This is a genomic window from Halomonas sp. Cn5-12, assembly GCF_021532545.1.
Taxonomy (GTDB): Bacteria; Pseudomonadota; Gammaproteobacteria; order Pseudomonadales; family Halomonadaceae; genus Vreelandella; species Vreelandella aquamarina.
Genome location: NZ_JAKGAY010000008.1, coordinates 56,960 through 114,630 on the forward strand (window position 1 = coordinate 56,960; position 57,671 = coordinate 114,630).

Below are 57,671 nucleotides of genomic sequence, written 5' to 3' on the forward strand. Positions count from 1 at the left end.
CTGGGTAGTGGTGTTAAAAATCATGCGGCCGCGCTGTTCACCTGCTTCTATGCGCGCAACACCGAGCTGTTCTGCCCGGTGGCGCAGCTTCGTCTGCCGAATCAGGTTCTTCAACGGCTGTGGCAGTAGACCAAAACGGTCGATCAACTCTACCTGCAACTCTTTAAGCTCGGTATCTGATTGCGTATTAGCGATGCGTTTATACATGACTAGGCGCTGCTGTACATCGTGAATGTAATCATCGGGAATGAGGGCAGGCAGATTCAGGCTTATTTCGACGCCTGTGTTGAAGGGCGCGTCGATGTTAGGGGTTTTGCCTGCGCGGATTGCTTTCACCGCCCGATCCAGCATTTCCATATAAAGGGTGTAGCCAATGGTTTCCATTTGGCCGCTCTGCTCGTCTCCCAAGAGCTCACCCGCACCGCGAATTTCCATATCGTGGCTAGCCAATGTAAAGCCTGCCCCCAGGTCGTCGGAGGCGCTAATCGCCTCAAGGCGTTTTACGGCATCTCGTGTCATGGCTTTGGGTGGCGGGGTTAGTAGGTAAGCATAGGCCTGATGGTGGCTGCGCCCTACGCGGCCGCGCAGCTGGTGTAGCTGTGCTAGGCCGAACTTATCCGCACGCTCAATCAAAATGGTGTTGGCGCTAGGTACGTCAATGCCGGTTTCTATAATGGTGGAGCACACCAGCACGTTAAAGCGTCGGTGGTAGAAATCAGACATCACCCGCTCAAGGCTGCGCTCTGGAAGCTGGCCGTGGGCCACAGCAACGCGGGCTTCCGGCACTAGCTCGCGGATCTGTTCAGCAGCATTCTCAATGGTTTTAACTTCGTTGTGCAGGAAGTAGACCTGACCGCCGCGCAGGATCTCCCGCAGTAGCGCTTCCTTAATAATGCTGTTATCGCGCTGCTGTATAAAAGTTTTTACCGATAAGCGCCTTGCGGGCGGAGTGGCGATGATAGAAAGGTCACGGATGCCGCTCATGGCCATATTGAGCGTACGCGGAATGGGCGTGGCGGTGAGTGTGAGAATGTCGATTTCCGCGCGTAGGGTTTTCAACTTCTCTTTTTGGGCGACGCCGAAGCGGTGCTCTTCATCGATAATCAGCAGTCCCATTTTGGGCAGCTCGACGCTTTTCGAGAGCAGCTTATGGGTGCCAATAACGATATCGGTTTGGCCGCTTTTGATGCCTTCCAGGGTTTGCGTCATCTCTTTGCCACCGGTAAAGCGCGAGATTAGGCTGATATTGACGGCAGTGTCGGCAAAGCGGTCGCGGAAGTTCTCGAAGTGCTGGCGTGCTAGCAGCGTTGTCGGCACTAGCACTACGACCTGTCTGCCGGACTGTACGGCGAGGAAGGCGGCGCGCATGGCCACCTCGGTTTTACCAAAGCCCACATCGCCGCACACCACGCGATCCATTGGCTGAGGAGAGACCATGTCGCTGATCACTGCTTCGATAGCCGCCTTCTGATCCGGTGTTTCCTCAAACGGGAAGCTGGCCGCAAAACGCACATACTCATCGCCGGGCGGGTCGTACACTGTGCCTTGCTGGGCTTCACGGCGGGCGTAAATATCCAATAGCTCTGCGGCGGTGTCGCGAATTTTTTCAGCGGCTTTGCGGCGGGCTTTCTCCCACTGGTCGGAGCCCAGCTTATGCAGCGGAGCGAGTTCGTCATCGGCGCCGCTATAGCGCGAGATAAGGTGCAGGCTATCTACTGGCACATACAGCTTGGCGCCGTCGGCATAGGAGAGGGCGAGAAACTCGTTGGCCTGGCCGCCCGCTTCCAGAGTCTCCAGGCCCAGGTAGCGGCCTACGCCGTGGGCTTGGTGAACCACCGGTGCTCCTTCGCGCAACTCGGAAAGGTGGCGGACCGCTAGTTCGTTATCGTCGGTGGCTTTTTCCCGCCGACGGCTTTGCCGCACGACGTCGCCAAACAGCTCGGTTTCGCTAATTACCGCGACATCGGGCTCGGTGAGCCATAGGCCACTGCCCACCAAGCTTTCCGTTATAGCGATGTGCTCGCTGCCTGCTAAAAAAGCCTGGAAACTATCGCTATGGGGCAGCGATAGTTTCAGCGGGGAGAGGACTTCCTCCAGTGCTTCTCGCCGCCCGCGAGACTCGGCAACAAACAGCATGCGGGTCTTGGGATGGTTATCTAAGAAGCTCGCCAGCTCGCTCAGCGGCTGTTTGGCACGCGCATTGATGGCCAGAGAAGGGAGTGCTTGGGCCAGAGGAGCAAGCGCATGGCGTTGGCTGTCGTCCTCAGTGAACTCAAGCCGAGGCCGCGCTTTAATGGCTGAAAACACTTCGTTAACTGGGAAGAACGCCCGGTGAGGCGGTAGTAGCGGCCGTGTAGGGTCAACACCTAAATTCTCATAGCGCGATTCAATCGACTGCCAGTGCTGCTCAGCCGCGTGGAAAACGTCTGGGAGCAAGGCGATGCGAGTGTCTTCGGTGAGATGCTCAAACAGCGAGGCGGTTTCCTCGAAAAAGAGCGGTAAATACTGCTCTAGCCCAGGAGAGGGAATCGCTTTCAGCGCATCGTTATAGAGCGGGCACTGGCGCGGGTCGACATCAAACAGGGTTTCAAACTGCTCACGAAAGCATGCGATGGCGCTGCGGCTGAGCGAATACTCATGGGCGGGCAGCAGTTCGATGACATCCACTTTGTCGGTAGAGCGCTGGCTGCCGGGGTCGAAGTGGCGCAGTGTGTCGATCTCATCATCAAATAGATCAATACGAATCGGCTCATCCATGCCCATGGCAAATAGGTCGATAATCGCGCCGCGCATGGCGTATTCGCCCGGCTCATAAACGGTCTCTACCGCACGATAGCCTGCCCGGGAGAGCGATTCGCGGAAGGTTTCGCGATTCAGCGTGGCCCCCGCCTTTAGCGTCATCACGCGGCCAGCGATGTACGAGACAGGCGGCAGCCGCTGCATGAGGGTATTGACTGGCACAAGCACGATACCGCGCACGCCATCCTGTAGCAGGCGCAGCGTTCTCAGCCGAGCAGAAATAATATCTTGGTGGGGCGAGAAGCTGTCGTAGGGCAAGGTTTCCCAATCGGGGAAGGGGAGAACCGGTACGCTGCTATAAAAAGCGAGATCTTGTTCCAGCCTCTGGGCGCTGGCGGTGTTGGGAGTGATCACCAGTAACGGTGCGCTTGACGCTACCTGAGCTAGCGCCAGGGCAGTCGCACTGCCCGGCGGCGCTTGCAAATAGAGCGTATCGCGAATCCCTTGCGGCTGAGGCGGTTCGAGCAGAGAGAAAGAAGGCATAGTAAAGGTATCGTTTTGCACAGAAACGGAACCAAGATCATACACGATCCGCCCTTTCGCGCAGAGGCTTTGGCGCCATGGGGAGTTAAGATCGCTTGGTCGCTGCATCATTGGCGTTTGTAGTCAATACCCTGTTTCTGTAATACCCCTACATGTTGTGCGACTATCCATTCATTGCGGCACCTTAATAAGCTCCGGATAATGCTCGGGACATCCCCGTTCATAACTCAATGAGGCCGCACGTGAGTCAGCAAGCGCTCGAAAACGTTTTTCAGGAATGGCAAAACAACGAAGCTCTGGCGGAGCAAATGATCCCACTAGTGGGGCAGCTCTATCGCCAGAACAACGTTGTGGCCACGATGTTCGGACGCTCTCTGATCAAGCGGTCGGTCATTCGTATCCTTAAAGATCACCGTTTTGTGCGCAAAATTGAAGGCACAGAGCTGTCGGTAGAAGACACGTACCCCATCGTAAAAGCGATGAGTGAGATGAATCTGGGGCCTGCTCACGTCGATGTGGGTAAGCTAGCAGTGAGCTTTAAGCGCCAGGGCGGTGGCGACCTTGATGCGTTTTTGCGCCATGAGCTAGGCGAGATCATCGACGGCTTTCAGCCGGGCGGCAACAAAGGCGAGCCTCAAGACGTCGTGCTGTATGGTTTTGGCCGTATTGGTCGCCTGCTGGCGCGCGTGATGGTCGAGAAGGCTGGCGGTGGAAACCTACTGCGTTTGCGTGCCATTGTGGTGCGCGGCCGTGGTGATGTGGCGAAAGACCTGGAGAAGCGTGCCAGTCTGCTGCGCCGCGACTCGGTTCATGGCCCGTTTGATGGCACCATCGCCGTGGATGCTGACGCGCGTACGCTGACCATTAACGGCAACGTGGTGCAGGTCATCTACGCCGACTCCCCCAGCGAAATTGATTACACCACCTACGATATTCACAACGCGGTGATTGTTGATAACACCGGTATTTGGCGTGATGAAGCGGGTCTAGGCCAGCACCTTGAGTGTAAAGGTGCAGCAAAAGCGCTGCTGACGGCGCCGGGTAAAGGTGACATCAAAAATATCGTATTCGGCATTAATCACGAAACGATTGGCGATAATGACCGCATCGTGTCGGCGGCTTCCTGTACGACGAACGCCATTGTGCCGGTGTTGAAAGTACTCAACGATGAGTACGGTGTGGCGACAGGGCACGTAGAGACCGTTCACTCCTATACCAACGACCAGAACCTGATTGATAACTATCATAAAGGTGATCGTCGTGGCCGTAGTGCGGCGCTTAACATGGTACTGACCGAAACAGGCGCAGCTAAAGCGGTTGCTAAGGCGCTGCCGGAGTTAGAAGGCAAGCTGACTGGTAACGCCATTCGCGTACCGACCCCGAACGTATCTATGGCGATTTTGAATCTGACGCTGGATAAAGGTACCGATGCAGACGCGCTGAACGACTACCTGCGCCGTATGTCGATTGATTCTGCTTACCAAAAGCAAATCGATTTCGTTGACTCTGCAGAAGTGGTTTCTTCTGACTTCGTTGGTAATCGCCACGCGGGCATTGTTGATGCCAAAGCAACCATCGCTAACGGCAATCATGCAGTGGTCTACGTCTGGTACGACAATGAGTTTGGTTATAGCTGCCAGGTCATTCGTATTCTTCAGCATATGTCGAATGTGCAGTTTTTGAAGCTGCCACGTCAGGCGAGTTAATGAGTGCAGGTCCGTAGTGCGCTAAATTAGGGCATTACTTAAAACGTTGAATCAACGCCACCTTCGGGTGGCGTTTTTGTACCAGAAACAAATGCACTACAAATGCATATAGCACTTTTGGAGGCCATCAGGGATGTGGTCATTGGCCGCGCTTATCTTTATAATGCGATAGATTTTTCGGGGTGGTTCAAGCTTGCTTGGGCCTGACTGGTAACAATCTGAACAGAAAATAAGAATTCACTGGGCAGAAAATAAGCATTCGAACCCCTTACCTTCGTATATCCGATCCATCAACTGGGCGAGACTATGATCGAAGTCAAAAAAGGCCTGGATCTCCCCATCACGGGAGCGCCCGAGCAGCGTATTGAAGATGCGCAGCCTGTGCGTCACGTGGCAATCCTGGGCACTGACTATGTTGGTATGAAACCAACAATGGAAGTTCAGGAAGGGGACAAGGTCAAGTTAGGCCAGCTTCTCTTCACCGACAAGAAAATTGATGGCGTGCGTTTTACCGCGCCTGCCGGTGGTGAAGTAGTCGCAATTAACCGTGGCGAAAAACGTCGTCTGCTGTCTGTGGTTATTAAAGTCGATGAAAATGAAGAAGCGATGACATTTGCTTCTCATGATCGTGGTGCTTTAGGACAGCTTGATCGTCAAACCGTTGTCGACCAGCTTGTTGAGTCAGGACTTTGGACTGCCCTGCGCACCCGTCCTTTCTCACGCACACCAGCCATCGATAGCGTTCCTGCTGATATCTTTGTCACCGCTGTAGATACTCATCCGCTAAGCGCTGACCCTGCCTTTATCATCAATGAAAATGCCCAAGCATTTGAAGACGGCCTCAAGGTGCTAACCCGCCTGACCGAGGGCAACGTTTTTCTGTGCACGGGTGCAAACGCCTCAATTCCGGGTGGTGATGTCAGCGGTGTAAAAACCGAAAGCTTTGCTGGGCCGCATCCGGCTGGTTTGGTAGGCACACACATTCACTACCTCTCGCCCGTGGCGCTGCATAAGAAAGTGTGGCACATCGGTTATCAGGACGTGATTGCCTTCGGCAAGCTGTTTGTAGAAGGTAAGCTGGACATAAGCCGCATCGTAGCGGTAGGTGGCCCGCGTGCAGAAAAACCGCGCATTCTGCGTACCCGTGTGGGTGCCAGCACTCAAGAACTCTTAGCAGGTGAAGTCATCAAACCCGATGACACCCGCGTGATTTCCGGCTCGGTTTTCTCTGGCGCTGCCGCTGAAGGCAAACTGACTTATCTGGGTCGCTTCCACAACCAAATCAGTTTGCTGGAAGAGGGCAATAAGCGCACCTTTATGGGATGGTTATCTCTGGGTGCGAATCGCCACTCCGTTATGGGCATTTATCTTTCCAAATTTAAAGGCCTGAGTAACTACGCGCCGACTACTTCTACAAATGGCTCCGAGCGTGCCATGGTGCCGGTGGGTAACTACGAGCGCGTCATGCCGTTGGATATCATGCCAACGCAACTGCTGCGTTCGCTGATTGTGGGCGACATTGAGGTTGCCATGCAGCTCGGGTGTCTTGAGCTGGACGAAGAGGATCTGGCGCTGTGTACCTACGTTTGCCCCGGCAAATATGAGTACGGCCCCATCCTGCGTGACAATCTCACCATGATCGAGAAAGAGGCCTGATGATGGGTATTCGACAAACACTCGATAATCTCGAGCCGCACTTCCACAAAGGTGGTAAGTACGAAAAGTTCTATCCGCTCTATGAAGCGGTAGATACGATTTTCTACTCGCCCCCCAGCGTTGCAAAAACCACCGCTCACGTGCGTGATGGCGTCGACCTGAAACGCATCATGATCACGGTATGGATGTGTACCTTCCCGGCCATGTTCTTCGGTATGTGGAACGCAGGCTGGCAGGCGAACACTGCCATCGAAGCGGGTTATGCCTCCATGAACGGCTGGCGCGATGCCATCATGATGACCCTCGCGGGCGGTCATGATCCCAGCAGCCTGTGGGCTAACTTCGTTCTTGGCGCGACATACTTCCTGCCCATTTACCTCGTGACGTTCGTCGTGGGTGGTTTCTGGGAAGTGCTGTTCGCCATTAAGCGTGGTCACGAAGTCAACGAAGGTTTCTTCGTGACTTCCGTGCTGTTTGCGCTGATTCTGCCAGCCACTATTCCACTATGGCAGGTTGCACTCGGCATTACCTTCGGTGTCGTGATCGGTAAGGAGATCTTCGGCGGCACGGGTAAGAACTTCCTGAACCCTGCGCTGACGGGCCGCGCGTTCCTCTACTTTGCTTATCCGGCACAAATTTCTGGTGACGCAGTATGGGTCGCCGCCGATGGCTACACGGGTGCGACAGCGCTCTCCATGGCGTTTCAAGATGGTATGTCTGCGCTGACCAACACCTATAGCTGGTGGGATGCGTTCCTGGGCTTCATGCCAGGTTCCGTGGGTGAAGTCTCGACCCTGGCTATCCTGATCGGTGCCGCTGTACTGCTTTGGACCAAGATCGCCAGCTGGCGCATCATGCTGGGCGTCTTCCTGGGCATGGTGATCACCAGCACGCTGTTCAACCTGATCGGCTCCGAGACCAATGCTATGTTCGCGATGCCGTGGTATTGGCACCTCGTCATTGGTGGTTTTGCCTTTGGTATGGTGTTCATGGCGACCGACCCAGTGTCTGCCGCGATGACCAACCAAGGTCGCTTGGTGTTCGGTGCCCTGATCGGTGTGATGACGGTCTTGATCCGCGTAGTCAACCCGGCGTTCCCGGAAGGCATCATGCTGGCCATCCTGTTCGCCAACCTGTTTGCGCCGCTGATTGACCACTTCTTCGTCCAGGCCAATGTGAAGCGCCGTCTCAAGCGCACTGGTACACCGGCCGAGGAGACTGCCTAATGGCACAAGGTAACAACTCCATCAAGAAAGTCCTGATCGTAGCGTTCTCGCTGTGCATCGTGTGCTCGGTCATCGTTTCGACGGCGGCCGTAGCACTGCGCCCAGCGCAGCAGCTCAATCAGGAGCTGGACCGTAAAACCAACATCCTCAACGTGGCGCGTCTTTACGAGCCGGGTATGGATGTGGAAGAAGCGTTCAGCACCCAGATCACTGCGCGCGTCGTCGAACTCGAAACCGGTGACTATACCGATCAGTTCGATCCCGAGACCTTCGATGGTTTCGAAGCTGCACGCGATCCGGCCACTGGCCGCACGCTGTCTGGCGACCGTGACATCGCGGGACTCTCGCGCGTAGAAAAATTCGCGACTGTGTACCTAGTAGGCGATCCTGAGAATCCTGACCAGATCGTTCTGCCTATTCGTGGGCAGGGCCTGTGGGGCCGTATGATGGGATTCCTGTCGGTAGAGGGTGACGGCAATACCATCGTCAGTATCACCTACTACGACCACGCAGAAACACCGGGTCTAGGTGCTGAGGTAAACAACCCGCGCTGGCAAGCCCAGTGGGAAGGTAAAAAGATTTACAGCGAAGAGGGCGACCTCTCTCCTGAAATCCACCTGACCAAAGGCGGCGCGAGTAACGAGTACGAAGTCGATGCGCTTTCCGGTGCCACGCTGACCAGTAACGGCGTGACCAACATGCTGCAGTTCTGGCTCAGCGAAGAGGGCTTTGCTCCTTACCTGGCTAAATTCCGCAGCGGTACCGAGCCATCAGACGCCGAAGACACCGAGACTGACTTCGACGACGTTGAGGGGGCCTGATCATGGCGGATGTAAATGCAAAAGGCGTTTTAACGGCGCCTATTTTTAAGAACAACCCCATTGCGCTTCAGATTCTGGGGATCTGTTCTGCACTGGCGGTGACCACCAGCATGAGCGTGTCGCTGGTCATGTCGCTGGCGGTTATTTTCGTAACCTCTTTTTCGAACCTGTTCGTATCGTTGATTCGGAATCACATTCCGTCTTCGATTCGTATCATCGTTCAGATGACCATCATTGCCTCGTTGGTTATCGTGGTCGACCAGATCCTCAAAGCCTATGCTTACGAAATGTCCAAGCAGCTGTCGGTGTTCGTCGGTCTGATCATCACCAACTGTATCGTAATGGGCCGCGCGGAAGGTTTCGCGATGTCCAATACGCCGGGCATGTCGTTCCTGGATGGTATCGGTAATGGCCTGGGCTACAGTTTCGTCCTGATGGTGGTAGGTTTCTTCCGCGAACTGCTGGGTGCTGGCAGCGTGTTCGGCTTCACTGTACTGCCGACCATTCAGAATGGTGGCTGGTACGTGCCGAACGGTCTGCTGCTGCTGCCGCCGTCTGCTTTCTTCATCATTGGTCTGTTGATCTGGGTACTGCGCTCTGTCAACCCGGAGCAAGTCGAAGAGAACGAGTTTAAGATGAAGCACAACACCAAGCCGAAGGAGGCCGTGTAACATGGAACACTATCTAAGCCTTTTCGTCGCTTCGGTATTCGTCGAGAACATGGCACTTGCCTTCTTCCTGGGCATGTGTACGTTCCTCGCGGTATCCAAGAAGGTGTCTTCTGCCATCGGTCTCGGTATTGCGGTTATCGTCGTACTGACGATCACTGTGCCGGTCAATAACCTGGTATTCACGTACCTGCTGCAAGAAGGCGCGCTGACCTGGACCGGCATTAGCGGTGCTGAAAACATCGACCTGTCATTCCTGGGTCTGCTCTCTTACATCGGTGTTATCGCGGCACTGGTACAGATCATGGAGATGTTCCTTGATAAGTACGTACCGTCGCTTTACAACGCGCTGGGCGTTTTCCTACCGCTGATCACCGTAAACTGCGCCATCCTGGGTGGCGTACTGTTCATGGTAGAGCGTAGCTATAACTTCGGTGAGGCCGTGGTATATGGCTTCGGCGCTGGTACCGGTTGGGCGCTAGCAATCGCTGCTCTGGCGGGTATTCGTGAAAAGCTGAAGTACAGCGACGTGCCGGGCGGTCTGCAGGGTCTTGGCATCACGTTTATCACCGTTGGCTTAATGTCACTGGGCTTTATGTCCTTCTCTGGCATTCAGCTTTAATCGGAGCCGGTTTTCTCGGCAGCCCAGGCTGCCGAGGTACAGAAAACCTTCAGCAATAGGAAACCGACATGGTTGATACATCTGTCATCTTGCTCGGTGTTGTCATGTTCACGGTCATCGTCATTAGTTTGACGGCGATCATTCTGGCAGCGCGCAGCAAGCTAGTGAGTAGCGGGGACGTGACCATTGAAGTCAACGGCGACCCTGAGCACACCCTGAAGACCCAGGCCGGCGGCAAGCTTTTGAACACCCTGGCGGCCAACGGTATTTTCCTCTCTTCCGCCTGTGGTGGCGGTGGCTCTTGTGCCCAGTGCAAATGCCGGGTAAAAGAGGGCGGCGGTTCTATCCTGCCCACCGAAGAGTCGCACTTCACCATGCGCGAGAAGAAAGAGGGCTGGCGACTCTCCTGCCAGGTTCCTGTGAAGCAGGATATGAAAATTGAAGTGCCGGAAGAAGTCTTCGGCGTGAAGAAGTGGGAAACCGAAGTAACGGCCAACCCCAATGTAGCGACCTTCATCAAAGAGCTGAACCTGAAGCTGCCTGAAGGCGAGGAAGTTGCCTTCCGCGCCGGTGGTTATGTCCAGCTGGTAGCACCGCCCTACGATATCAAGTTCTCCGATTTCGATATCGAAGAAGAGTACCGTGGCGACTGGGAAAAGTTTGGCCTGTTCGACATTTCCCATAAAAACAACGAGGAAGTCATCCGCGCCTACTCCATGGCGAACTATCCGGAAGAGAAAGGCCTCCTCAAGTTCAACATTCGTATCGCAACTCCGCCTCCTGGCAGCAGTCATCCGCCGGGCCTGATGTCCACCTACGTCTTCAACCTGAAGCCGGGTGACAAGGTAACGGTGATGGGGCCGTTTGGTGAGTTCTTCGCCAAAGACACCGACGCTGAAATGGTCTTCATCGGTGGTGGTGCCGGTATGGCCCCGATGCGTAGCCATATCTTTGACCAGCTTAAGCGTCTGAAATCGACGCGTAAGATTTCGTTCTGGTACGGCGCGCGCTCCTGGCGTGAGACCTTCTACAACGAAGAGTACGACCAGCTGGCGGAAGAGTTCCCGAACTTTGAGTGGCACTTGGCACTCTCCGATCCGCAGCCGGAAGATAACTGGGAAGGCCCGACGGGCTTCATCCACAATGTATTGTATGAAAACTACCTGAAGGACCATCCGGCGCCTGAAGATTGTGAGTACTATATGTGTGGGCCGCCCATGATGAACGCCTCTGTTATCAAGCTGCTGCTTGATATGGGCGTTGAGCCGGAAAACATCCTGCTGGATGACTTCGGCGGCTAATATCGCATCAGCGAACGTTAGAAACGGGGCTAGCCTTTGGGCTAGCCCCGTTTGTTTTTGTTTACCGTTTTGTTGGCAGATGCGAATATCCGTGCTGAAAAACACCCAATGCCTGATCATTTTGCGGTGGTTGAGGTACAATGGGAGGTAGATTTTTAAGGCACTTATCGGCACAAGTATTGTCGGCAGGTGAGGTACCTAACGTAATGCTAGGAGGACAACATGGCAATTTGGCTACTGGTATTCGGGTTTATGGCGCTGATTATGGGCGCGATGGCCGTTGGCGTGCTGATGGGGCGTAAACCCATTGCAGGCTCCTGCGGTGGGCTTAATCAAATCGGCATGAAGGATGGCTGCGATATCTGCGGTGGTAAAGACGAAGTATGCGAAGAAGAGAACCGCAAACGCGGTAGCGTACGGCGCCGTAGTGATGAAAGCCGTGGCGCCGACTTAGGTTACGATGCAACGCGCCGCTAACCGCTGATGCTACTACGCGTTAAATAACATCAAACGCTCGCTTAACCGCGGGCGTTTACGTATGCGCTAATGAATTGATGATGTCAGGGAACAAGGAGATCCAAACCGTATGGCGGTTCACAATTACGATGTCGTGGTGATCGGTACCGGCCCCGCTGGGGAAAGCGCTGCTATTAATGCTGCTAAGCACGGTATGCGGGTGGCGATAATTGAGAAGCAGGCCCAGGTAGGCGGTAACTGCACCCACTGGGGCACTATTCCTTCCAAAGCGCTGCGCCATCAGGTCAAGCAGATCATGGCGTTCAATACCAACCGAATGTTCCGCGATATCGGTGAGCCCCGCTGGTTCTCCTTCCCAAAAGTGATGGAACGCTCCCGCGGTACCATCGACAAACAAGTCGAAATGCGTACGACATTCTACGCGCGTAATCGAATCGACCTCTTTCACGGCGTCGCGCGTTTCAAAGACGAACATACTGTCGTCGTTCGCGACCGCCAAGAGGGGATGGAAGAGTTAGTGGCCAAGAAAATCGTCATCGCCACCGGCTCACGCCCTTATCGCCCGGCGGATATCAACTTCCGTCATCCGCGCATCTACTGTTCCGATACCATCCTGAGCCTGTCTCACACGCCGCGTACGCTGGTAATTTTCGGCGCGGGCGTTATCGGTTGTGAGTACGCTTCTATCTTCTCGGGGCTTGGCGTGAAGGTAGACCTGATCAACAACCGGGATAGCCTGTTGTCGTTCTTGGACGATGAGATCAGCGATGCGCTCTCTTATCACCTACGCAAGCACGGCGTGCTGATTCGTCATAACGAAGAGTACGAGAGTGTCGAGGGTGATGAAGCAGGCGTAGTGGTACGCCTGAAATCCGGTAAGAAAATCCGTGCCGATGCATTCCTATGGGCCAACGGCCGTACTGGTAACACCGACAGCTTGGGGCTGGAGAACATCGGCCTGGAAGCGAATGGCCGGGGCCAGCTCAGCGTGGATGAGCACTACCGCACCTCGATTCCGCATATTTATGCGGCGGGCGACGTCATAGGTTGGCCAAGCCTGGCCAGTGCCGCCTACGATCAGGGCCTAAACTCCTGTAACGAGCTGCTGGAAAAAGAGTACCGCTTTGTCAGCGATGTGCCGACCGGTATCTATACCATTCCTGAAATCAGCTCCTTTGGCCCCAATGAGCGCGAGCTGACCGAAGCGAAAGTGCCTTACGAAGTCGGCAAGGCGTTTTTCAAGGATACCGCCCGTGCCCAGATCACCGGCGATACGGTCGGTATGCTGAAGATCCTGTTCCACCAGGACACCCTGGAGATTCTCGGTATCCATTGCTTTGGCGACCAGGCGTCGGAGATCCTGCACATCGGCATGGCCATCATGCAGCAGGAGGGCAAGGCCAACACGCTCAAGTACTTCGTCAACACCACCTTCAATTACCCCACCATGGCAGAAGCCTATCGAGTGGCGGCACAAAACGGTCTGAACCGGGTGTTCTAAGCGGTCAGGGCGGGCCTTCCTGCAGAGGTTGGCCCTGCCAGATCAGCTTCGGTGGGAGGCCGCTTTAGCGGGCGAATGGCGCCGTCAGGCGCCCCGGCCAAGCCACCGTCGCGAGCTGAAGCTCCCTCCCACGGGGGCATTTCAGCACCGTCGCGAGTTGAAGCTTCCTCTCACGGCTCTTCAGGGCGACGCTATAGCGTTTCCAAAAGCTGTCTAGCCCGGGGCTGCCATTCGCCTTCTAGGGAAGCGGCTTGGGTAAGCGATGCTCTGGCGTCTGCAAGGCGCGCTTGCTGGAATTGTATAATGGCCAGATTGAGCCACGCAGCACCCATCTCCGGGTCGAGGCTCGTGGCTGTCTCGAAGGCGGCCAGGGCGGCTTCGGGCTGGCCATCGGCATACAGGGCATTGCCTAGCGCAAACTGCCCAGTAGGATTTTGCGGGAAGCGCTCACTAAATGCCTGCCAACTGCTCAGCGTTTTCTCTGATCCGTGCTGCTCTTCAAAGGCACTAATGGCCTCTAACGCATTGCGTGCCGTGACACCTTCGGGCAGCGTGCCCGGCTCGCTGACCACAAACCCCCAGCGCTCAGTACGTGCCCACGTAGCATCAAAACGGCTAAACGATAGGGTGTGCCGCTCGATTTCACCGCTGCGCAGAACAAGCGTTTCGTTCGGCAAATCAAAGCCAATGGCCACCGCATAGTGCCACATGGGAAAGGCGGGCAGGGCGAGGTTCTGCATCACGACCACCGGGTTACCTGCTTCCAGGTGCGTGAGCAGAGCATCCATGGTACCTCGGATGGGAATTGCCAGCCGTTCGTAGCGGCGTACCGTGGCCAGCATTTCCGGCTGCACGCTGCCATCACGCCCAGGCAAGAATACCTGAGGAATCAGCTCGTCTAAGCTAGCCTCTACGCCTTCGTGATTAAGCACCATAGCTAAGGTAGCTGGGCCGCACTGGTATTCCGTTTGGGCGAAAAACGGCACCTCGGTAAGCTCGGTTTGCGGCGTCAGGCTTGCTTTGGTGCTTTCAAGCAGTACCGGGCTGCGTGCGCAGCCGGTTAGCAGTAGAAGTAGCAGGCTCAACAGTAAAACGCCCGCAGTGCGGGCGTTAACATAACGGTTCATCATCGCGGATGAATTAACGTGTGAACGGGTAAACATCGGTTAAACCGAGAATGTCCGTTACCAGCAGAATCACAAATACCGCGAACAGCACACCAATCACGCCAGCACCGGCGGGCAACTGCTCAAGCTGCTGCGCCATTTGCTGGGCTTCGGCATCGCTCAGGGCCGCCACACGCGCCTCGACATCGGCGGGATTGACGCCCTGTTTGAGCAGTTGATCTTGCACATCGGCACGGGCGAGGATTTCATTGATACGCTCGCGGTCCGCACCGGCACGGTCGCCTGCTAAAACAGACTGCGTTGATACCAGATCCATACCTTGCGGGGCGGTAGGGGCCGCCACAACGGGCAGGCTGGCAAACACTAACGCAGCAATCAAAAGGGTCGAGAGGTAAGCACGCACTGTTTTCATTGTCTTCATCCTTAGACTTATCGGGGAGCAAGCTATGAGTAGCCTGAGTGATTAGTATAGAAACAAACAGCGAGTGTTTTAAGACGAAAATGCAAAGTGCTAATTATTTGCACTAATGCGATAGGTCCAGGGCGTTTCCGCCAGGAGGCCTTTTGCCCCTGCCATGGTCATGGCGAGGTCGTGCAGCCCCGGCCATAGAGGCACGGCAGATGCCCCTTTCACCGCTAAATCCAGGCGCTGGGCCATTAGTAGCAGTTTGTGTAAACGCTTCATGGAAAGGCGGCTAATGGCTTTTTGATAGGACGGGCGACGTTTATCAAAAATCATCGGCTTTTGGGATTTGCAGGCATGCTCGAAGCTTTGGCCTTGGTCCAAATGCTGATGCAGCGATAGCAGAGTGCGCAGCTCACGGGTGAGCGCCCACAGCACAATCGGTGCTTCCACGCCTTCGCTTTTTAGGCCGTTCACAATCCGCGAGGCACGGCTGGGTTCGCCCTTCAAGCACGCATCCGCCAGATTGAAGACGTCAAAGCGGGTGCTGTCTTCCACACCTTGGGCAATGTGCTCGACGTTGAGCCGGGTGTTAGCCGGGTAGATCAACGCCAACTTTTGCAGCTCTTGATCAGCCGCCAGCAGATTACCCTCGGTGCGCTCACCCAGCAGTCGCGCGGCTTCCAGGTCGATCTGCAGGCCGTTATGCGAGGCCCTATCCCGTAGCCAATAGCCAAGCCGTGAGGCATCTACCGGCCATACGGGAACAAAAATTCCCTGTTTATCTAAGGCTTTGAACCAAGCGCTTTTCTGCTGCTTGGCATCGACTTTGCCCATGCTAACCAATAGCAGGTCGTCGCTGCCATCCATCATTTCCGCATATTGAGCAAGCGCCTTGCTGCCTTCCTGCCCCAGCTTTTGATTGCCCAAACGCAGCTCCAACAGTTTGTTGGTGGCAAACAGCGAGAGGTTGCTCGCGGTTTCCAGGAGCCGCCCCCAGGCAAAGTTGGGCTCCACATCCAGCACTTCGCGCTCTTCGATACCCGCTTGGCGGGCGGCGGCGCGCACGGCATCGCAGGCGTCACGATGCTGAAGCGGCTCGTCACCCGCCACGATCACTGCTTTCGGCAGCTTTTTGGCCAGGGCGGCGGGTAATTGGTCGGCAAATACCTTCACCGCAACGCCTCAAGGTTAGCTAAGCGTTCCACAATACGCTGGGCAAGCTGCCGAGTCAGTGTCTGCTCGGCTTCCTGGAACAGCGTCTCGCGGTTCAGCAGGTCGTCATCGCTGACGCGAATCCGCGTGCTGGTACTCAGCGTGGCGTTGTTCAGGGCGTAGGCATTGGTTTCCCGCTGCTGCACCGACAGCGACGTGCTCAGCGTCAGCTCATGCTCACGGCTGGCACGGCCATCGGTCCCGATGCGCCGCTCCTGAAGGGAAGGGGTGCCCAGAGTGACGCGCCAGGGCGCGCCGCTTTCTACCTCGGTGCCTAACTGCTGCAGGCGAGTGCGAAGCTGCTGGGCGAGAGCGCTGTTGTCATCGCCCTCTAGCGAGAGCGCGGGCAGGCGTGGCATGGATTCCGAGCCGCGCAGGCGGAACCCACAGCCACTGAGCAGCACCGCCGCTGACGCGGCGATGCTGAGGGTCAAAAAGCGACGGCGATTCATCCGCTCACCACAATGTTAACCAGCTTGCCGGGCACCACGATCACCTTACGAACCGTTTTGCCTTCCAAATGGCGCTGGACGTTTTCGTTTTCCATCGCCAGTTGCTCGATGGTGGCTTTGTCGGCGCTGGCCGGGGCTTCCAGGCGGGCGCGCAGTTTACCGTTTACCTGTACCACCAGCTCGATGCTGTCGCGGGTCAGGGCGACTTCGTCTACTTTCGGCCACTGGGCTTCAATGGCGGGCTGCTCATGGCCCAACTGCTGCCACAGGGTGTGGCAAAGGTGCGGGGTAATCGGGGCCAGCAGCAGTACGCAGGCTTCCAACGCTTCACGGCTAACCGCGAGGCCCAGTTCGGACGTATCGTCAAACTTAGCGACCGCGTTAGAAAGCTCCATCACAGCGGCAATGGCGGTGTTGAAGGTGGTGCGACGGCCAATGTCGTCGCTGGCTTTTTTGATGGTTTCGTGGGTTTTGCGTCGCAGCGCTTTTTGGTCGTCGTTGAGTGCATCGACGTTCAGCGTGCCTGGAGTGCCCGCTTCCAGGTGCTCGGTAACCTGACGCCAGATGCGCTTCAGGAAGCGGTGCGCGCCCTCGACGCCGGAATCCGACCACTCCAGCGACTGCTCAGGTGGTGCGGCAAACATCATAAACAGGCGCACGGTGTCGGCACCGAACTTGTCGATCATCGACTGCGGGTCGACGCCGTTGTTCTTCGACTTGGACATCTTCTCGATGCCGCCCATCTCCACCGGCTGGCCGTCACTCATCAAAATGGCGCTCAGCGGGCGGCCTTTTTCGTCGCGCTGCACTTCCACATCGGCCGGGTTGAACCACTCCTTGCCGCCGTTATCCTTGATGCGGTAGAAGGTTTCGGCGATCACCATGCCCTGGGTAAGCAGCTGCTGGAACGGCTCGTCGGAATCGACCATGCCGAAATCGCGCAGCAGCTTGTGGAAGAAGCGGGCGTAGAGCAGGTGCAGAATGGCGTGCTCGATGCCGCCAATGTAGAGATCCACCGGCAGCCAGTAGTTGGCGCGTTCGTCCAGCATGGCCTCGTGGTTATCCGCACAGCAGAAGCGGGCGAAGTACCAGGAAGACTCCATGAAGGTGTCGAAGGTGTCGGTTTCACGCACCCAGCCGTCGCCCAGCTCGGAGAACTCGGGCATCTTCTTCAGCGGCGAGCCGGAGGCATCCACGGTGACTTCCATGGGCAGGGCCACCGGCAGCTCATCATCGGAGAGCGGTACGGTCTGGCCTTCCGGGCCGTACTTCACCGGAATCGGCGCGCCCCAGTAGCGCTGGCGGGCAATGCCCCAGTCGCGCAGGCGGTAGTTGGTTTTCACCTCGCCGCGGCCCAGCTCGGCCAGTTTGGCGGCAATGGCATCGAACGCGGCTTGGAATTCCAGACCATCGAACTCGCCGGAATTGATCAGCGTGCCGTGCTCGGTGTAAGCGCCTTCAGAGATATCCGGCGTATTGCCGTGCTGGTCGGCTACCACCGGCTTCAGCTCGATGCCGTACTTGGTGGCAAACTCCCAGTCGCGCTGGTCGTGGGCGGGAACGGCCATCACCGCGCCGGTGCCGAACTCCATCAGTACGAAGTTAGCCACGAATACCGGTACTTCTTCACCGTTTAATGGGTGAATGGCTTTATGGCCCGTGGCCATGCCCAGCTTCTCTTTGGTGGCCATTTCCGCTTCAGAGGTGCCGCCTTTGGCGCACTCTTCACAGAACGCCGCGATCTCGCTGCTCTGCTCGGCGGCCTGTTTGGCCAGCGGGTGCCCAGGGGCGACGGCCACGTAGGTCACGCCCATCAGCGTATCGGGGCGGGTGGTGTACACCGCCAGTGGCTCGCAGGCGCTGCCATCGGCGGCTTTGATATCGAAGCTCAGCTCGACGCCACGGGATTTGCCGATCCAGTTGCGCTGCATGGTCTTGACCTGCTCAGGCCACTCGACGTTATCCAGATCCGCCAGCAGCTCATCGGCGTAGTCGGTGATCTTCAGGAACCACAGCGGGATCTCCTTGCGCTCTACCGGCGCACCGGAACGCCAGCCGCAGCCGTCGATAACCTGCTCATTGGCCAGCACCGTCTGGTCCACCGGGTCCCAGTTCACCGTGGACATTTTCTTATACACCAAGCCTTTTTCCACCAACTTGGTGAAGAACCACTGCTCCCAGCGGTAGTAGCTGGTGTCGCAGGTAGCGAATTCGCGGCTCCAGTCGTAGGCAAACCCTAGTGCCTTCAACTGGTTGCGCATGTAATCGATGTTTTGGTAGGTCCACTTGGCAGGCGGCACCTGATTTTGGATCGCGGCATTTTCCGCCGGCATCCCGAAAGCGTCCCAGCCCATGGGCTGCATGACATTTTTACCCTGCATGCGCTGGAAACGTGAGACAACGTCGCCGATAGTGTAATTACGCACGTGGCCCATGTGCAGCTTGCCGCTGGGGTAGGGGAACATGGATAGGCAGTAGAACTTTTCGCGGTTGGCGTCCTCTACGGCTTTAAAGCACTGGTGCTTGTCCCAGTACTGTTGAGCGTCACGTTCGATCTCGCGGGGGCTGTATTGTGCGTCCATCGGTGTTTTCAATGCCTTGGGATAATTCGCCCTTGTTCAGGGCGCAAAGTGAATAGTAGATGACGACTGTCAGATAAGTAGCGTCGATTGTATCCTATGCCGGTGTATCCTTGAACGGCTAACCGATGATAGGCAGCACCTGTGGCAACAAAAGGAGAGGACCCATGGAAAAACATAACGATCACCGCCTTCGCGAAGGCTACGAGCGCCTATTGGAGCGCATGCAGGATGGCGCCAACGAGCTCACCTGGGACAACCTACAAAAGGACTTAGACGACGCCGTTGCCTTTGAAGCTGAGCTTGAGGAGTACACCAAAGACGAGCTAGCGCTGCTGCGTGCCTGGGTAGAGCGCGACCTGAAAGACATGCGCTACTACATGGCGGATACCGGCAAGCAGGTTGCCAGCTGGCTAGGAATCGACATCGACCAGCTTTCCCGCCGGGTCGCGGAATCGCTGCTTTCCATTGCCGACCGTAGCGTGGTAGACCGCGAACGTTTCGAGGATGACCTAGAAGCCGCCCGCGCCGACTACTGCGAAGGTGAAATCGCCGCCCCGGGCTTAATGGCCTGCACTCACTGCGATGCTCAGGTCATGTTTAACGATGTCGCGCGGATAGAACCCTGCCACCAGTGCGGCCACCGCTACTTCTACCGCTTTCCGAGCAAAATCGTCGAAACCTAAGTATCTAACCTAGCCAAACGCTCAAGCCTGCGATCGCGCCTAGCGAGAGCAGGCTCATCATCGCAGCATAAGGTAGATTATTTTTCATCATCTGATAACCGCTCACCCCGTAACGCCCCTGCAACGACAGGTTAATACCCGAAAGCGGCCCCACACTGGTGCCCACCGCCCAGGCGCTAAGCGCCACAAAGGCAAACAGGGTCTGTTCAGCGCCGCTCAGATTAAGCACCGACGCCAACACCGACACCCCAATAATCGGGTGCAGCCCCACCAGCGCACTAAGCGTAATAGCCGCAAAACTCACCATGGCTTGCCATGTACCAAAGCGGGCAAACAGCGTCCACTCATCGCCTGCCGCCGCTGTTACCAGCGTTGAAAGCCCCAGCGTTAATAAGCCTGCCGCTAAAAACAGTGAAATTTCCCCGCGCATGGCGGGCAGGCGAGTAACGGTATGCTGACGCAGGCGCCGCAGGGTAAAACGCGGGCCTTCTCGCAGGTTGCTCAGCAGCGCCACCCCAGGCAGCAAAAAGGTAATAATGCTGACGATAGTAAGCGACGGTGTGATCCAAAAGTGCAACAGCATCACCAGCGCCGCCATGCCTGCAGGCATGAGCAGGCTGCGGGGCGAAAGCGAAAAGCCATCCACCTCGGTTAAATCAAACCGTCGCCGCAGTTCTAGCGTGGTTAATAGTCCTGAGAGCATGGCGATAGGAAAACCCACCACGGCAATCTGGGCATACTGCACCGAAGGCACCAGCGCGATCACCAGCGCCATAGAGGCAAAGAAGGGCGACCAGAGCGCGGCGCTGCTTAGCCCACGGTTCAGTGCCAATAGCTGCGGCGTGGTTAACGGCGCACGGCGAGCCAAGCGGTCGCCCACCATAAACACCGTGGAAAGATTCAAAATCGTGCCGAGAAAATGCACGCCCAGCCAGGTGCGCAGCACGCCGTCCGCCCCCGTTACCCGCTTACCCGGCGCACGCTTGTTGCCCTGGGTGCCAATCAGCGAGATAAAGCTCACGCCTACCAGCATGGAAGCCACGAACACGTTCCCCTGCAGCATGGCAGGCCAGTTCACCGCCGCGCCATACACGGTTTGCGCCACCACCAGCATCACCACACCCAGGGCAATCAACACCCCCGCCTGAAGGCGCGAACGCTTGGGAATATCCCGCCACAGCAGCGCCACCGCCGCCCACAGCAGATAGCTCACCGCCTGCGCGGTCGGCACCGCGCCGGTAAAACCAATAATCTGTGCCAACAGCCCGAGCAGAATCAAAACTCCCGCCAAGTGCTGCCGCGTCGTTGTCTCTCGCATCTCAGTCCCTTTACTGGTTGAGTTAGCAGGCTAATCGGGTTTGCGTGAGAAGGCTAGTCGCAAGAGGTGATGGGAGACGAAGATAACAGAGGTGTGGGGTTGCCATAGGTGAGAGGTGGAAGGTGTGGGAAAAAGGGGGACGTGAGATATGAGGGGGATGGGAGGGCACTTCAGCGCGCGATGATAAAGCCAACCAAACATAGACAAAGCCACCGGTCCCGTAGCGCGGTGTAACGAACGAAGTGAGGCACCCGCGAAGCACCGCAACGAGTTTGGGGGTTACATCAGACAGGGATGGCTATGTTGTTGCGTGTTAGGATGCTTTTATACCGTTACCTTGATTGATTTAAATAAATTGGCTTGGCTATTTATTTAACAACAAGTGCCTAGCTGCTGCGCCTCTTTCCCGTACTCCGCTTACCCGCTGCACTACTTCGACTCCCCGTAGTTTTCTTACTGCCGGTACTTTTACGCCGTGTGTAGCTTTTCTTAGTGGCTCCGCTGCGTTTGGCGGGACCTCCAACTTCGCCTTGGGCGGTTTGTAAGCTATGGCGTAGTCTGGCCGCGCCGCTTTGGCTTAGTAGGGCGCGTAAGTCTTCCAGCAGCGCCTGCTGGAAGGCGTTGGGGTCGTCTTGTTGTTCAGAGATCGCTCGCAGGCGTTGCTCCCAGAGGGCAGTACGTTCCGGTGTACTGACGGCGCTGGGCAGGGCGGCGATTAGCGCGCAGCCGAGTTTGGTGGCGCGTAGGGCTTTTTGCTGGCGCACTAGGTAGCCGCGCTGCACCAGGGTTTCGATAATGCCTGCGCGGGTGGCTTCGGTGCCCAGGCCGTCGGTGTCGCGCAGAGTGCGGCGCACGTTTGGGTCGTCTACGTAGCGGCCAATATTCATCATTGCTTTGATTAAGCTGGCATCGGTGAATGGTTCTGATGGCCGGGTCTCTTTTTCTTCCACGCCTGCGGCGAGTGCTTGGCAGGCTTCGCCTTGGGTGAGCGGTGGCAGCGGCGGGGTGTCTTCGCGGGTGGTGAACAGTGGCTTCCAGCCGGGGTCGAGAATGCTTTGGCCGCGAGCGCGAAAGGCTTCATTCAGCAGGGTGAACTCGGCTTTCACTTCAAAAGTGCGCAGCGGGCGGTAGAACTGCGCCATCACGTTGCGCACGATTAGCCGAAACACATGGCCTTCGGTGGCGGAAAGCTGGCTGACATCGGCGGGCTTGCCGGTCGGTGCTAAGGCGTGGTGCGCGCCCACCTGCTTATCGTTCCAGGCTTTCGAGCGTAGGGTAAAGTCGGCCCCGTTGAGCCAACCTCGTAACGTGTCGTCATTCTGGCAAGCACCGGAGAGGCTGCGCTGGGCAAGCGCTAGGTGCTCTTCTGGAAGGTAGCGGCAGTCTGAGCGGGGGTAGGTGATCAGTTTGTGCTGCTCGTAAAGCCGCTGGCAAACATCTAGCACCATCTGCGCGGAAAGCCCAAAGCGGCGGGCGGCATCTACCTGCAAGGCAGAAAGCGAGTAGGGCAGCGGTGGCGCTTGGCGCTTCTCCTGTTGGTCTAATGTGGTGAGCGTGCCGCGTGCGCCGGGTAGCTGAGCGGCCAGGGCATCGGCGGGCGTGCGGTCAATCAGTCGCCCTTGCTCATCCAGGGGTTGATGCGCTTTGGGAGCCCACCAGGCACGCAGCTGGCCTTGCGCCACCTGTAAATCTACCCAAAGCGGGTAGAACGGATGGGGTTTGAAATCACGAATGCTGTTATCCCGCCGCACAATCAGCCCAAGTACCGGGGTTTGTACACGGCCTACCGAGAGGACGCCATCGTGCCCAGCTTGGCGGCCGGTGAGCGTCCAAGCGCGGGTGAGATTAATGCCATACAGCCAGTCAGCCCGAGAGCGCGCTTGGGCGGCCTGAAACAGCGGCTGAAACTCAGCATTCGGCCGCAGGCTGGCCAGCGCTCGGCTTACCGCTGGGCGGTTGAGGTCGCTAATCAATAGCCGCTGCACCGGGCCACGATACTTCAAATACTCGATCACCTCTTGTACCAGCAGTTGGCCTTCGCGGTCTGGGTCGCCAGCGTGCACCACGCTGGTAGCCTGCTTGATCAGTTTACGAATCACCGCTAACTGGCCACGGGCTTTGGAGCGCGGCGCGAGCTGCCACGTGTCGGGCACGATGGGCAGCCGGTCGAGCCGCCACTGTTTATCGGCGGGGTTGTAGGCTTCCGGTGGAGCTTGCTCCAGCAGGTGGCCCAGGCACCAAGTCACCGTGGTATCGCCGCACACAATCGCGCCTTCCTGGCGCTTGCCGCCACCGGGCAGGGCGTCGGCAATGGCACGGGCGAGGCTGGGTTTCTCGGCGATAATCAAGCGCATACGGTAGGCCCTGGTAGCGGTCTTTGAAAGAGTGTCATGGTAGCAGAAGCCGCTCAGTGGGTTGAACGTCGAGGCGTGAAAATTTATACAGGTACTTAAAAGGTGTCGTGTGTCATTTGTTTGTATAGTTTTTGTATAAAGTTATCGGATTGAGTAAGCTGTCGCAAAGCACTGGGAGGCGGTTTTTATGCGCGAGCGCGGTAGAACACGACGTTTATTTGGGCTGGGTGCGCGTACGGGTGGTGCCCTGCTGAAAACGCGGTTAGGCGGCCAAGCGGATTGGGGGGCGCTGGGTGAGGCGCTGTTTGAAGGGCTTTCTGAATTAAAAGGCCCGGCCATGAAGCTGGCTCAAATGATGTCCCAGTGGGATGACCTGCTGCCGCCGGAACTGGCCAACGAGCTGGCCCGCCTGCAACGCCAGGCTGAACCGATGCCCTGGCCGAAAATTTGCGAGGCGCTAGTGCTGCAGTACGGTGACATCCAAACGCATTTCCGCGAGATTGAAGAGCGCCCCTTTGCCAGCGCTTCGATGGGTCAGGTGCACAAGGCGGTGACCAACGAAGGGGAAACCGTAGTACTTAAAGTGCAGTACCCAGGGCTTGCTGAGGTTTTAGAGAGCGACCTTAAACAAGTGAGGCGCATTATGGGGCTTGGCCGCTGGTTCAAGGTCCCGCAGGCACGGCTAGATGCGCTGTTTGAGGAGCTGGCAGCCGGGCTGCGTGACGAGCTGGACTACCACGCGGAGGCCCTGGCGCTGGCCCGTTACCGAGAGCGCTACCAAGATAACCCAGCGCTGGTGATCCCCGAGCCGCTGTTTGAGCTCTCCGGCCAACACGTATTGGCCATGCGTTTTGTAGACGGCACTCCGCTGCGGGATTTAGAGAGTGCGGATGACGCTACCCGTCAAAAAGTGGCTGTTGCACTGGCAGACTGGATTACCGAGGAGCTATTTACCTACCGTGAGCTGCACGCTGACCCCCACGCAGGCAACTTTGCCTGCGACGATCAGGGTCGTTTAGTGATTTACGACTTGGGCGCAGTGATTCCCGTTCCCGAGGCGCGTCTAAAGGCCATGATGCAGCTATTGGATGCCACGCTTTCCCAAGACCCCATGGCCATGGATGACGCGCTGATGAAGATGGGCGGCCGCCTGGGCCAAGGCGCTCCGCTGGCGCTGTATCGCGAATCCGCTGAGTGTATTACGCCGCTGTTCGCCCCCGGTGAGCAGGATTTCAGCGATGTGCGCGTTCATCGCCGCCTGCGGGAGCTCACCCCCAAAGTGTGGGCCGCCATGGATCGTCTTCAGCCCCCGGCAGATACGCTGCTGCTCTCTCGGGCGCTCAACGGCCACTACTGGAACTTGGTGCGCTTAAAGGCCCGTTTAGATATGCACGACCGAACTCAGCCGCTGCTGGGCTGGGCGCGTACTGCTTAGCCAAGGCCCTGCCAAGCGATGACCGCTGCGGTAGCCCCGCCAGCCATGCTAGACTATTGCGCTTTTTAATCGGTTTTACAGATTTTATAGTCTTGAAGACAGTGGAGACGGCAATGCTGGCGGTATGGGTCGATCAACTGCTGGGATTTGCCTCTGGGGCACTCTCGGCAATCAGGCAGCAGGAACACTACCCCGATTTTATGACGTGGGTACGTGACAAAGGCGCGCAGGCGTTTAACGGCGATGTGGCCACCGCACAGGCGCTAGCGCCCATTTTATGGTCGCAAACTCCGTTAGAGCGGCTGGATTTTGCTAGCGAGCCCTTGGCAACACCTGGCCGCAACGAGCCGTGCTGGTGCGATTCCGGACGTAAATATAAGCAGTGCTGCTACCGCGTTAATTTCCCGACCGACATCCCTGAACAGATGATGTGGATGCTCTCGCTGCGCGAATGGAAGGGGGCCACGCTGAAGGCGGCGCTAGATAGCCAGCAGGCACCGCCGCAAGCGCTGTTAGAAGCCGGTCTGATTGCCGCAGAGAGTGGCCAAACCGGCCGTTCCATGCAGATTCTTGAGTCGCTGTTTGATGGCAGCGACTGGTCGCGCCTGCCAGAGCAGGCTGAGCCTGCTTTTGAAATCCTGCTGGATATCTATCAAGAGCGCGGCTTTACCCGCAAGCGTGCCGACCTGTTGGATGATGTAATGGAGCGCGGGCCGCTGTTTTTACGCGGCGTGGCGCTTGAGCGGCTGTGCTTGATGCACCTGGATAACGACGATTTAGACAGCGCCCGCGCAGCGTTCGTTAAAGCTCAGCAGGCGCTACCCGATTCGCCAACGCTGGCCTACATTGAAGCCATGTTGCTGCTCCATGAAGGCCATGAGAAAGAGGCTAAAGAGCGCGCTAACTTCTGGTATCGCCGCTTGGTGCGCCAAGGGGACCTGGATGAAGACCAGCTCGATTTTCTGGCCGCCCTGGCAGATAACCCCGGCGCAACGCTAGCCGACCAGCTTTTGAGCGCTGAAGAAGATATGGCGACACCGCTGGTCTCGCTTCAGGCGCTGCTAGCGGCGCTGCCCATTGCTCCCAAGCTTTCCATTGAGCAGGATGCTGAGACCAGCCGCCTGCATTACACCACTACCGCCCGTGAAGAGACGCTGTTTGCCGCGTGGCACGAGCAGTTCCAGGTCATGGTGGATGAAGAGGTAGCGCTGGGCTTCCGTGATGACCCTTGGGGCAACGCGGTGGAGTGGATGTCGGAACTGTGTGCCCACCCGGAGTGGCTGGATGCCCCCCAAGTGATGCAAGACCTAACGCTGGCGCTGACCAGTCGCTTCGGCAGCCTACCGTGGATGGCACCCAGCCTGCTGGAACCGTTAGCGCTGCGCCTTTCACGCTGGTTGGAGCAGGCCCGTGCAGCGGGCGATGGCAGCCTGTGTTGGGACGACGCCGATAATGCCATGCTGCTGCGCACCGGCTTGGCGCTGGTTGTCGGCATGGAGCGTGGCGCTCGCCAACACTCACGGGAGCTAGCCGAAGAGCTGCTGGCGATTGATCAGGAAGATAGCTTGGGTCTGAAAGAGCTGGTGCTTGACCAACTGCTGCGCGACGACCGCAACGAACAGGCGCTAGCGCTGACTGAAGAGCCGCAAAAAGATGATGGCTCGCTGGTGTTAGGGTTACTGATGGGGCGCACGCTGGCGTTGTATCGGTTAGGGCAGCAGGAGGCCGCCGAAGCGGCACTGGCGGAGGTGGTTGCCCACAACCGCCACGCGTTAGAACTGATTTGCGCGGAGAACCCAAGGCCCTCCATGCCCCATGCGGATGGACAACTTGACCCTGGCTCCCGAGCGGAAGCGTGGCAGTACCGTACGCTGATGCGCGACCAGTGGCGCACCACGCCAGGGGCGCTAGATTGGTTAGCCAGCCACCGCTGAGTTGTTTTCTGACTGTTTTTAGTTGCCTGCCTCGTTAACCGGGGTAGGCACTAGCTGTTTATCCCGGCTTATCCAAATGGCCAGCAGAATGGCGGGTAAGCCGAGCAGCGTGGCCACCACAAAGAAAGTGGCATAACCCTGAGCGCTCACCACGATCCCGCCAAACCCGCTCAGGAATTTTCCCGGTAGTGTCATCAGCGACGAAAATAGCGCGTACTGCGTGGCGGTATACGCCCGCGAGGTCAAGCTTGAAAGAAACGCGATAAACACCGCACTGGCTAGGCCGTTAGCAAGGTTGTCGCCAATGATCGTGATCACCAGCATTGGCACCTGATTGCCGATTAGCGTAAGCACCGCAAACAGCAGGTTGGTGACCATCACTAGCCCCGCGCCGAAAATCAGCAGTGGGCCAATGCCGTAACGGGCCACCAGCAGCCCGCCTAGAATGCCTCCTGCAATGCTCATCGCAATCCCGAAAATATTGGTGACGTTGGCAATAGTCGCCAGTGAAAAGCCCAAGTCGATATAGAGCGGGTTGGCCATTGATGCCATCGCCAGGTCGCTGATACGGAACACGGCAATAAACACCAAAATACCCATTGCCTTCACCCCATAGCGGCGGAAGAAGTCGGTAAACGGGCAAACAATCGCGCCAATCACCCAAGCGCCCAAGCGGCGCAGCGTTTTGGGCTTTCCACGGCTGGCGCGAATAAAGGCGCGCACTTTGGGTTCATGGATTAATTGCACGGTTAATGAGGCGCGCTTGGGTTCTGGGCGAATCAGTACGGTGATCACGCCAATGCTCACCAGGGCGGCCATGGTCAGGTAAGCCGCGTTCCACGATACCGCCGATGCCACATAAAGCGCACCGGCCCCCGCCGCTAGTAGCCCGCCGCGATAGCCAATAATGTAGGTGGAGGCCATGGCTGCTTGAACATCATCATCGGCGGATTCAATACGGTAAGCATCAATGGCGATATCTTGCGTGGCGGAGCCAAACGCCACCAATAGCGCAAAGGCGGCGACCCAGCCTAGGTTGTCGATTGGGTCTACTCCTGCGAGGCCAATGAGACCGGCGGCAATCATGCCCTGGGCCAACAGCATCCAGCCGCGTCGTTGTCCAAAGGCGCGGGTGAGCAGAGGCAGCGCGAGTCGGTCTACCACCGGTGCCCAGAAGAATTTGATGGAGTAGAGCATGCCGATCCAGGCAAAAAAACCGATGGCAGCTACTTCGACCCCGTCGCTACGTAGCCATGCGGAGAGCGTCGAAAACACCAGTAGAAAGGGCAGGCCAGCGGAAAAGCCTAAAAACAGCATGGTGATGACAGGCGCTTTGCAGTAAATACCAAGCGCCGCCAGCCAACTGCGCTGAGGAGTCGGGGTGGGCATGTAAGGGAGTACTCCAAAAAGAAACATCGGTGACGTGGGCCGCTCAAAAACCCGTCGATGTTAGACTATGGATAGAGTTCATGGTCAGCGTGTCCATGACAAAGCCGACAGCTTACCGGAGAGGAGTTTTCCATGTCGATTACCGCCCATCAGGTAGTGACTCTGCACTACGTGCTTAGCGATGTGCTCAGCGATGGCAGCACCCGCGTGCTGGATGACTCCAATGCACGTCAGAAACCCCTGGAGTACCTGCACGGCCACGACAATATTTTGCCGGGCTTGGAGCGAGATTTAACCGGCAAAGCCGCAGGTGATGAACTAAGCGTCACGCTGGCTCCCGCTGATGCTTACGGCCTGCGTAACGAAGATTTGGTGCAAGAGGTGAGTCGCGCGTCGTTTGGCGGTGCGGAGATTGAGCCAGGCAGCCGTTTTCAAACCGAAGGCGAGGCTGGCCCGCAGATCGTCACCGTGCTAAACATCGACGGCGATACCGTGACGGTGGATACCAACCACCCCTTAGCGGGCCATACGCTGCGCTATCAGGTGAAGATTCTAGACGTTCGCGATGCCACCCGCGCAGAACTTGCTAAAGGCCATCCGCTGCCACCGGGCACCGAGCACAGCAAAGTAGAAGACCGTAAAGTGCTCTAAAAAGCCGTTTTTATCGGGTGAAGCGCGTTAAAAACTGACCTGTATCAAGTTCCTGTTTACCCTTGCGGCCACCATTTTAAAAGCTTGACCCAGGTCAGTTTCCCCTTCTCTGAACGCAGTACGATGGCCCCATACATTACGGCGGGAGGGGAACACCATGTACTGGGATGATGCGGTAATTTTCGGCCTAGTTACTGTCGCGCTAATGATCACCTTTATGATCGGTTGGGTAGGCTTTGTGGTACGTGACCATTTGCGTAAGGATGAACGTAAGAAGCCTTAATTCAGCAGGCTGTTCAGTCGTCAGGGGAGGGGGCTTACGTTAATGTGTAAGCTTCCTGTTGCCGGCCCAAGGGGCCGGCTTTTTTGCGTCTTTTTGTAAGTTGTATTAATAACCGTTGAAGCGCATTGGCAGTTATGCTTTGGTAAAGTGCCTATTTTAAGAAAAAGAGTAAACAATAGGGAAGTCAAGCGCCTACTATGGCGTCGCTTGGTCGGTGAAGCTAGAGTAATTTCAGAAACAGTGTTCGTTAACCTGTTGGCCTTATCAATCAGGAGACATGTGATGAGTGACTCTACCGACAACACTAAAGACCTTTTAAGCAAGCGCCGTTCACGCCGCCAAGTACTGGCTAGTCTGGGTTTAGGTGCAGCTGCCCTTTACGTTGCGCCTACCTTGTTATCAATGGGGCAGGCTGAAGCCCGCGAGCATCGTCATTCGCGCCCAAGTCGCTCACGGCCTAGCTATTCGCGTCCTAGCTACTCTCGCCCTCATTACTCTCGTCCGCACTATTCGCGCCCCCGTTACTCCCGGCCTGATTATTCCAGAGCGCGCCATTCTCATCAGCATCATTCACGCCATGGCCATGGCTATCCTAAGCGTTATTACTCTCGGCCCCAGCGCTCACGTTGGGAGCGCGACGGCGTCATTGAAATTCGCCTAAGCCGTGTGCTGCCGCGCTGGTAAGGGAGCGGCCATGCCGAGCCATCATCAAGATTATACGCTCGAAGGCGTTGGGCCTTGCCTTCGGTTAGTGAATGCCGACGAGTTGCTGCCCGTCCTAACAGCCGCCATGCCAGGCTGGCCCTTGACGCCTTGCGCCGCGCAAACCCAATCGCCGGAGATCTGCGTATGGCGGCACCCGCAGGGGTATTGGCAAGAGGCGCCCGCGCTTCCAGTAGGGGCGCTGCTGGACAGCGCGGTAGGAACCGCCTGTAGCGTTATTGCGGATGCTGCCGGGGCATATTTTTATCGTCACCCGGAGTTAGTGGGTTTGCACTGCGGATCAGTGGAAATCAATGGCCAGCTAGTGATTTTTCCCGATACATACCGGGCGGGCAAAAGCACCTTAACCGCCGCCTTTGCAGCGGCTGGGCAGCGTGTGTTTGGCGATGATGTGCTGGCGCTCAACAAGCAAGGGGAAGGGATTGCGCTGGGCGTGGCACCTCGCTTGCGGCTACCGCTTCCTGACGCGATGTCTCTGGAGTTTCGTCAGTTTGTACAAACGCACCTTGGCCCTCAGGATGCCCGCTATGGCTATCTTCGTTTGGACAATACGCAGTTAGCTAGCCACGGCCAGCGCTGCCCGCTGGGGGCGATATTACTGATTGACCGCGATGAATCGCTAAACGAGCCCCAGCTTACCCGCCTTCAGCCAGGCGATGGGTTATGGCAGCTGTTACAGCAAAATTTTGCCGAGCACGAATCTGACCAGGCGCTGATCGAGCGCTTCTTGCCACTGCTTGAGGGCTTGCCCTGTTTTCTGCTGCGCTATAGCGACGCCTTTGATGCAGCCCAGTGGCTTACGAAATGCTGGGGAAGTGGCACCCTAGAGAGCTTGGCACTGGCCAGCCAGCCCCGTTGCGATACTCCTGAAGTGATACCTGCCCTTGAGCCAACGGATGCGCGCCAGTGGCAGGCCAGTGAGGCAGCGTTTGAGTTTCCGCTAGGCGACGAGCTATTTGTTATTGCCGAGGAGGGCGGCGCGATTCATCGGCTGAACACCACCAGCCGGGCTGTGTGGGCGCTGTTGAATCACGAGCCGCTGGATCTTGACTCCGTGAGTGACACGCTCACAGGCTTTTTTGCAGGCGCAAAATTTGAGCAGGTACGCCAAGACGTGGCGCAGCTACTCGCGCAGTTCTATCACGCTGGATTAATTAAAGACGTTAACGCTTAGCGCCAGTGATCTCGCCATGCTTTGAGTACTCGCTCTGGGTACCACGTCTTCCCCAGGCTGCCGTTATAGCGAGCGAGAGCGCGGGTAAAGTCACCCCGTTCGATGGCAAGGTAGTGGGCTAAAATCGTGCACCCATAGCGCAGGTTGCGGTTGGGTTCGGTAAGGTCGTCCATGGGCAGGCCAAGCTCAGCGACCCAAAACGGCATGATCTGCATGAGACCTACCGCGCCCGCCGAGGAGACCGCATCGGCATTAAAGGCGCTCTCGACCTGGATTAACGCCAGCACCAGCTCAGGCGGTAACCCGGCCAGCCGGGCCTCTTGGTAGAGTCGAGTGAGTAAGGTGTGGCGTTGTTCAGGCGAGGCGAGAAAGCGGGAAAGTGGCGCATCCATACGGCTGCGCCACTGCTGTAACCGCCACTGAGCGTAGGGCGTTTGTGGGTCGGCTGCTTCCAGCGTGGGGTGTAGGGCAGGCTCCGCTACGCTTGGCGCGGGGTAGGCAGCCACCATCAGGCTGCCCATTAGCACCCACTTCACGTACCGAGGCGACAAACGCCGCCAAGGAGTGCTCAGTGACATATACCTGCCGATTACTCTGCGCTAACAAGGCCCACTTGTTCACGCAGGAAGTCGACAATCTTGTCGGCAGGAATCATAGTGGCTTCGCTATCGCGACGGCCTTTGTACTCCAGTTCGCCGTTGTCCAGGCCACGGTCGCCGATCACCAGGCGGTGCGGCACGCCCATCAGTTCCAGGTCGGCGAACTTGACGCCGGGACGAGTGTCGCGGTCATCCAGCAGCACGTCCAGACCTGCCGCCGTGAGTGCCTGGTAGAGGCGCTCAGACTCTTCACGCACCCGCTGAGACTTGTGGGCGTTCATGGGCACCAGCGCCACCTGGAAAGGCGCGATGGCGTTGGGCCAGATGATGCCTGCATCGTCGTGGTTCTGCTCGATGGCAGCGGCAACCACACGGGTCACGCCAATGCCGTAGCAGCCCATGAACGGGTGGCTGGTCTTGCCGTTGTCGCCCAGTACGCTGGCATTCATGGCCTGGGAGTACTTCTGGCCCAGCTGGAACACATGACCCACTTCGATACCGCGTTTGATCAGCAGGGTGCCTTGACCATCCGGCGAGGGGTCGCCCTCTACCACGCTGCGCAGGTCGGCGACCTGGGGCAGGGGGGCGTCGCGCTCCCAGTTGATGCCGAAGTAGTGCTTGCCATCGACGTTGGCACCCGCGCCGAAGTCGCTCATTAAGGCAACGCTGCGGTCAATGATAATCGGCATTTCTAAACCGACCGGACCCAACGAGCCAGGGCCTGCACCCACGGCGGCACGAATTTCTTCTTCGCTGGCCATGGTCAGCGGGGCTTTTACCTGAGGCAGGTTTTCCGCTTTGACTTCGTTGAGTTCGTGGTCGCCGCGAACCAGCAGTGCAATGAGACCACCTTCCGCCGCGTGAACCATCAGCGTTTTGACGGTTTTCTCAATGGGCAGCTTGAACTGCTCTACCAGCGTGGCGATGGTTTTGGCATCCGGTGTATCAACCAAACGCATCTCTTCGCTGGGGGCGGCGCGCTCGACGTTGCTGCCCAGCGGTGCGGGCAGCGCTTCGGCTTTTTCGATGTTAGCAGCGTAATCAGATGCGTTGGAGAACACGATATCGTCTTCGCCGGAGTCGGCCAGCACGTGGAATTCATGAGAGCCCGTGCCGCCAATGGAGCCGTTGTCAGCAATCACCGGGCGGAAGTCGAGGCCCAGGCGCGTGAAAATACGCGTATAGGCGTCGTACATACCCTGGTAGGTCTCTTTGAGAGATTCCTCGTCCAGGTGGAAGGAGTAGGCATCCTTCATGATGAATTCACGCGAGCGCATCACGCCGAAACGCGGACGAATCTCATCACGGAATTTGGTTTGAATCTGATAGAAGTTCACCGGCAGCTGCTTGTAGCTGGCGATCTCTTTGCGCACTAGGTCAGTGATGACTTCTTCATGAGTGGGGCCTACGCAGTAATCGCGCTCGTGGCGATCTTTCAAACGCAGCAATTCCGGGCCGTACTGCTCCCAGCGGCCAGACTCCTGCCATAGATCGGCGGGCTGAACGGCAGGCATCAATACTTCTTGTGCGCCGGCCCGGTTCATCTCTTCACGCACGATGGCTTCCACTTTGCGCAGAGTGCGTAGCCCCAGGGGCAGCCAAGTGTACAGGCCCGAGGTGAGACGGCGGATCATCCCGGCGCGCAGCATTAACTGGTGGCTGATGACTTCAGCATCGGCCGGGGTTTCTTTTAATGTCGCAATCAATAATTGGCTGGCGCGCATGGGCGTGAGCATTCCTTGGTTGGTAGCGGTGATGCTGGATCGTTGTGTCGAACGTAGCGCTTAATTTAGCGTTGAATCCGGCATTGTACGGCTAAGCGGGTAAGGCGGCAAAATCCTACGTCAGCAGCCAAACGTGTGCTGTTCTTGAAGTATGCTAGAATCAAGCGGCATTTGATTCGATAGTCGCTGATTTGAACACAACAAACACGACAGCATCGGCTATCGGTACGTTAAGATTTCGAGGGAACCTCCATGCAGCAAGCAGTTCGCCGTTGGTTAACGGGGGCCGTTGTAGGTGTCTCCATTGTGGCATTGAGCGGTTGCGGTACCATGTTTTACCCTGAGCGTAAGGGGCAGTTGAGCGGTGATGTAGACCCGGTGGTGGCGATTGCCAATGGTGTGGGTCTGCTGTTTTTCATCGTTCCAGGGGTGATTGCCTACGCCGTGGATTTCTCTAATGGCACTATCTATCTTCCCAGCGCGAGTAGCGCATCGGTAGATATTCACCACTTAGACGACGCTATGGATGTAGCCTCATTAGAGAAGCTACTGTCAGATAAGGCCGGCCAACCGGTTAGCTTAGAAAACGAGCTGCTGGTGATTGAAGAGATGGACAGCCTGGATGAAGCGCTGGCCATGGTGCGGATGTCCGGCGTGCTGGATGAAGAGCGGCTGGCCACGATGTAGAGGGTTGGCGTCTTTATCTGAACGGATGTCTTAAACGCCCCTGGTAGGTTAACCTGCCAGGGGCGTTTATGTATTGCCGCACCGCTTTTTAGGATGCTGCTTTCGCTGTGGTGATTTTCAATACCGCTAAGCCAGCCACCAAGCCCCAAAAGGCTCCTCCTATTCCAAGCAGCGTAATGCCCGAACCGGTCAGCAAAAACGTCACGATGGCCGCATCGCGCTGTTCGCTTTTTTCAAATGCGCCTGCTAAACTGCCGCTTAGCGTACCCAACAGCGCAATACCTGCCCCCGCAATGATCGTCGACAAACTAATATCGCGCCAAAGACTGGGCGCAGCGGAGTCGTGGCAGGTGGATGGCGCTTCCATGGGTGGCCTCTCCCAAGCAGTGATGGCAAAATGTGCGTTATAGCGCACGTCTTTCACGTTACCACTGTGCGTTATAACGCACAATAGGGGCAGCAGACTGTGTCACATATCCAAAGCGGTAGTCAGGAGAAGCCCATGGCCAGTGAGCCACACACCATTGCGCAACATATTGCGGGGACGGTGCGGCAACTGCGCAAAGAGCGTGGCTGGAGCCTGGATCGTGCTGCCGGTGAAACCGGGGTGAGCAAAGCCATGCTCGGCCAGATCGAGCGGGGCGAGTCCAGTCCGACGGTCTCGACGCTCTGGAAGATTGCCAGCGGCTTTCGGGTGTCGTTTTCGACGCTGTTCGATAGCGACAAGCCCGCATTAGGGGAACTGCACCGGGATGGTTGGGAATCGGTATGGGGCGACGACAGCGCCGGTATGCAGGCGCGGCTGCTGTTTCCTTACGACCCGCTGCTGGGTTTCGAGATGTTCATGATCGAGCTCGCACCGGGGGCGCTCAGTGAATCGTCGGCGCACGCTAGCGGGGTGGTGGAGCACATCGTGGTGGTGGAAGGAGAGATGGAGCTACGCATTGACGAGCGCTGGCAAACGCTTCGGGCAGGCGAGGGGCTGCGCTTTTTTGCTGACCGGCCCCACGCTATGCGCAATAACACCGCGACGCGATTACGCTTTCACGACGTGATTCACTACTTGCCCGGCGCGGCCTCTGGCACTTGAGCGCGTAGCCAGTTGAGCTCGTCGGCCCAGATCTCGGGTTCGATGGTCTCTAAAATCATCGGAATGCCGTGGATGCGCTCGTCTTGCATAATGGTGCTAAAGGCATCTAGCCCAATATTGCCCTTACCCAGGCTGTGGTGGCGGTCAACGCGGCTGGCAAAGGCGCTTTTGGCATCGTTCAAGTGCATGCCGCGCAAGTACTCAAAACCTACGACCTTGCCAAGCTCATCCAGGGTGGCCTGTGTCGCGTCGCGGGTGCGGAGATCGTACCCGGCAGCGAAAGCGTGGCAGGTATCGATACACACGCCCACCCGGGATTTATCCTCCACCTGATCGATAATCTCGGCCAAGTGCTCAAAACGCCAGCCGAGGTTGGTGCCTTGGCCCGCGGTGTTTTCGATGACCGCGGTCACGCCCTGGGTGGCATCCAGAGCCAGGTTGATGGATTCGGCAATGCGCGCCAGGCACTCGGCTTCGCTGATCTTGTTCAGGTGGCTGCCGGGATGGAAGTTGAGCAACGTCAGCCCTAGCTGCTCGCAGCGCTGCATCTCATCCAAAAACGCCGCGCGGGACTTGGCTAGCCCCTCGGCTTCTGGGTGACCCAGGTTAATCAGATAGCTGTCGTGGGGCAGAATCTGTTCAGGGCCAAAGCCGTGGGTTTTGCAGGCCTGCTTGAAGGCCGCAATGGCCTCGTCCGTTAGCGGTTTCCCCTTCCACTGACGCTGGTTTTTGGTGAACAGCGCAAACGCCGTTGCACCGATATCAACAGCACGAAGGACGGCCTGATCCGCGCCGCCCGCCGCGCTAACGTGCGCACCAAGATAGTTCATCGTTCTCCTTATTACGTTGTCCCAGTGACGTTGCCCTAGTGATGTGGCCCCAGTCTCATTGCCTGAATGTAAACAGGTTAAATAGGTTAAGCGGGCTGGCCTGCGCGCTGGCGGTTGTCTAGGTAGCGTTTAAAGGCAGCAGGTTCATCGGTAATGGCGCTGGCAATGCCCCAGGCCCAGCGGCTATCAAACGCGCTGGGGTCGTTGGCGGTGTAGCAAAGAATTTGGTAACCGTCGCGGCACATGGCGGCGGCCTGGGTCTGTTTGAGCCGCGGCCAATGAGGGTGAATACTAAACGCCTCGACCGCTTCGCACTGTTCGCGCCAGTTTTTGGGCACACTGCCAAACAGCGCCCCTAACGCCAGGGCCTCTTTAGGGGCATGTTGGCGGCAGTGGGCTAAGGCGACGGGGTCGAACGACGAGATCACTAGCCGCTCAGGGGGGAGGGCGGCTAGAACAGCAGGCAAGACCACGTCCACCAAACGGATGGGATCACGCCCTTTGTTGACCTTAATTTCTAGATTAACGCCCATTTCCAGCTCGTTGAGTAGGGCGAGCATAGCCTCAAGGCTGGCCATCTTTTCCCCCGCAAAGCGATCACCAAACCAACTGCCCACATCTAACTGCTGAGCCTGCTGCCATGTCAGGTTGGCGAGCTCACCACGGCCATCTGAGCAGCGGCGAACGTCGCCATCGTGCCAGATGACCGGTGTATCATCCTTCAGCAGCTGTACATCCAATTCCACCCAGGTTGCGCCTGCTTGGTGGGCGGCGCGTACGGCTGCCAGGGTGTTTTCGGGCGCGGCAGCGGAGTAGCCGCGGTGGGCGATGAGCGTGGGGACAGAAATTGCGGGATGGGTCATAGCCACTCCGTGTCGTGGTCGCCAATTGAGCGTCATGAAGCACAATGTTGCCAAGTTTAGCATGGGTGCATGACGACGACGTGTCGGCCTAGTGAGCTAATAGCTTGATTAATGACGCCCAACGCGGTTGGATAGCGCGCAGGGTATGTCCAATAATTAACAACAGGAGTGTCATTGATGTCTAAGCGTATCCAGCTTGCTAACACCGGTGGGTCAGAGGTATTGGAGTGGGTCGATGTCGAACCTGCCGCCCCCGCTGCCGGTGAAGTGCGCATCGCTAACAAAGCGGTGGGGCTGAACTTTATCGATATCTACTTCCGTACGGGACTTTACCCTGCGCCCGCCATGCCAACAGGGCTAGGCACCGAAGGCGCGGGCATTGTGGATGCGGTCGGTGAGGGCGTCACGCATCTCAAAGTGGGTGACCGGGTGGCTTACGCCCAAGGCCCGCTGGGCGCATACGCCGAACTGCACACGCTGCCTGCGTCCAAAGTCGTCAAGCTCCCGGATTTTATCGATTTTGAAACCGCTGCCGCTAGCCTGCTGAAAGGCTTAACGGTGCAGTATCTGCTGCGTCAAACCTATGAGCTTAAAGGCGGTGAGACCATTCTGTTCCACGCGGCGGCCGGGGGCGTTGGCTCTATTGCCTGCCAGTGGGCTAAAGCGCTGGGCGTGAAGCTGATTGGTACGGTGAGCTCTCAGGAAAAAGCTGACCTAGCCATGGCCAACGGTGCATGGGCGACCATCAACTACACCGAAGAGAACGTGGTAGAGCGGGTGCGCGAGCTGACCAACGGCGAGATGTGTGACGTAGTGTATGATTCGGTGGGTAAAGACACCTGGGAAATGTCGCTGGACTGCTTGAAGCCTCGTTCGCTGATGGTGAGTTTCGGCAACTCTTCTGGCCCTGTGGATGGCGTGAATATCGGTATTTTGAACCAAAAAGGCGCGCTGTTTGTGACTCGCCCAAGCCTGAACGGCTACGCCGACACCCGTGAGCGCCTAGAGATGATGTGCGACGAGTTTTTCGCCATGATTGAGAGCGGCAAAATCCACATCGACGTAGCCAACCGCTACCCGCTGCAAGACGCCGGTAAGGCTCAGGATGCACTACAGAGCCGTAAAACCACCGGTTCTACTATTTTATTGCCGTGATAATGGTACTAGAGATGATCGGAATCATCCCGTAGCGGGGGTCTTTCGCCATGGATGGCGAAAGTAGCGTCCATGGAAGGATTCACAGCGCCCCCGCCTAGGGTTGTTCCGGTCTGATGACATTACTAAGCGACTGTTTAGGCAATCTCTATATACGCTCCCAACTGACGCATTCGGCTCTCAAAGCGGGTCACGTTATCGACCAGCTGGTCGGGGCCGAATGCCACGCACTCCGCCAAAATCGCTTCGCTGAGTGTAATTGCCGCTAATATCGACGGGAAAAAGTGCGGCGTAGCGTTGGCAACGGTAAACGTTACGCTGGCCCCCGGCACCAGCGGCGAGCGCAGCGTGTCGGTAATTACAATCGCCTGCACGCCGTTGGCGCGAGTAATCTCCAGCGCCTTCACCGTCTCGGCGCAGTAGGGTTCAAAGCCAAACGCCACTACCACATCCTGCTCGTTGAACGGGGCCAACTCGGTGAGCAAGCCTCCCTCCTGTCCGCGAATGAGCGTCACTTCCGGCATCGCAATGCGCCCCACGTAGGCAAAGTGGTACGCGCAGGCGAAGGTGTCGCGAAACCCGACCACGGCGACTCGCCGCGCGGATAAGATTCGCTCGGCGGCCTCTTTGACGCGCTTTTGGTTATCCGCCGTAAACAGCCTGCCAATATTATCGAAGGCAGCGTCGCCTACCTCCGCAAACAGCGCCGCTTCTGGGTTTCTGTGCTGCTGATTCAACTGGCTGGCGCGGCCGGATAGCTCCACCGGCGCTGCCTGTACCGCCGATTGAAACACTTCCCGAAACGGCTCGTAGCTCTCGAACCCAAGCCGCTTGGCTAGCCTGACCAGGGTGGAGGGAGTGACGGATGCTGCCTGAGCCGTTTTGCGGATCGACTGAAACGCCATCTCTGTAGGATGTTCCAGCACGTAGCTGGCGGCGCGCTTGAGCTGTGGGCTAAGCGCTGCATAGCTCTCGGCTAGCTGCTGGTGAATGCTGTCCAGGCTGGTGGCGTGAGTGGCGTTGTCTGGCATGGCACCCTCTCTATGAAAATAAAACATTTGTGCCAATGATAGATGTTTTTGCTACAGATGTATTGACGTTGTCCCGGCGACTACTCTATCGTTCAAAAAATACATACGTTTCTTTTTATTCAAAATAAAGAAACAAACGTTTCGTTAAGTTTTGACGACTGATCCGATGAGGTTAAAAAAAGCACCATGCCTGCTGACGCTACTGCGCTGCCCAATTATGAAACGCTGCTGGTCACTCTGGATGCCCGAGTATTGACCGTGCGACTGAATCGCCCACAGCGCCTCAACGCCGTTGTTGAGGCGCTCTACCAAGAGCTGCTGGATGTGCTGCGAATAGCACAGCAGTCGCCTCAGGTTAGGGCGGTGGTGCTGACCGGTGAGGGGCGCGCGTTTTGTGTCGGTGCCGATATGAAGGCCCACGGCAGCGCTAAGCGCACCCTGTTTCAGCGCCGGGCGTATTTGCAGCTGGGCAACGACGTATGCGAAGCCATCACCAAACTCAGTAAGCCGGTGGTAGCAGCCGTGAACGGCTATGCGCTGGGGGCAGGCGCGGAGATGGCGGTCTCCTGCGATTTTATCGTGATGGCTGACGAGGCGCAGATTGGTTTTCCAGAAACCAGTATTGGCACTTGCGTGGGCGGCGGTGTTTCAAAATTGCTGCCTCAACTGGTGGGGCTCACCCAAGCCCGGCGCTTGCTCTATCTGGGCGACAAACTTCATGGGCCAGAAGCCGCCAAGATCGGCTTGGCGCTGGCCAGCTACCCCCAAGCGCAGCTGATGGCCGAAGCGCAAACACTCGCCGAGCGGCTTGCCAAGCAGGCGCCGGTCTCCATGGCGATGCTCAAGCCGCTGGTCAATCGCAGCGCCCATACCAGCATGGAGAGCCAGCTGCAGCAGGAGCTGGATGCGGTGTTTACCTGCTCCACCACCGAGGACTGGCAAGAGGGGGTCGATGCCTTTGCCGAGCGGCGCCCGCCTAATTTTCAGGGCCAATGAGTGTGGGCTTAACCCTTAAAAACGAGTTCTGAATCAAGCCGTCGCGCACTTCTTTGTCAAACAGGTTTCGCCATGAATACTATCGAAGGTCATCTTCCAATCCGCAGCCCGCTGCACGACATCTTAGCCCCCACCGGCATTGCCATCGTTGGAGCCTCTGCAGACCCGACCAAGCGGGGCTATAAAGCCATGGTAGGGCTGATCAACGGCGGCTACCGGGGGAGCATCTACCCGATCAACCCAAAAGCCGATCATATTCTAGGTGTGAAGGCATGGCCCTCTATTGCCGAGATGCCTGGCTGCCCTGAGCTTGCGCTGCTGTGTACGCCTGCCGCCACCGTGCCTGCGCTGATTGCCGAGTGTGGCCGCCGGGGGGTGAAAGGGGCGGTCATTCTGGCCAGCGGGTTTGGCGAAACCGGCGAAGAGGGGGCAGCGCTGGAGGCACAGATGATGGATATCGCCCGTGCTCACGGCGTGCGTATCATCGGCCCAAACACCTCTGGCATGTTTAACCTGCACCACCAAATTAACTTACTGGCGCTGGATAACGTCAAGCCGGGTGATATCGGCATTGTGTCTCAGTCCGGCAATATGCTGCTCTCTCTTGCGCTGGAAGCCCAGCATAACGGGCAAGTGGGGTTCAGCACCTACGTTGGCCCGGGCAACCAGAGCGATATCGGCTTTAACGATTACCTGCGCTACCTAGGGGAAGACGAGCATACCCGTGTGGCGACGCTCTACGTGGAAGGTTTCCGCGATGGGCAGCAGTTTCTGAAAGTGGCCCGTGACGTGACCGCCATGAAGCCGGTGGTGGTGTATAAATCCGGTGCCACCGAGCAGGGCCAAAAAGCCGCCAGCTCCCATACCGGTGCGTTGGCCGGTAGCTACCAAATGACCGTCGATTTGTTGCGTCAGGCAGGCGTTAGCGTGGTGCAGTACTCCGATGAAATCCTGCCCGTGGCGGAAGGCTTGGGGCGGCTGCAAAAAGCCCCCGGTAAGCGCGTGGCGGTGATTTCTGACGGCGGCGGCCAAGCCACCATTGCCGCCGATCGTTTATCGGAGGCGGGCCTGACGCTGGCCGAGCTTTCTGACGCTACCCGCTCTGCACTGCGCGAGGTGTTACTGCCTCAGGCATCTACCCTTAACCCGGTGGACGTGGCAGGCTCCTCGGATGCTAACCCTTCGCTGCTTGCACGCTGCATCGAGCTGGTGATGGCGGATGAAGGCGTTGATAGCGTCTTCCTGGTCGGCATGTTCGGCGGGTATAGCCTGCGCTTTGCGGAGTCGCTGATGGGCGACGAGATGCGTGGCGCGGAACGCATGGTAGAGCTTGCTCAAGCCTCTGAGAAACCCCTGGTGATTTACAGCCTTTATGTGCCCATCAAACCGCCTGCGTTGCGTCGTTTACACGAAGCCGGTTTGCCGGTGTATTCCTCGATTGAGCATGCGGTGCGCGTGCTTGCTGCCCTAGGTGAGCGAGGAGAGTATCTGGCCATCCAACAGGCGCAGGAGACGATAGCGCCCGCCGCGCCAACGGAAACAGGCAGGGCCATGTTTGCCGCAGCCAAGGCAGAAGGACGCGACTTACTGGAATTTGAAGCGAAATCACTGCTGGCGGAGCACGGCATCGCAGTGCCCGAGGAGTGGTTGGTGCGTCGTGAGGACGAACTCGCCGAGATCGCCCAGTGCACGCATGGCAAGCGGCTGGCGATGAAGGTGGTCTCGAAAGATATCCTGCATAAATCCGACGCGGGCGGGGTCAAGCTTAACCTGGTGGGTGACGCCCCACTGCGCGATGCCTTTCAGGCCATTCACTCAAATGCCCAGGCTTACGACCCGAACGCCCAGATAGAGGGCGTGCTGGTCACGCCAATGGCGGAGAAGGGCGTTGAGGTGATTATCGGCATGCTGCGCGACCCGATTTTCGGCCCGGTGCTGATGTTTGGCTTGGGCGGCATTTTTGTGGAGGTGCTCGAAGACGTGGCCTTCCGCTCGCTGCCGCTGACTCTGCGCGACGCACGCTCCATGGTCGATCAAATTAAAGCGCAGAAAGTGCTGGCAGGGGTGCGCGGGGCTGCAGGGGTCGATAAGGAGGCGTTAGTGTCGCTGCTGATGCAGGTGTCTCAGCTCGTAGAGGCTTACCCAGATATTTGCGAACTAGACTTGAACCCGGTGATTGCCTATCCGAAAGGCCATTCTGCCGTTAACTATGCCATCGTCGATGCACGAATTATTGTAGAGCGCCAATCATGAGCCGAACGCTACCTGAATTAACCGACGCTACCCTAACGCTGGAAAACCGTGTGGCAACGCTCACGCTTAACCGCCACGACGTGCGCAATGCGCTTACCGGCACGGCGCTGGTGGATGATATCATCGCCACCGCCGCATGGGTGAACCGTTGCCAGGACGTCTCGGTGCTGGTGATCACCGGAACGGGGAGCGCTTTCTGTGCCGGGGGTAATGTAAAAGACATGGCCGAACGCAGCGGCGACTTTGCGGGGGACGTAGCCGAAGTCGCTGAGCGCTATCGGCAAGGGATTCAGCGAATGCCCCTGGCACTTAATCAGGTAGAAGTGCCCATCATCGCCGCCGTGAATGGTGCAGCGATTGGTGCCGGGTTTGATTTGGCCAATATGGCGGATCTGCGTATTGCCTCTCGCAAGGCGAGCTTTGGGGAGACGTTTCTCAATCTGGGGATTATTCCCGGTGATGGCGGGGCATGGTTTATGCAGCGCCAAATTGGCTACCAGCGTGCCTTTGAACTAACCCTTTCAGGCCGGGTGATCAGCGCTGATGAAGCGCTTGCCTACGGTGTAGTGCTGGAAGTCGTGGAGCCGGAGCAGCTGATGGAGGCCGCTTTGGCACATGCCAACCGCATGGCGGCCCAGCCGCCGAAAGCAACGCGCCTCACCAAGCGGCTCATGAAAATGGCCCCGGATATGGAGCTAAAGCCGTTTCTGGATGTGTGCGCCGTGTTCCAAGGCATGTGCCACAACGAGCCGGAACATCTAGAGGCCGTTGAGCGGTTACTGGCACGAATGAAACGCTAACCCGCGCGCTATTTTTTCCTATTTTTCAGTGCTTGTACGGCTGTATAGTCATCGCCTAATGTGATGCTGAACACTCCGCACTTTCCGTGTCAGGGAAGAGGAGCGACAACATAGGGAGATGGCACGCACATGACTCTGGAAAGCATAGGACTCTCTCCCAGCACGCTGGTATTCATCGTGCTGGGGCTCACGCTAGTCGCCTTTATTTGGGGCCGTTTCCGCTACGACTTGGTGGCCTTGGCTGCCTTGCTATGCTCGGTGATGCTGGGGCTGGTGCCTGCGGATGACGCCTTTGCGGGCTTTGGGCATCCAGCGGTGATCACCGTGGCGGCGGTGCTGGTGTTGAGCCGTGGGTTTGAACGCTCCGGCGTGGTCGATGTCATCGCCAATCAGGTGCTAAAGGTGGGCGAGCGCCTGCTGCTACAGCTTCTGGTCCTGGTGGGCACGGTGGTCGTGCTTTCCGGTGTGATGAATAACGTGGGGGCGCTGGCGCTACTGCTGCCGGTGGCGATGCGCCTTGCACGGGAACACAATACGTCTCCTTCACTGCTGCTAATGCCGCTGGCGTTTGGCTCGCTGCTGGGAGGGCTGACCACGCTGATTGGTACGCCGCCCAATATTATTATTTCTGCCTACCGGGGCAATATTACCGGCGAAAACTTCGGCATGTTTAGCTTCTCGCCAGTCGGTGTTGTGGTGGCTCTGGTGGGCTTGGCTTTTATTGTGCTGGTAGGCTGGCGCTTGACCCCCAAACGCAGTGGTCAGGCGGCGGCAGACGATATGTTCGATACCGCCAACTATCTAGTAGAGCTAAATGTTACTGAAGACTCCAAAGCTAATGGGCTCACCCTTCAACAATTGCGCGATGAGCTGGATGAGACCATCCCTGTCTTAGCGGTGGTGCGTGAAGATAATCGCCGGGCGGGCTACCAGTTTCACGGCGTGCTTCGTGAGGGTGACATCCTGCTGCTGGAAGCCGGCCCCGATGAGCTGAAGCTGCTGGAGGACAAAGTGGGTCTTAGCGCCATTGCCGAACCTGAAGAGCCAGAGGACGGGCAGGAGCAGCGCGAGGACGCGGAGAAGAGCGATGAACGTCAGCCGGTCGATACCGAAGGCCTACAGCTCATTGAAGCTGTTGTTCGCAATGATTCGATGATGATTAATCGCAGCGTGCGACAGCTGCGCCTTAACCATCAGTTTGGCTTGCACTTAGTGGCCGTGGCCCGTGATGGTGGCCGCCTGAAGCAGCGCCTGCGCGACATTCGTTTTCAAACCGGTGACGTGCTGCTATTGCAGGGTAGCGAAAACGAAATCGCCGATAGTTTATCGACGCTGGGTTGTTTGCCGCTGGCCAACCGCGAGCTACATTTAGGCCAGCCGCGTAAGCTGGCTATTTCGGTGGGTATTTTCGCGCTAGCGATTGTCGCGATGCTGTTTGATCTTTTGCCCGCGGCTGTTGCGATGAGCACGGCGGCGCTGGTGTCGCTGCTGATTGGCGTGCTGCCCTTGCGGGATGGCTACCAGGCCATTGATGGCCCGGTGATTGTGCTGCTTGCCGCCATGCTGCCGGTGGGTGAAGCGCTGGAGACCAGCGGCGGTGCTGATATCATTGCCGATGCGCTGCTGCGGTTTGGCGTAGAGTGACCGATTGTCGTTTCCTTGGTAGGGCTATTTCTGCTCTCTATGCTGCTCTCTAACGTAGTCAACAATGCCGCGGCGGCGCTGCTCATGGCACCCATTGCGGCGAGCCTCGCCAACGGCTTTGATGCCTCGCTGGACCCGTTTTTGATGGTGGTAGCCGTCAGCGCCTCCTGTGCGTTTTTAACCCCGATTGGACACCAATCGAATACCCTGGTGCTGGGCCCTGGGGGTTACCGGTTTGGAGATTACTGGAAACTGGGGCTGCCGCTTTCGCTTGTGGTGATGGCCGCAGCCATTCCGGCGATTTTATGGGTGTGGCCGCTCTGACATAGCCCTAGGGTAACGGCAGCACTTGGCCTGTTCGAATGTTCGCGCTATTAGATTCCGAAAATTTTGCTAATCTATAACGCACATAGACCAATAAATATCGAACAGGCCGGGCTTATGAATCAACAGTATCGCCAGGATGCCATCGTCGAACTGGTTCGCCAGCACGGCTATATGAGTATCGAACAGCTCACCGAACACTTCGCGGTCACGCCACAAACCATTCGTCGAGACTTGAACACTCTGGCCAACGAAGGTCGCGTGCGCCGCGTACATGGTGGTGTCGGGGTAGAGTCAAGTACGGTCAATACGGCTTACAGCACCCGCAAAACGTTGCACCTCGAAGAGAAAGAGCGCATTGCCCGCTGCTTGGCACAGCATATACCCCATCATGCCTCACTGTTCATCAATATCGGGACCAGCAATGAAATGATCGCCCAAGCGCTACTGGAGCACCAAGGTTTGGAGATCATTACCAACAACCTCAATGTGGCGGCGATTCTGCAACACAAAGAGGACTTCACGGTGATCATTGCGGGCGGTCAAGTGCGCTCCCGTGATGGCGGGATCATCGGCGAAGCCACCATCGACTTCATCAATCAGTTTAAAGTGGATTATGGAATCATCGGGATCAGTGGCATCGACGAGGATGGCTCGCTTCTGGAGTTTGACTACCAAGAGGTACGCGTTGCCCAGGCGATCATTGCCAATTCGCGAAGGGTGTATTTAGCCGCAGACTACTCGAAATTCCACCGAAACCCAGTGGTGCGCCAAGGTAACATTTCCCAACTGGATGCGCTGTTTACCGATCGTAAGCCCCCCGAGGCGATTCAACGGCTGCTCACCCAACACGATGTGGCGCTGCACATTGCTTAGCGCCTGTCACGACAGTGCTCAGGCTTTGGCTAAGGTGGCAGAGTTTCATACTTGAGCATTCCAGGCGCCTAGAGTAGCCTCTGATGATAATAAAACGAAAGAAAACAGACAAAATCGAAAGAACCTACAACAAAGTGAATGCGCTATGTCCTCCTTTATTCTCGCCATCGATCAAGGCACGACCAGCTCCCGCGCGATTCTGTTTGACCGCCAAGGCCAAATAGCGGCAGTTGCCCAGCAAGAGTTTCCTCAACACTTTCCGCAAGATGGGTGGATCGAACACGACCCGGAAGATATCTGGGAATCGGTGATCGCGACCTGCCGGGAAGTGCTCAGCAAAGCCCAGATAACCCCCGAACAAGTGGATGGGGTCGGCATTACCAACCAGCGTGAGACCACGGTGGTGTGGGATCGCGCCACAGGCAAGCCGCTATACAACGCCATCGTTTGGCAAGATCGTCGCACCTCCGAGCGCTGTCAGGTGCTACGCGACGAGGGGCATACTGAGTTAGTACAGTCGAAAACTGGACTATTGATCGACCCTTACTTTTCCGCCACCAAACTGGCCTGGATTCTCGATTGCGTCGAGGGCGCCCGCGAGCGTGCTGCCCGGGGCGAGCTGGCGTTCGGCACCGTCGATAGCTTTTTGATGTGGCGTTTGACCGATGGTAAACGTCACGTGACCGATGCCACCAATGCCTCGCGCACGGCGCTGTTCAACATTCATGACCAAACTTGGGACGAGGAGCTGCTGGCGCTATTTGATGTGCCCGCCAATATGCTCCCCGAGGTGAACGATTCCAGCGATGATTTTGGCACGGTCGAGGCCCACTGGCTGGGCGCGCCGCTGCCGATTGCAGGCGTCGCGGGTGATCAACAGGCGGCGCTGGTTGGGCAGGCGTGCTTTAAACCCGGTATGGGTAAAAGCACTTACGGTACCGGCTGTTTTATGATCGTGAATACCGGGGAAACGGCCTCGGTATCGCGTAATCGCCTGCTGACCACCATTGGCTACCGCATTAACGGCAAGCCCACCTATGCGATGGAGGGCAGCATCTTTGTGGCGGGAGCAACGGTGCAGTGGCTACGAGATGGTTTGAACCTGTTTGCCGATGCCTCGGAAACCGAAGCGCTGGCCCAGAAAACCCGCAGCGGCCACAGCGTTTATTTGGTGCCAGCCTTTACCGGGCTAGGCGCGCCCCACTGGGACCCCAAAGCCCGTGGCGCGATTTTTGGCTTAACCCGCGATACCGGCATTGCCGAAATCGTTGCGGCGGGGCTACAGGCTGTGTGTTACCAAACTCGCGATCTGCAGCACTGCATGAACGATGATATGGAGGCTGCACCGGGCAACCTGCGTGTGGATGGCGGTATGGTGAAGAACAGCTGGGTCATGCAGTTTTTGGCCGATATGCTCAATGTCCAAGTTGACCGTCCGACCATTTTGGAAACGACGGCCCTTGGGGCGGCTTACTTGGCAGGGTTACGTCTTGGCTGGTACGACACGCTAGAGGAGATCGAGCAGCTCTGGCGTTGCGAGCGCAGCTTTACGCCGACCATGGAAGAGGAGACCCGTGAAAAGCTCTACCAGGGCTGGTTGGATGCGGTATCCCGTGTGCGCTCTACGTAAACAACGCCGCCGCGAAGCGCCATAGAAGCGCCATAGAAGCGCCATAAAAGATGCCGCTGTCGCACAGCGGCGTTTTTTTATGGCGTTTTTTATCTTTTAAAGACGTGTTAGTTCTTCTCCATTGATTTTTCCCTACCCTTTTAAAACAGTCGTTTAACTCTCTTCTTGAAAGTCTACGTCATCGATAGCGCTTCTATGGGTGTTATGTAGTCAAACTACAACCCAGCCTGCTGCCAATGATGCATTGTGAGCATGGCAGCCGTGAACCATAGTGAAGTCATGGATCAGGGCGGTGTTTTGTTATCCCGATACGTCGCACTTATCCTTGCTACATACCGAGGCGCTGCCGTATTACCAGGGCGCTTAAGGCGAAGGTCTTGTAACGCTTGTGACCGTTTCGCAGTTACCGAACTGGGCACTTACCCGGCCCAGCATGAGTAGCAATGTCACCATTCGTCGTTAATTAAGATGGCTGCTCGATTATTCATACGAAGTATCAAACAATAACGAGCAGCGGCTGACCATACCATGAGGGACTAACCATGAACTGCATCGAATTGAGCCAACAAGCCGACCGTATCGCTAGCTCTTTCAGCAAGCAAGATTTAGCCAAGCTAGTATTGGCGTTGAAGAGCAATCGTGAGTCGCTCCAACATGCCGTCGAAGTTATCGACACCATTGATAGTCGTTCAGGCTGTACGCTGGAAGAAGCATGGGATGAGGTATTAGCGGGCGATTCTCAACTGCTCGTCGAACACGAAGAGTGATGCCTTAACACACTTGCTCACGATATTAATACCCCCTGCTATTGAGTTAGCAGGGGGATTTTTATGTGAGCAAGAGTGACGGTTTAAAATGCTCGCTTCTGTTTAAGAGAGCGTTTCAACCGACGGCCGAGACGTATCACGATTCTCTTTGAAGTAGGTGGTAAATCGTTCTTCTGCTTCTTCGCCAAAGAGGACCCGACAGGCCTCTTTTAGGCCTGGTGACTGGCGCAGCTGCTCATGGTGAACGACCAGCGACACCTTGGCGCGGCGGCGTAAGAAGTCTTCCAACTGCGTGATCATCTCATGGTCACGTGCGTGCTCGAGTTCACAGCGGATGTACTCGGTGCCTTCGATCAAAATATCGGCTTCAGAAGGGTCTTGGCGAATTTTCTCAAGCATGGGAATCGCTTGTTCTGCATAACGTCGCCATAGTCTTGAGGAGAGCGGCTCTGAAGAGGTAGCCGCCGTCATGGCATCTAGGTTCATGCGCTTGGCTTGATCCATAAACTGCTGCTTCACCGGCTCGGGCGGCTCGCCATACCAGTGAAAGTTAGGATCGCTGAGCGCCACGCCAAGCGCTTTTACCTCCTCGGCAATTTCATCGCCCACGTTGAGGCAATCAGTGAGCTTGCCGCCAAAGATACTGATATGGGCACTCTCTGGATTGGTATCGATGACATGCTTGCGCGATAGCTGCAGGAAGTCGCGGTCGCTGCCCTGGTCGGCCTTGATGGCGAGAGGGCGTACCCCGCAGCGCGTCGATATGATGTCGGCTTGGGTGAGTGGTTTGTCGAGCGTCAGGCGCTTGTTGATGTTCTCCAAAACGAACGCGATATCGTCGGCGGTGACGTCGACCTCGGGGTGCTCCATATGAGTGTCGGTGGTGCCGATACAGGTGCGGTTGCCCATCGGAATGACGAAGAAGAGCCGCCCATCATCGGCAAAGAACGCCAGCACCCGCTTGGTGTCGGTTAACTGCGGCACAATCAAGTGAATGCCTTTCGAGTAGAGGTGCTGGTGGGACGTTTTTTGCCCCGTCAGGGCATTGTGTTGGTCGACCCAGGGGCCAGCGGCGTTGATCAACACTTTGGAACGAATATTGAAGATACTGCCATCCATTACGTTGCGGGCTTTGGTCACCCAGGTATCGCCTTCGCGTTCGGCCCCCAACGATTCGACGTAGTTGGCCGCCACGGCACCGTAGTTAAGGGCATGGCGTACGAAGTTGAACACGAAGCGAGCGTCGTTATCATGCAGGTAAGCATCTGAGTACTCGAACCCGCCAACGGCACCGTTGATATCAATAATCGGTTCTTCTTGCTTGATCTTTTTAGGCGAGAGCAAGCGCGGTAACTTGGTGAAGCCGTTGCCCATCAGCCAATAAAGCCAGGTGCCCGCCCACAAATAGCGCGGAGAGTGGCGGAAACCTTTGGTAATCGTGGTAAGGAAACGAATTTCTTGAACGGTAGACGGGTAGCTTTTGATTAAGTGGTTGCGGCTTTTGCAGAGCTTACGTACCAGCGCAAAGTCTTTGCTTTCCATGTATTTGATGCCGCCCCAAACCAGGTTCGAGGAGTGCATGCTGGTACTGCCGGCAAAGTCGCCACGGTCGATTAGGGCTACTTTAGCACCTTTGCCCGCAAGAGCAGCGGCGGTTGCTGCACCATTGATGCCGCCACCGATAATCAGTGCGTCAAAGTCATCAGTGTGCAATTTCTCGACATTACGGTTACGCAGTTTCATAGCGGTTCCAATTAATTAAGAAAAAGCCCCGTGTCGGTTGCGGTCTCAACGAGTGGAGAGGGCAACAATGCCCGCCGCTGATGACACCACGGAAAAGGGGCGGGCTGGCGCCCGCCCTATAGGTCTTAGCGGGTGCCGGCCGCCATCCATGCTTCCATCATTTCATCGTAAGGAACGGTGGTGCCTTGCGGCATTTCATCGTCAAGCTTCGGCTTCGGTGAACCTTCCTGATCAAGCCAGTACTGCGGGTCGCGCTCTTCGTTCAGCACTGGGGCATAGCTGTCGAAGACGTTGGCGCGGGCCAAGCGGTTCATGGTGTTGTCCATATCGGCCGCGAGCTTGTCGAGGCCTTCTTGGGGCGTGACTTCACCACTCATCACCGGTGCCAGGTTCTGCCACCACAGCGGTGCCATGCGTGGGTAGTCCGGTACGTTGGTGCCGGTAGGGGTCCAGTTAGACTCGTTGGGGCTGCGGTAGAACTCCACCAGGCCGCCCAGTCGGGGTGCCATTTCGGTCATCTGCTCGGAGAAGATATCCGACTCGCGAATTGGCGTTAGGCCCGCCATCAGTTTTTCCAGCGAGGTGGTTTTCGCCACGGTGAACTGGGCAAACAGCCAAGCGGCCGTGCGGCGATCTTCAGGCGTAGAATCGAAGAAGGTCCAGGCACCTACGTCCTGATAACCCACCTTCATGCCCTCTTCCCAGTAGGGGCCAGTGGGAGAGGGTGCCATGCGCCACAGCGGGTTACCTTCGTCGTCGGTGACGGCAACAGACGGGTCGGTCATGTCAGCGGTAAAGGCGGTGTACCAGAAGATTTGCTGAGCGATATGGCCCTGGGCGGGCACGGGGCCAGCTTCACCAAAGGTCATTCCCTGGGCTTCAGGCGGTGCGAAATCACGCAGCCAATCCACGGCTTTCTGCATGGCGAAGACGGAAGCAGGTGAGTTGGTCGCGCCACCGCGGCTTACGCTTGCGCCGACCGGCTGGCTCTCTTCGTTGACACGAATACCCCAGTCATCCACCGGGTTACCGGACGGTACGCCGGGGCTGCCCATACCTGCCATGGAGAGCCAGGAGTCGTGGAAGCGCCAACCCAAAGAGGGGTCGCGGCGGCCGTAGTCCATGTGACCGTAGACCTTAGTACCGTCGATCTCACCGACATGCTCGGTAAAGAATTCGGCGATATCTTCATAAGCGGTCCAGTTGGTGGGCACGCCTAAATCGTAGCCGTAAATGTCACGGAACTGCTCTTGCAAGTCTTCACGCTGGAACCAGTCATAGCGGAACCAGTACAGGTTGGCGAACTGCTGGGTGGGCAGTTGATAGAGACTGCCATCGGGGCCGGTGCCATACTGCAAACCGATGAAGTCGTCCAGGTCCAGCGTCGGCAGGGTATAGTCTGCCCACTCGTTCTCCATGGCTTGGGTTAGGTTGATGGTGGTGCCGTAGCGAATATGCGTGCCGATGGAGTCGGTGTCGTTGACGAAGCCGTCGTAGATGCTGTTGCCCGACTGCATCTGGTTCTGCATGGTGTCGACCACGTCACCTTCGCCGATGATGTTATGGGTCAGGTTGATGCCGGTCAGCTCGCTAAACGCGGGAGCGAGCACTTCGCTTTCATACACGTGCGTGGTCAGGCCTTCGGCTACGGTCTGTATATCCATACCGCGGAAGGGTTCGGCAGCCTTGGCGAACCACAGTAGCTCTTCGATCTGCTCTTCACGGCTGAGCGTCGAGTCTTGGAAGTGCTCGTCCACCAAACGCTCGGCGATTGCCCGTGCGTCGTGGTCGTCTGCCATTAGGCTCCCCGAGGCGAGCATTAGGCTAGCGGCGAGGGTAGTGAGTTTGAACTTATTATTACGCATGTTGACCTCGTTTTGTTGTGCTCTTCCTTGATGACGTGAGCGTCCTTGATACCGCCGTACATCCGCTGAGAAAGCCGTCGGCCTAGCCCCAGCGCATCAACACCAGCAGCCATACCGCTGATAGTGCCAGCGCTATCCAAATGGATAGCGTTGTGAAGCCAATCACCCCCAGGTGAATAAACGCGGCGGAGAGCAGGCCGATGAACAGCCGGTCGCCGCGGGTGGTGCTAATGGGTAGAAACCCCTTGCGTTCGACGGTGGGGGATAAGATCTCCCACAGCGTCATCCCTGCTAGCATCGCTGCAATGGATGAAAAGAAAATGGCAGTCGGTGTTGTCCATACCATCCAAGACATAACGGTGCTCCTTAGGTGCGGCCCAGGGCAAAGCCCTTGGCGATATGGTTGCGAACGAAGTACACCACCAAAATGCCCGGCACGATGGTGAGTACACCAGCGGCGGCAAGCGTGCCCCAGTCAATGCCCGATGCGGTGGAGGTCCGCGTCATGATCATGCCGATCGGTTGAGCGTCGGTGGCGGTCAGCGTGCGTGCCAGCAGCAGCTCTACCCACGAGAACATAAACAGAAAGAACAGCGTGACGCCGATACCGGAGCGGATCATGGGAATGAAAATCTTGATGAAGAAGCGCGGAAAGCTGTAGCCGTCGATATACGCTGTCTCATCAATCTCCTTTGGCACGCTGCTCATGAAGCCTTCCAGAATCCAGATGGCCAGCGGAATATTAAACAGGCAGTGGGCTAGGGCCACGGCAATATGGGTATCAAAAAGGCCCACTGAGTAGTAGAGCTGGAAGTAGGGCAGCAGAAACACTGCAGGCGGTGCCATTAGGTTGGTGAGCAGCCAGAAGAACAGGTGCTTATCGCCAATAAAGCGGTAGCGGCTGAAGGCATAGGCGGCAGGCAGCGCCACGCAAATCGTGATTAGCATGTTGAGCGCTACATACAGCATTGAATTCACATAGCCCATGTACCAGCTGGAGTTAGTGAAAATGCCGATGTAGTTATCAAACGTCAGGTTTTTGGGCCATAGCGTCATGGAGCCCAAAATCTCGCTGTTGGTCTGCAGCGACATATTAATCAGCCAATAAATTGGCAGGATCATCAGGAACAGGTACAGCCCCAGCAGAAACCGTGAACGGAACCGGCTGCGCGCGTTACGTTTGCGCCGCTGTGCCGGGGTGGTCCGGCTAAAAATGGTGTTGTATTTCTCGCCCTGCTGGGCGTTATCTAAGCGGTACATATCATGCTCCCCCGTGCGGGTTCTTATCTTTTTGCATGTGCATGATGGTGGTGTAGAACACCCAGCTCACGAGCAAAATAACCAGGAAGTAGATGATCGAGAACGCGGCAGAGGGCCCCAGATCCTGCTGGCCGATAGCCATAGTCGCGAGTGACTGGCTCAGGAAGGTGGTGGAGCTACCCGGGCCGCCGCCAGTTAGTACGAAGGGCTCGGCGTAGATCATGAATGAGTGCATAAAGCGCAGCAGCACCGCAATGACCAGAACGTTGGTGAGTTTGGGCAGTTGGATGTAGCGGAAGATCGCCCACTTGGAGGCACGATCGATACGTGCTGCTTGGTAGTAAGCCTCGGGGATCGAACGCAGGCCGCTGTAGCAGAGCATGGCCACCAGCGGAGTCCAGTGCCAAACGTCCATCAAGATAATGGTTGCCCAGGCATCGCCCGAATTACGGGTAATGTTGTAGTTGATCCCTAGCTCCCGCAGACCGTAACCCATGAGGCCAATATCGCCACGGGTGAAGATTTGCCAAATACTGCCCACCACGTTCCATGGGATCAGAAGCGGCAGGGTAATCAAGATCAGTACGGCAGAGGCCTGCCAGCCGCGCTTAGGCATAATCAGGGCAATGCCAATGCCGAGCGGCACCTGGATGGCCAAAATGGTCAGAGAAAAAAGAATCTGACGCACGAAGGCGTCGCGAAGCGCCGAGTCGTTCAAGATGCTATGAAACCACTCGGTACCGGTGAAGAAGCGCGCATTAGGGCCCAGCACGTCCTGAACCGAGTAGTTGACCACGGTCATCAAGGGGATGATGGCTGAAAAAGCCACCAGTACCAGCATGGGAAGTACCAGTAGCCACGCGCGGTTGTTGAGTACTTTGTTATTCATGGCCGATCTCCACTAGGTATTCATCGACATAGAGCGCGATGTGCTGATCGGAAAACACTGCATGGGCAGCGTCACCTACCGGCGCGTGACCCTCAGGCAGGCGCGCCTTAAATAGCTGGTCGTTAAGCGTAAAGCTCAGCAGCGAGTAGGTGCCTAAGTCCTGCAGGTTGACCACTTCAATCGGTACGCTGTTTTCCTTAGGTGTCTGGCTGACCGTAATGAACTCCGGGCGAATGCCAAGCTTGATATTGCTGGAGCCTGCGGCGGCCACGCTGCGGCTAACGGCCTCATTCACCGGTAGCGGCAGCTCGCCAAACATTACTTTGCCCGCTTGGTGAGACACGCTCATAAAGTTCATGCCCGGGCTGCCAATAAAGTAACCCACGAAGGTATGCGCCGGTTTTTCAAAAAGCTCCCGTGGCGTGCCGAACTGCACCACCTGACCGTCGTACATCACCGCAATTTTGTCAGCGAAAGTAGACGCCTCAAGCTGGTCATGGGTGACGTAGATCATGGTGATATTGAAGCGCTCATGGATCTCTTTGAGCTTACGGCGCAGCTTCCACTTGAGCTGCGGGTCAATCACCGTCAGGGGTTCGTCAAACAGGATCGCGGAGACATCATCGCGCACTAGCCCGCGGCCCATAGAGACCTTCTGCTTCTCATCGGCGGTGAGGTTTTTGGCTTTCCGAGAGAGTAGTGGCGTGAGGTCGAGGATATCGGCAATTTCCCGAACTTTAGGATCGACCTTGTACTCGGGAGTGTTCATGTTGCGTAACGGAAAAGCCAGGTTATCGTACACCGTCATGGTGTCGTAGATCACCGGGAACTGAAACACCTGGGCAATGTTGCGCTCCTCCGGTGGCAGCTCGTTCACACGATGCCCGTCGAACAGCACGTCGCCTTCTGAAGGCTCCAGCAGACCGGAAATGATGTTCAACAGCGTTGATTTACCGCAGCCCGACGGGCCGAGCAGGGCGTAAGCGCCGCCCTGGTGCCACACGTGATCCATCTGACGAATCGCGTAATCGCTATGGCTGCTAGGGCTTTTGCTGTAGCTGTGCGCCAAGCCTTTTAAAGTAATCTCAGCCATGAGCAACGCTCCCTTGAGCAGAAGAGGGGATGTGCACGGTGCTGCCTTGCTTATCGAAGGCGTACAGCTGATGCGAAGGGAAGTAGACGTTAATCGCGTCGTTCACGTGGAATTCGTGAATGCCTGCCAAGTGCAGCACTAGCGGGAAGCGTTCATGACGCACGTGCAAAAACGTTTCTGAACCGCTGATTTCTGCAACATCAACCAGTACCGGCAGTTCTAGATCATCGGCGGACTGAGGTTTAAGGCTGATGTGTGAGGCGCGTACGCCAAAGTCGTAATCGCCCGGGGTGAGCCGCTGAAGGCCGGGGTCGCAGGGGAAGTGCAGCGACTGGTCGAAAGTGATTTCCGTTGCGGTCAGCTTTCCGGGCACGATATTAATCGGCGGTTCGGAGAACATCTCGGCGCTATGACGACCGTTGGGCTCACGGTATACCTGTTCGGTGGGGCCGTACTGGAGCAGCCGTCCTTCATGCAGCACGGCCGTATTGCCGCCGAGTGCCAGCGCCTCGTTGGGTTCGGTGGTGGCGTAAACGGCAATGCAGTTACGGGCTTTGAACAGCTCACGCAGCTCATCGCGCAGCTCTTCGCGCAGTTTGTAGTCCAGGTTGACCAGTGGCTCGTCGAACAAAATCAGATCGGCATCTTTGACGAGTGCCCGTCCCATGGCCGTGCGCTGCTGCTGTCCGCCGGAGAGTTCTTGCGGGTAGCGGTCAAGGAGATGCTCGATATGCAGCATCTCGGCAATGCTGCCGACACGCCGATCAATTTCCTGTTGAGGCGTTTTGGCTAGTTTCAGCGGTGAAGCAATATTGTCGCGTACCGTCAGGCTGGGGTAATTGATGAACTGTTGGTAGACCATCGACACGTTGCGTTTGCGAACCGAAACGCCGGTGACATCTTTGCCGTCCATGAAGATACGCCCGCGGGTGGGCTGCTCTAAGCCTGCCATTAGACGCATGAGCGTGGTTTTGCCCGCCAACGTGCGTCCCAGCAACACGTTAAAGGAACCTGGTTCCAGTTCGAGGTTAACCCCACTGATATGGGTCTGACCCCCGACGACGTGGTCGATATTTTGCAAATGTAAGGACATGCCGATCTCGCTAGCGTCGTTGTTATTGATAGGTGGTATCGATAATTGTGTAGTGCGCTGATCGCGAGGGAGGGTGGTTGGCCGTACTTATTTGCCGATTATTGTGTGGCAACCAACCCATGCGATATTTTCATTAACGAAAGGCTAGTTGATCATTTGCGAACTTGCAACGCTTTTGATGGCCGTTTGTATTCGCTTTTAGGCGTAGAAGAACTCAAAAATAGAGTTTTCAGGGTGAGTAAGAAGCTCGGTTTGCTCAGTCTCCACTACGCCCTATGGCTATAATGTTCGTTTGATTCGTTTTAGAACATGCGGGTGGCATAAAAAACCGGCCCTTGGTGGGCCGGTTGGTCGAGGGCTAAAAGCCATTTACTTAACGCTGGTCTCTGCCTGCGGCGATGCTTTGGCAGGTGCTGCGTTATGGTCGATCAGTGTCGACTTGTCGTTGGCAAAGGCGTCGTAAGCGAAGTCATCGACGGTCAGCATTTCCAGTACTTCGGCTTCGAACGTGCGCATGAAGGCAGCGTCCTCTTCGTTGATCAAGCCTTTCTCCAACGCGGCTTCCACACGTGCTTCGGGGTGCAGCGCGGTTTGTGGCAGTTCCCCTTTGGCGTAGGCTTTGTTGACCGTGCGGTAGATCGCCTCGGCGCGGTCGTAATCACCCAGCAGAGCGTTGTAGCGTGCCAGCGGATTGCTCACCGCACCGTCGTCTTTGTCCCAGGTGTTCGAAAGCAGCTTGCTGCGCAGCGCGCTATGCGTCGATACCCGCTGGGCAATATCCCGCGCCAGGTCGTCATGGGGTTTGTTCCAACGGCGTCCCGTCGGCATGACGACTACTTTTAGCGTCTTGCCAAGCGCACGGTTGGGGAGATTGTCGAAAATCTCCACGAAGGCCTGTTCGGCGCGATTCAGCAGGAAGCGAAGACTGTAATGCAGGAGGGCTTCTTCACCTTCGACCTGATTACCGGTATGCCACTGCTTGAGCACCATGGAAGCCAGGTAGAGGTTGGAAAGCACGTCGCCCAAACGCGCCGAGAGCATTTCGCGTTTTTTCAGCGCAGAGCCTAGGCTGGCCATGGCGGCATCTGCACACAGGCCAAAGCCGGCTGAGAGGCGTGCGATATCCTGGGCGTAGCCAGCAGCGGGGCCGCTAAACGGTACGCTCGGCTTGCCCATGCCTAGCCCAAGGGTGAAAGCGCGCGCCGCGTTGCCGAAAATCAGGCCCGCATGACCAAAGAACGCCTTATCGAAGGCTTTCACATCGTTGGCATCTTTGGCAGCCAGCTCTTCCAGCACATAAGGGTGGCAGCGAATAGCGCCCTGACCAAAGATCATCAGGTTGCGGGTCATAATGTTCGCGCCTTCTACGGTAATGGCTACCGGGTTCGCGCTATAGCCGATACCCAAGTAGTTGCGCGGGCCAAGCGTCACTGCTTTACCGCCGTGCACGTCCATTGCATCGCTAAGCAGCACGCG

The 57,671-nt window shown here is 57.0% G+C and carries 48 protein-coding genes and 1 pseudogene (2 of these 49 running past the window's edge); 26 read left to right on the forward strand and 23 right to left on the reverse strand.

The features are described from left to right. Positions 1 to 3,282, reverse strand: partial view of a transcription-repair coupling factor gene (gene mfd / locus L1249_RS06740; protein WP_170968102.1) — the 5' portion only. 168 nt of this gene lie to the left of the window's left edge; the window shows 3,282 of its 3,450 coding nt (coding positions 1-3,282); the start codon lies at positions 3,280 to 3,282; its stop codon lies beyond the left edge, outside the window. 242 nt (positions 3,283 to 3,524) lie between these two features. Between mfd and L1249_RS06745 the strand changes: the two genes are divergently transcribed. The 9 genes from L1249_RS06745 to sthA all read left to right on the forward strand — a co-directional run bounded on the left by L1249_RS06745 (position 3,525) and on the right by sthA (position 13,260). Continuing rightward, a complete protein-coding gene (locus L1249_RS06745; RefSeq protein WP_044628069.1) occupies positions 3,525 to 4,988 on the forward strand; it encodes a glyceraldehyde-3-phosphate dehydrogenase in 1,464 nt (487 codons plus the stop codon). A gap of 306 nt (positions 4,989 to 5,294) precedes the next feature. Next, the gene (locus L1249_RS06750) at positions 5,295 to 6,644 is read left to right on the forward strand and encodes a Na(+)-translocating NADH-quinone reductase subunit A (RefSeq protein ID WP_054645013.1); all 1,350 of its coding nucleotides are present in this window, start codon (positions 5,295 to 5,297) and stop codon (positions 6,642 to 6,644) included. Further along, positions 6,644 to 7,870 carry an NADH:ubiquinone reductase (Na(+)-transporting) subunit B gene (locus L1249_RS06755; protein WP_058577789.1) on the forward strand — a complete coding sequence of 409 codons (1,227 nt, stop codon included), beginning with the start codon at positions 6,644 to 6,646 and terminating at the stop codon, positions 7,868 to 7,870. Before L1249_RS06750 ends, L1249_RS06755 begins: the two co-directional genes overlap by 1 nt. After that, positions 7,870 to 8,691 carry a Na(+)-translocating NADH-quinone reductase subunit C gene (locus L1249_RS06760; protein WP_044628066.1) on the forward strand — a complete coding sequence of 274 codons (822 nt, stop codon included), beginning with the start codon at positions 7,870 to 7,872 and terminating at the stop codon, positions 8,689 to 8,691. The genes L1249_RS06755 and L1249_RS06760 overlap by 1 nt, the downstream gene beginning before the upstream one ends. A gap of 2 nt (positions 8,692 to 8,693) precedes the next feature. Then, positions 8,694 to 9,362 (forward strand): NADH:ubiquinone reductase (Na(+)-transporting) subunit D, encoded by a 669-nt coding sequence (locus L1249_RS06765; RefSeq protein WP_044628065.1) that lies wholly within the window; start codon positions 8,694 to 8,696, stop codon positions 9,360 to 9,362. Position 9,363: 1 nt separating this feature from the next. Beyond that, positions 9,364 to 9,981: an NADH:ubiquinone reductase (Na(+)-transporting) subunit E gene (nqrE, locus tag L1249_RS06770; RefSeq protein ID WP_044628064.1), complete on the forward strand. Its 618-nt coding sequence runs from the start codon at positions 9,364 to 9,366 to the stop codon at positions 9,979 to 9,981. A gap of 68 nt (positions 9,982 to 10,049) precedes the next feature. Continuing rightward, positions 10,050 to 11,282: an NADH:ubiquinone reductase (Na(+)-transporting) subunit F gene (nqrF, locus tag L1249_RS06775; protein WP_044628063.1), complete on the forward strand. Its 1,233-nt coding sequence runs from the start codon at positions 10,050 to 10,052 to the stop codon at positions 11,280 to 11,282. 222 nt (positions 11,283 to 11,504) lie between these two features. Beyond that, positions 11,505 to 11,759: a (Na+)-NQR maturation NqrM gene (gene nqrM / locus L1249_RS06780; RefSeq protein WP_044628062.1), complete on the forward strand. Its 255-nt coding sequence runs from the start codon at positions 11,505 to 11,507 to the stop codon at positions 11,757 to 11,759. Positions 11,760 to 11,868: 109 nt separating this feature from the next. Continuing rightward, entirely contained in the window at positions 11,869 to 13,260 is a 1,392-nt protein-coding gene (gene sthA / locus L1249_RS06785) for a Si-specific NAD(P)(+) transhydrogenase (protein ID WP_058577788.1), read from the forward strand. A gap of 191 nt (positions 13,261 to 13,451) precedes the next feature. On the opposite strand, the gene L1249_RS06790 is transcribed toward sthA, so the two are convergent. From L1249_RS06790 to leuS, 5 genes are all read right to left on the reverse strand, one after another. Then, the gene (locus tag L1249_RS06790) at positions 13,452 to 14,390 is read right to left on the reverse strand and encodes a PA2778 family cysteine peptidase (protein ID WP_137092851.1); all 939 of its coding nucleotides are present in this window, start codon (positions 14,388 to 14,390) and stop codon (positions 13,452 to 13,454) included. A gap of 10 nt (positions 14,391 to 14,400) precedes the next feature. After that, positions 14,401 to 14,799, reverse strand: a complete 399-nt coding sequence (locus tag L1249_RS06795) for a PA2779 family protein (RefSeq protein ID WP_062374664.1) — start codon at positions 14,797 to 14,799, stop codon at positions 14,401 to 14,403. A 99-nt stretch (positions 14,800 to 14,898) separates the two neighbouring features. Further along, a complete protein-coding gene (gene holA / locus L1249_RS06800; RefSeq protein WP_137092853.1) occupies positions 14,899 to 15,966 on the reverse strand; it encodes a DNA polymerase III subunit delta in 1,068 nt (355 codons plus the stop codon). After that, a complete protein-coding gene (locus L1249_RS06805) occupies positions 15,963 to 16,457 on the reverse strand; it encodes an LPS-assembly lipoprotein LptE (protein WP_054640984.1) in 495 nt (164 codons plus the stop codon). Before L1249_RS06805 ends, holA begins: the two co-directional genes overlap by 4 nt. Then, positions 16,454 to 19,039, reverse strand: a complete 2,586-nt coding sequence (gene leuS, locus L1249_RS06810; RefSeq protein ID WP_228168585.1) for a leucine--tRNA ligase — start codon at positions 19,037 to 19,039, stop codon at positions 16,454 to 16,456. The genes L1249_RS06805 and leuS overlap by 4 nt, the downstream gene beginning before the upstream one ends. A 164-nt stretch (positions 19,040 to 19,203) precedes the next feature. Between leuS and L1249_RS06815 the strand changes: the two genes are divergently transcribed. Continuing rightward, the gene (locus L1249_RS06815; RefSeq protein ID WP_044628056.1) at positions 19,204 to 19,722 is read left to right on the forward strand and encodes a zinc ribbon-containing protein; all 519 of its coding nucleotides are present in this window, start codon (positions 19,204 to 19,206) and stop codon (positions 19,720 to 19,722) included. A 4-nt stretch (positions 19,723 to 19,726) separates the two neighbouring features. Here the strand turns inward: L1249_RS06815 and L1249_RS06820 are convergent, their stop codons facing one another. Together L1249_RS06820 and L1249_RS06825 are read right to left on the reverse strand one after the other, a co-directional pair. Beyond that, complete coding sequence (locus tag L1249_RS06820) at positions 19,727 to 21,040, reverse strand: hypothetical protein (protein ID WP_044628055.1); 1,314 nt, start codon at positions 21,038 to 21,040, stop codon at positions 19,727 to 19,729. A 386-nt stretch (positions 21,041 to 21,426) separates the two neighbouring features. Next, complete coding sequence (locus tag L1249_RS06825; RefSeq protein ID WP_137092860.1) at positions 21,427 to 23,394, reverse strand: DNA topoisomerase III; 1,968 nt, start codon at positions 23,392 to 23,394, stop codon at positions 21,427 to 21,429. 187 nt (positions 23,395 to 23,581) lie between these two features. On the opposite strand from L1249_RS06825, the gene L1249_RS06830 reads away from it, so the two are divergent. Together L1249_RS06830 and L1249_RS06835 are read left to right on the forward strand one after the other, a co-directional pair. After that, positions 23,582 to 24,829, forward strand: a complete 1,248-nt coding sequence (locus L1249_RS06830; protein WP_137092862.1) for an ABC1 kinase family protein — start codon at positions 23,582 to 23,584, stop codon at positions 24,827 to 24,829. A gap of 113 nt (positions 24,830 to 24,942) precedes the next feature. Next, complete coding sequence (locus tag L1249_RS06835; protein ID WP_058577780.1) at positions 24,943 to 26,763, forward strand: SEC-C domain-containing protein; 1,821 nt, start codon at positions 24,943 to 24,945, stop codon at positions 26,761 to 26,763. Positions 26,764 to 26,781: 18 nt separating this feature from the next. Here the strand turns inward: L1249_RS06835 and L1249_RS06840 are convergent, their stop codons facing one another. Beyond that, positions 26,782 to 28,152 (reverse strand): AmpG family muropeptide MFS transporter, encoded by a 1,371-nt coding sequence (locus L1249_RS06840; protein WP_228168586.1) that lies wholly within the window; start codon positions 28,150 to 28,152, stop codon positions 26,782 to 26,784. A 132-nt stretch (positions 28,153 to 28,284) separates the two neighbouring features. Between L1249_RS06840 and L1249_RS06845 the strand changes: the two genes are divergently transcribed. The 4 genes from L1249_RS06845 (at position 28,285) to L1249_RS06855 (ending at position 30,983) form a co-directional block, all read left to right on the forward strand. Next, positions 28,285 to 28,803: an FKBP-type peptidyl-prolyl cis-trans isomerase gene (locus L1249_RS06845; protein ID WP_044628050.1), complete on the forward strand. Its 519-nt coding sequence runs from the start codon at positions 28,285 to 28,287 to the stop codon at positions 28,801 to 28,803. A 157-nt stretch (positions 28,804 to 28,960) separates the two neighbouring features. Next, positions 28,961 to 29,086, forward strand: a complete 126-nt coding sequence (gene ccoM, locus L1249_RS17455; RefSeq protein ID WP_266100262.1) for a cytochrome c oxidase subunit CcoM — start codon at positions 28,961 to 28,963, stop codon at positions 29,084 to 29,086. A gap of 282 nt (positions 29,087 to 29,368) precedes the next feature. Next, positions 29,369 to 29,770, forward strand: coding sequence for a hypothetical protein (locus L1249_RS06850; RefSeq protein WP_228168587.1), 402 nt, complete (start codon positions 29,369 to 29,371; stop codon positions 29,768 to 29,770). Between the two features lie 10 nt (positions 29,771 to 29,780). Then, positions 29,781 to 30,983, forward strand: a complete 1,203-nt coding sequence (locus L1249_RS06855) for a PqqD family protein (RefSeq protein ID WP_228168588.1) — start codon at positions 29,781 to 29,783, stop codon at positions 30,981 to 30,983. On the opposite strand, the gene L1249_RS06860 is transcribed toward L1249_RS06855, so the two are convergent. Next, the gene (locus tag L1249_RS06860) at positions 30,980 to 31,492 is read right to left on the reverse strand and encodes a transglycosylase SLT domain-containing protein (protein ID WP_137092940.1); all 513 of its coding nucleotides are present in this window, start codon (positions 31,490 to 31,492) and stop codon (positions 30,980 to 30,982) included. The two genes, L1249_RS06855 and L1249_RS06860, sit on opposite strands and share 4 nt — an antisense overlap. 80 nt (positions 31,493 to 31,572) lie before the next feature. Continuing rightward, positions 31,573 to 33,306, reverse strand: coding sequence for a proline--tRNA ligase (locus L1249_RS06865; RefSeq protein ID WP_137092864.1), 1,734 nt, complete (start codon positions 33,304 to 33,306; stop codon positions 31,573 to 31,575). A gap of 252 nt (positions 33,307 to 33,558) precedes the next feature. Here L1249_RS06865 and L1249_RS06870 point away from each other — a divergent pair, with 252 nt between their 5' ends. Beyond that, positions 33,559 to 33,993 (forward strand): hypothetical protein, encoded by a 435-nt coding sequence (locus L1249_RS06870; RefSeq protein ID WP_054641308.1) that lies wholly within the window; start codon positions 33,559 to 33,561, stop codon positions 33,991 to 33,993. Positions 33,994 to 34,081: 88 nt separating this feature from the next. On the opposite strand, the gene L1249_RS17555 is transcribed toward L1249_RS06870, so the two are convergent. Beyond that, positions 34,082 to 34,408: a benzoate/H(+) symporter BenE family transporter gene (locus L1249_RS17555; protein ID WP_269473457.1), complete on the reverse strand. Its 327-nt coding sequence runs from the start codon at positions 34,406 to 34,408 to the stop codon at positions 34,082 to 34,084. Between the two features lie 87 nt (positions 34,409 to 34,495). Between L1249_RS17555 and L1249_RS06880 the strand changes: the two genes are divergently transcribed. Beyond that, a complete protein-coding gene (locus L1249_RS06880) occupies positions 34,496 to 35,083 on the forward strand; it encodes a helix-turn-helix domain-containing protein (RefSeq protein WP_044628044.1) in 588 nt (195 codons plus the stop codon). Here the strand turns inward: L1249_RS06880 and nfo are convergent. Together nfo and L1249_RS06890 are read right to left on the reverse strand one after the other, a co-directional pair. Then, a complete protein-coding gene (gene nfo / locus L1249_RS06885) occupies positions 35,053 to 35,913 on the reverse strand; it encodes a deoxyribonuclease IV (RefSeq protein WP_137092866.1) in 861 nt (286 codons plus the stop codon). The genes L1249_RS06880 and nfo overlap by 31 nt on opposite strands. A gap of 86 nt (positions 35,914 to 35,999) precedes the next feature. Continuing rightward, positions 36,000 to 36,776: a glycerophosphodiester phosphodiesterase family protein gene (locus L1249_RS06890; RefSeq protein WP_044628042.1), complete on the reverse strand. Its 777-nt coding sequence runs from the start codon at positions 36,774 to 36,776 to the stop codon at positions 36,000 to 36,002. A gap of 177 nt (positions 36,777 to 36,953) precedes the next feature. On the opposite strand from L1249_RS06890, the gene L1249_RS06895 reads away from it, so the two are divergent. Next, entirely contained in the window at positions 36,954 to 37,931 is a 978-nt protein-coding gene (locus L1249_RS06895; RefSeq protein WP_074210664.1) for an NADPH:quinone reductase, read from the forward strand. A 137-nt stretch (positions 37,932 to 38,068) separates the two neighbouring features. Here the strand turns inward: L1249_RS06895 and L1249_RS06900 are convergent, their stop codons facing one another. Further along, positions 38,069 to 38,962, reverse strand: a complete 894-nt coding sequence (locus L1249_RS06900; RefSeq protein WP_044628040.1) for a MurR/RpiR family transcriptional regulator — start codon at positions 38,960 to 38,962, stop codon at positions 38,069 to 38,071. 186 nt (positions 38,963 to 39,148) lie between these two features. Between L1249_RS06900 and L1249_RS06905 the strand changes: the two genes are divergently transcribed. From L1249_RS06905 to L1249_RS06935, 7 genes and pseudogenes are all read left to right on the forward strand, one after another. Continuing rightward, positions 39,149 to 39,958 (forward strand): enoyl-CoA hydratase/isomerase family protein, encoded by an 810-nt coding sequence (locus L1249_RS06905; protein WP_044628039.1) that lies wholly within the window; start codon positions 39,149 to 39,151, stop codon positions 39,956 to 39,958. A gap of 72 nt (positions 39,959 to 40,030) precedes the next feature. Then, positions 40,031 to 42,211, forward strand: a complete 2,181-nt coding sequence (locus L1249_RS06910; protein WP_137092868.1) for an acetate--CoA ligase family protein — start codon at positions 40,031 to 40,033, stop codon at positions 42,209 to 42,211. Continuing rightward, positions 42,208 to 43,011, forward strand: coding sequence for an enoyl-CoA hydratase-related protein (locus L1249_RS06915; protein ID WP_137092870.1), 804 nt, complete (start codon positions 42,208 to 42,210; stop codon positions 43,009 to 43,011). Before L1249_RS06910 ends, L1249_RS06915 begins: the two co-directional genes overlap by 4 nt. 129 nt (positions 43,012 to 43,140) lie before the next feature. Next, a pseudogene (locus L1249_RS06920) lies at positions 43,141 to 44,979 on the forward strand (SLC13 family permease). 117 nt (positions 44,980 to 45,096) lie between these two features. After that, positions 45,097 to 45,855, forward strand: coding sequence for a DeoR/GlpR family transcriptional regulator (locus tag L1249_RS06925; RefSeq protein WP_054645152.1), 759 nt, complete (start codon positions 45,097 to 45,099; stop codon positions 45,853 to 45,855). A gap of 145 nt (positions 45,856 to 46,000) precedes the next feature. After that, positions 46,001 to 47,485 (forward strand): glycerol kinase GlpK, encoded by a 1,485-nt coding sequence (glpK, locus tag L1249_RS06930; protein ID WP_137092872.1) that lies wholly within the window; start codon positions 46,001 to 46,003, stop codon positions 47,483 to 47,485. 542 nt (positions 47,486 to 48,027) lie between these two features. Next, positions 48,028 to 48,252, forward strand: a complete 225-nt coding sequence (locus tag L1249_RS06935; protein WP_044628033.1) for a hypothetical protein — start codon at positions 48,028 to 48,030, stop codon at positions 48,250 to 48,252. A 102-nt stretch (positions 48,253 to 48,354) separates the two neighbouring features. Here L1249_RS06935 and L1249_RS06940 read toward each other — a convergent pair whose 3' ends face one another. From L1249_RS06940 to L1249_RS06975, 8 genes are all read right to left on the reverse strand, one after another. After that, entirely contained in the window at positions 48,355 to 49,995 is a 1,641-nt protein-coding gene (locus L1249_RS06940; RefSeq protein WP_054645151.1) for a glycerol-3-phosphate dehydrogenase/oxidase, read from the reverse strand. Between the two features lie 125 nt (positions 49,996 to 50,120). After that, positions 50,121 to 51,860: an ABC transporter substrate-binding protein gene (locus L1249_RS06945; protein ID WP_058577768.1), complete on the reverse strand. Its 1,740-nt coding sequence runs from the start codon at positions 51,858 to 51,860 to the stop codon at positions 50,121 to 50,123. An 82-nt stretch (positions 51,861 to 51,942) separates the two neighbouring features. After that, entirely contained in the window at positions 51,943 to 52,215 is a 273-nt protein-coding gene (locus tag L1249_RS06950) for a DUF2160 domain-containing protein (RefSeq protein WP_044628030.1), read from the reverse strand. Positions 52,216 to 52,226: 11 nt separating this feature from the next. Continuing rightward, on the reverse strand, positions 52,227 to 53,120 hold the full coding sequence (locus tag L1249_RS06955) for a carbohydrate ABC transporter permease (protein WP_044628029.1): 894 nt from the start codon (positions 53,118 to 53,120) through the stop codon (positions 52,227 to 52,229). A gap of 1 nt (position 53,121) precedes the next feature. Further along, positions 53,122 to 54,009, reverse strand: a complete 888-nt coding sequence (locus tag L1249_RS06960) for a carbohydrate ABC transporter permease (protein WP_062359363.1) — start codon at positions 54,007 to 54,009, stop codon at positions 53,122 to 53,124. Next, on the reverse strand, positions 54,002 to 55,102 hold the full coding sequence (locus tag L1249_RS06965) for an ABC transporter ATP-binding protein (protein WP_054641312.1): 1,101 nt from the start codon (positions 55,100 to 55,102) through the stop codon (positions 54,002 to 54,004). The genes L1249_RS06960 and L1249_RS06965 overlap by 8 nt, the downstream gene beginning before the upstream one ends. Beyond that, positions 55,095 to 56,195: an ABC transporter ATP-binding protein gene (locus L1249_RS06970; RefSeq protein WP_054641313.1), complete on the reverse strand. Its 1,101-nt coding sequence runs from the start codon at positions 56,193 to 56,195 to the stop codon at positions 55,095 to 55,097. Before L1249_RS06970 ends, L1249_RS06965 begins: the two co-directional genes overlap by 8 nt. Positions 56,196 to 56,564: 369 nt before the next feature. Next, on the reverse strand, positions 56,565 to 57,671 hold the final stretch of the coding sequence (locus L1249_RS06975) for an acyl-CoA dehydrogenase (protein WP_172416112.1). 1,380 nt of this gene lie beyond the right edge of the window; 1,107 of the gene's 2,487 nt are visible here — the last part of the coding sequence; its start codon lies beyond the right edge, outside the window; its stop codon occupies positions 56,565 to 56,567.

Coding starts and splice junctions, on each gene's coding strand:
- L1249_RS06750 (WP_054645013.1), top strand. CDS start 5,295: ATGATCGAAGTCAAAAAAGGCCTGGATCTCCCCATCACGGGAGCGCCC.
- L1249_RS06755 (WP_058577789.1), top strand. CDS start 6,644: ATGATGGGTATTCGACAAACACTCGATAATCTCGAGCCGCACTTCCAC.
- L1249_RS06760 (WP_044628066.1), top strand. CDS start 7,870: ATGGCACAAGGTAACAACTCCATCAAGAAAGTCCTGATCGTAGCGTTC.
- L1249_RS06765 (WP_044628065.1), top strand. CDS start 8,694: ATGGCGGATGTAAATGCAAAAGGCGTTTTAACGGCGCCTATTTTTAAG.
- nqrE (WP_044628064.1), top strand. CDS start 9,364: ATGGAACACTATCTAAGCCTTTTCGTCGCTTCGGTATTCGTCGAGAAC.
- nqrF (WP_044628063.1), top strand. CDS start 10,050: ATGGTTGATACATCTGTCATCTTGCTCGGTGTTGTCATGTTCACGGTC.
- nqrM (WP_044628062.1), top strand. CDS start 11,505: ATGGCAATTTGGCTACTGGTATTCGGGTTTATGGCGCTGATTATGGGC.
- sthA (WP_058577788.1), top strand. CDS start 11,869: ATGGCGGTTCACAATTACGATGTCGTGGTGATCGGTACCGGCCCCGCT.
- L1249_RS06790 (WP_137092851.1), bottom strand. CDS start 14,390: ATGATGAACCGTTATGTTAACGCCCGCACTGCGGGCGTTTTACTGTTG.
- L1249_RS06795 (WP_062374664.1), bottom strand. CDS start 14,799: ATGAAAACAGTGCGTGCTTACCTCTCGACCCTTTTGATTGCTGCGTTA.
- L1249_RS06805 (WP_054640984.1), bottom strand. CDS start 16,457: ATGAATCGCCGTCGCTTTTTGACCCTCAGCATCGCCGCGTCAGCGGCG.
- leuS (WP_228168585.1), bottom strand. CDS start 19,039: ATGGACGCACAATACAGCCCCCGCGAGATCGAACGTGACGCTCAACAG.
- L1249_RS06815 (WP_044628056.1), top strand. CDS start 19,204: ATGGAAAAACATAACGATCACCGCCTTCGCGAAGGCTACGAGCGCCTA.
- L1249_RS06820 (WP_044628055.1), bottom strand. CDS start 21,040: ATGCGAGAGACAACGACGCGGCAGCACTTGGCGGGAGTTTTGATTCTG.
- L1249_RS06825 (WP_137092860.1), bottom strand. CDS start 23,394: ATGCGCTTGATTATCGCCGAGAAACCCAGCCTCGCCCGTGCCATTGCC.
- L1249_RS06830 (WP_137092862.1), top strand. CDS start 23,582: ATGCGCGAGCGCGGTAGAACACGACGTTTATTTGGGCTGGGTGCGCGT.
- L1249_RS06835 (WP_058577780.1), top strand. CDS start 24,943: ATGCTGGCGGTATGGGTCGATCAACTGCTGGGATTTGCCTCTGGGGCA.
- L1249_RS06840 (WP_228168586.1), bottom strand. CDS start 28,152: ATGCCCACCCCGACTCCTCAGCGCAGTTGGCTGGCGGCGCTTGGTATT.
- L1249_RS06845 (WP_044628050.1), top strand. CDS start 28,285: ATGTCGATTACCGCCCATCAGGTAGTGACTCTGCACTACGTGCTTAGC.
- ccoM (WP_266100262.1), top strand. CDS start 28,961: ATGTACTGGGATGATGCGGTAATTTTCGGCCTAGTTACTGTCGCGCTA.
- L1249_RS06850 (WP_228168587.1), top strand. CDS start 29,369: ATGAGTGACTCTACCGACAACACTAAAGACCTTTTAAGCAAGCGCCGT.
- L1249_RS06855 (WP_228168588.1), top strand. CDS start 29,781: ATGCCGAGCCATCATCAAGATTATACGCTCGAAGGCGTTGGGCCTTGC.
- L1249_RS06860 (WP_137092940.1), bottom strand. CDS start 31,492: ATGGTGGCTGCCTACCCCGCGCCAAGCGTAGCGGAGCCTGCCCTACAC.
- L1249_RS06865 (WP_137092864.1), bottom strand. CDS start 33,306: ATGCGCGCCAGCCAATTATTGATTGCGACATTAAAAGAAACCCCGGCC.
- L1249_RS06870 (WP_054641308.1), top strand. CDS start 33,559: ATGCAGCAAGCAGTTCGCCGTTGGTTAACGGGGGCCGTTGTAGGTGTC.
- L1249_RS06880 (WP_044628044.1), top strand. CDS start 34,496: ATGGCCAGTGAGCCACACACCATTGCGCAACATATTGCGGGGACGGTG.
- nfo (WP_137092866.1), bottom strand. CDS start 35,913: ATGAACTATCTTGGTGCGCACGTTAGCGCGGCGGGCGGCGCGGATCAG.
- L1249_RS06890 (WP_044628042.1), bottom strand. CDS start 36,776: ATGACCCATCCCGCAATTTCTGTCCCCACGCTCATCGCCCACCGCGGC.
- L1249_RS06895 (WP_074210664.1), top strand. CDS start 36,954: ATGTCTAAGCGTATCCAGCTTGCTAACACCGGTGGGTCAGAGGTATTG.
- L1249_RS06900 (WP_044628040.1), bottom strand. CDS start 38,962: ATGCCAGACAACGCCACTCACGCCACCAGCCTGGACAGCATTCACCAG.
- L1249_RS06905 (WP_044628039.1), top strand. CDS start 39,149: ATGCCTGCTGACGCTACTGCGCTGCCCAATTATGAAACGCTGCTGGTC.
- L1249_RS06910 (WP_137092868.1), top strand. CDS start 40,031: ATGAATACTATCGAAGGTCATCTTCCAATCCGCAGCCCGCTGCACGAC.
- L1249_RS06915 (WP_137092870.1), top strand. CDS start 42,208: ATGAGCCGAACGCTACCTGAATTAACCGACGCTACCCTAACGCTGGAA.
- L1249_RS06925 (WP_054645152.1), top strand. CDS start 45,097: ATGAATCAACAGTATCGCCAGGATGCCATCGTCGAACTGGTTCGCCAG.
- glpK (WP_137092872.1), top strand. CDS start 46,001: ATGTCCTCCTTTATTCTCGCCATCGATCAAGGCACGACCAGCTCCCGC.
- L1249_RS06935 (WP_044628033.1), top strand. CDS start 48,028: ATGAACTGCATCGAATTGAGCCAACAAGCCGACCGTATCGCTAGCTCT.
- L1249_RS06940 (WP_054645151.1), bottom strand. CDS start 49,995: ATGAAACTGCGTAACCGTAATGTCGAGAAATTGCACACTGATGACTTT.
- L1249_RS06945 (WP_058577768.1), bottom strand. CDS start 51,860: ATGCGTAATAATAAGTTCAAACTCACTACCCTCGCCGCTAGCCTAATG.
- L1249_RS06950 (WP_044628030.1), bottom strand. CDS start 52,215: ATGTCTTGGATGGTATGGACAACACCGACTGCCATTTTCTTTTCATCC.
- L1249_RS06955 (WP_044628029.1), bottom strand. CDS start 53,120: ATGTACCGCTTAGATAACGCCCAGCAGGGCGAGAAATACAACACCATT.
- L1249_RS06960 (WP_062359363.1), bottom strand. CDS start 54,009: ATGAATAACAAAGTACTCAACAACCGCGCGTGGCTACTGGTACTTCCC.
- L1249_RS06965 (WP_054641312.1), bottom strand. CDS start 55,102: ATGGCTGAGATTACTTTAAAAGGCTTGGCGCACAGCTACAGCAAAAGC.
- L1249_RS06970 (WP_054641313.1), bottom strand. CDS start 56,195: ATGTCCTTACATTTGCAAAATATCGACCACGTCGTCGGGGGTCAGACC.